Source organism: Caproicibacterium lactatifermentans (assembly GCF_013315815.1).
GTDB classification, from domain to species: Bacteria; Bacillota; Clostridia; order Oscillospirales; family Acutalibacteraceae; genus Caproicibacterium; species Caproicibacterium lactatifermentans.
This window is the reverse complement of the sequence record NZ_CP046051.1, coordinates 1487501-1544819: the sequence shown is the minus strand read 5'-3', so window position 1 is coordinate 1544819 and position 57319 is coordinate 1487501. Positions and strand designations below refer to the sequence as shown.

General features: G+C 51.3%; 54 protein-coding genes, 2 tRNA genes, 2 rRNA genes and 1 riboswitch (2 of these 59 cut by a window edge). Of the genes, 43 read left to right on the top strand and 15 right to left on the bottom strand.

The window, feature by feature from the left end:
• From mltG to GJQ69_RS07550, 9 genes are all read left to right on the top strand, one after another.
• Nucleotides 1-209 carry the final stretch of an endolytic transglycosylase MltG gene (gene mltG, locus GJQ69_RS07590; protein WP_086035324.1) on the top strand. 1072 nt of this gene lie to the left of the window's left edge, so 209 of the gene's 1281 nt are visible here — the last part of the coding sequence; its start codon lies off the left edge, out of view; the stop codon is at nucleotides 207-209.
• Complete coding sequence (locus GJQ69_RS07585) at nucleotides 206-1435, top strand: peptidase U32 family protein (RefSeq protein WP_086035325.1); 1230 nt, start codon at nucleotides 206-208, stop codon at nucleotides 1433-1435. The genes mltG and GJQ69_RS07585 overlap by 4 nt, the downstream gene beginning before the upstream one ends.
• A gap of 78 nt (nucleotides 1436-1513) precedes the next feature.
• Nucleotides 1514-3121 carry a peptidoglycan D,D-transpeptidase FtsI family protein gene (locus GJQ69_RS07580; protein WP_086035326.1) on the top strand — a complete coding sequence of 536 codons (1608 nt, stop codon included), beginning with the start codon at nucleotides 1514-1516 and terminating at the stop codon, nucleotides 3119-3121.
• 310 nt (nucleotides 3122-3431) lie between these two features.
• A complete protein-coding gene (alaS, locus tag GJQ69_RS07575; RefSeq protein ID WP_174193420.1) occupies nucleotides 3432-6062 on the top strand; it encodes an alanine--tRNA ligase in 2631 nt (876 codons plus the stop codon).
• A 118-nt stretch (nucleotides 6063-6180) separates the two neighbouring features.
• Nucleotides 6181-6519 (top strand): histidine triad nucleotide-binding protein, encoded by a 339-nt coding sequence (locus GJQ69_RS07570; RefSeq protein ID WP_086035328.1) that lies wholly within the window; start codon nucleotides 6181-6183, stop codon nucleotides 6517-6519.
• Between the two features lie 101 nt (nucleotides 6520-6620).
• Nucleotides 6621-7148, top strand: coding sequence for a phosphoribosyltransferase family protein (locus tag GJQ69_RS07565; protein WP_086036814.1), 528 nt, complete (start codon nucleotides 6621-6623; stop codon nucleotides 7146-7148).
• Between the two features lie 14 nt (nucleotides 7149-7162).
• Nucleotides 7163-9382 carry a ComEC/Rec2 family competence protein gene (locus tag GJQ69_RS07560; protein ID WP_086035329.1) on the top strand — a complete coding sequence of 740 codons (2220 nt, stop codon included), beginning with the start codon at nucleotides 7163-7165 and terminating at the stop codon, nucleotides 9380-9382.
• Nucleotides 9382-10434, top strand: coding sequence for a DNA polymerase III subunit delta (holA, locus tag GJQ69_RS07555; protein WP_174193418.1), 1053 nt, complete (start codon nucleotides 9382-9384; stop codon nucleotides 10432-10434). Before GJQ69_RS07560 ends, holA begins: the two co-directional genes overlap by 1 nt.
• Nucleotides 10431-11036 (top strand): ribonuclease M5, encoded by a 606-nt coding sequence (locus tag GJQ69_RS07550; protein ID WP_236849670.1) that lies wholly within the window; start codon nucleotides 10431-10433, stop codon nucleotides 11034-11036. The genes holA and GJQ69_RS07550 overlap by 4 nt, the downstream gene beginning before the upstream one ends.
• Nucleotides 11037-11182: 146 nt before the next feature.
• Here the strand turns inward: GJQ69_RS07550 and GJQ69_RS07545 are convergent, their stop codons facing one another.
• Both GJQ69_RS07545 and GJQ69_RS07540 read right to left on the bottom strand, forming a co-directional pair.
• Entirely contained in the window at nucleotides 11183-14308 is a 3126-nt protein-coding gene (locus tag GJQ69_RS07545) for a beta strand repeat-containing protein (protein WP_174193416.1), read from the bottom strand.
• A gap of 253 nt (nucleotides 14309-14561) precedes the next feature.
• On the bottom strand, nucleotides 14562-15014 hold the full coding sequence (locus GJQ69_RS07540; RefSeq protein ID WP_086036816.1) for an Lrp/AsnC family transcriptional regulator: 453 nt from the start codon (nucleotides 15012-15014) through the stop codon (nucleotides 14562-14564).
• A 261-nt stretch (nucleotides 15015-15275) separates the two neighbouring features.
• Here GJQ69_RS07540 and GJQ69_RS07535 point away from each other — a divergent pair, with 261 nt between their 5' ends.
• From GJQ69_RS07535 to sigE, 9 genes are all read left to right on the top strand, one after another.
• Nucleotides 15276-16598: a C1 family peptidase gene (locus tag GJQ69_RS07535; RefSeq protein ID WP_086035333.1), complete on the top strand. Its 1323-nt coding sequence runs from the start codon at nucleotides 15276-15278 to the stop codon at nucleotides 16596-16598.
• A gap of 16 nt (nucleotides 16599-16614) precedes the next feature.
• Nucleotides 16615-17847 (top strand): aminopeptidase, encoded by a 1233-nt coding sequence (locus GJQ69_RS07530; RefSeq protein WP_086035334.1) that lies wholly within the window; start codon nucleotides 16615-16617, stop codon nucleotides 17845-17847.
• A gap of 159 nt (nucleotides 17848-18006) precedes the next feature.
• The gene (locus GJQ69_RS07525) at nucleotides 18007-18372 is read left to right on the top strand and encodes a hypothetical protein (protein ID WP_086035335.1); all 366 of its coding nucleotides are present in this window, start codon (nucleotides 18007-18009) and stop codon (nucleotides 18370-18372) included.
• 52 nt (nucleotides 18373-18424) lie between these two features.
• Nucleotides 18425-18598, top strand: a complete 174-nt coding sequence (locus GJQ69_RS07520) for a heavy metal-binding domain-containing protein (protein ID WP_086035336.1) — start codon at nucleotides 18425-18427, stop codon at nucleotides 18596-18598.
• Between the two features lie 499 nt (nucleotides 18599-19097).
• A complete protein-coding gene (locus tag GJQ69_RS09805; RefSeq protein WP_338031342.1) occupies nucleotides 19098-19223 on the top strand; it encodes a hypothetical protein in 126 nt (41 codons plus the stop codon).
• 18 nt (nucleotides 19224-19241) lie between these two features.
• Complete coding sequence (locus GJQ69_RS07515) at nucleotides 19242-19853, top strand: GNAT family N-acetyltransferase (protein ID WP_236849669.1); 612 nt, start codon at nucleotides 19242-19244, stop codon at nucleotides 19851-19853.
• Nucleotides 19841-20077, top strand: a complete 237-nt coding sequence (locus tag GJQ69_RS07510) for a hypothetical protein (RefSeq protein ID WP_174193414.1) — start codon at nucleotides 19841-19843, stop codon at nucleotides 20075-20077. Before GJQ69_RS07515 ends, GJQ69_RS07510 begins: the two co-directional genes overlap by 13 nt.
• A gap of 62 nt (nucleotides 20078-20139) precedes the next feature.
• On the top strand, nucleotides 20140-21093 hold the full coding sequence (locus tag GJQ69_RS07505; RefSeq protein WP_236849754.1) for a sigma-E processing peptidase SpoIIGA: 954 nt from the start codon (nucleotides 20140-20142) through the stop codon (nucleotides 21091-21093).
• Nucleotides 20984-21676 (top strand): RNA polymerase sporulation sigma factor SigE, encoded by a 693-nt coding sequence (gene sigE, locus GJQ69_RS07500; RefSeq protein WP_086035339.1) that lies wholly within the window; start codon nucleotides 20984-20986, stop codon nucleotides 21674-21676. Before GJQ69_RS07505 ends, sigE begins: the two co-directional genes overlap by 110 nt.
• A 131-nt stretch (nucleotides 21677-21807) precedes the next feature.
• On the opposite strand, the gene gatB is transcribed toward sigE, so the two are convergent.
• The 3 genes from gatB to GJQ69_RS07485 all read right to left on the bottom strand — a co-directional run bounded on the left by gatB (nucleotide 21808) and on the right by GJQ69_RS07485 (nucleotide 25084).
• Nucleotides 21808-23232: an Asp-tRNA(Asn)/Glu-tRNA(Gln) amidotransferase subunit GatB gene (gene gatB, locus GJQ69_RS07495; RefSeq protein WP_086035340.1), complete on the bottom strand. Its 1425-nt coding sequence runs from the start codon at nucleotides 23230-23232 to the stop codon at nucleotides 21808-21810.
• Between the two features lie 169 nt (nucleotides 23233-23401).
• Complete coding sequence (locus tag GJQ69_RS07490; RefSeq protein ID WP_174193411.1) at nucleotides 23402-23983, bottom strand: folate family ECF transporter S component; 582 nt, start codon at nucleotides 23981-23983, stop codon at nucleotides 23402-23404.
• An 83-nt stretch (nucleotides 23984-24066) separates the two neighbouring features.
• Nucleotides 24067-24177, bottom strand: a riboswitch (THF riboswitch).
• 73 nt (nucleotides 24178-24250) lie between these two features.
• Nucleotides 24251-25084: a tRNA 2-thiocytidine biosynthesis TtcA family protein gene (locus GJQ69_RS07485; RefSeq protein WP_086036818.1), complete on the bottom strand. Its 834-nt coding sequence runs from the start codon at nucleotides 25082-25084 to the stop codon at nucleotides 24251-24253.
• A gap of 120 nt (nucleotides 25085-25204) precedes the next feature.
• Here GJQ69_RS07485 and GJQ69_RS07480 point away from each other — a divergent pair, with 120 nt between their 5' ends.
• Entirely contained in the window at nucleotides 25205-26044 is an 840-nt protein-coding gene (locus tag GJQ69_RS07480) for a deoxyribonuclease IV (protein ID WP_086035342.1), read from the top strand.
• An 81-nt stretch (nucleotides 26045-26125) separates the two neighbouring features.
• Nucleotides 26126-27211 carry a M24 family metallopeptidase gene (locus tag GJQ69_RS07475; protein WP_236849668.1) on the top strand — a complete coding sequence of 362 codons (1086 nt, stop codon included), beginning with the start codon at nucleotides 26126-26128 and terminating at the stop codon, nucleotides 27209-27211.
• Nucleotides 27212-27295: 84 nt separating this feature from the next.
• Here the strand turns inward: GJQ69_RS07475 and GJQ69_RS07470 are convergent, their stop codons facing one another.
• Nucleotides 27296-27820: a spore maturation protein gene (locus tag GJQ69_RS07470; RefSeq protein ID WP_086035343.1), complete on the bottom strand. Its 525-nt coding sequence runs from the start codon at nucleotides 27818-27820 to the stop codon at nucleotides 27296-27298.
• Complete coding sequence (locus tag GJQ69_RS07465; protein ID WP_236849667.1) at nucleotides 27813-28259, bottom strand: nucleoside recognition domain-containing protein; 447 nt, start codon at nucleotides 28257-28259, stop codon at nucleotides 27813-27815. Before GJQ69_RS07465 ends, GJQ69_RS07470 begins: the two co-directional genes overlap by 8 nt.
• Nucleotides 28260-28570: 311 nt before the next feature.
• On the opposite strand from GJQ69_RS07465, the gene GJQ69_RS07460 reads away from it, so the two are divergent.
• The gene (locus GJQ69_RS07460) at nucleotides 28571-28834 is read left to right on the top strand and encodes an AbrB/MazE/SpoVT family DNA-binding domain-containing protein (protein WP_086035345.1); all 264 of its coding nucleotides are present in this window, start codon (nucleotides 28571-28573) and stop codon (nucleotides 28832-28834) included.
• A gap of 122 nt (nucleotides 28835-28956) precedes the next feature.
• On the opposite strand, the gene GJQ69_RS07455 is transcribed toward GJQ69_RS07460, so the two are convergent.
• Nucleotides 28957-29142 carry a hypothetical protein gene (locus tag GJQ69_RS07455; protein WP_086035346.1) on the bottom strand — a complete coding sequence of 62 codons (186 nt, stop codon included), beginning with the start codon at nucleotides 29140-29142 and terminating at the stop codon, nucleotides 28957-28959.
• Nucleotides 29143-29237: 95 nt separating this feature from the next.
• On the bottom strand, nucleotides 29238-30005 hold the full coding sequence (locus GJQ69_RS07450; protein ID WP_157658896.1) for an RICIN domain-containing protein: 768 nt from the start codon (nucleotides 30003-30005) through the stop codon (nucleotides 29238-29240).
• Between the two features lie 276 nt (nucleotides 30006-30281).
• Here GJQ69_RS07450 and GJQ69_RS07445 point away from each other — a divergent pair, with 276 nt between their 5' ends.
• Together GJQ69_RS07445 and GJQ69_RS07440 are read left to right on the top strand one after the other, a co-directional pair.
• Complete coding sequence (locus GJQ69_RS07445) at nucleotides 30282-31499, top strand: class I SAM-dependent rRNA methyltransferase (RefSeq protein ID WP_086035348.1); 1218 nt, start codon at nucleotides 30282-30284, stop codon at nucleotides 31497-31499.
• 24 nt (nucleotides 31500-31523) lie between these two features.
• On the top strand, nucleotides 31524-32351 hold the full coding sequence (locus GJQ69_RS07440; RefSeq protein ID WP_174193409.1) for a mechanosensitive ion channel family protein: 828 nt from the start codon (nucleotides 31524-31526) through the stop codon (nucleotides 32349-32351).
• 14 nt (nucleotides 32352-32365) lie between these two features.
• On the opposite strand, the gene GJQ69_RS07435 is transcribed toward GJQ69_RS07440, so the two are convergent.
• A complete protein-coding gene (locus tag GJQ69_RS07435) occupies nucleotides 32366-33154 on the bottom strand; it encodes a biotin--[acetyl-CoA-carboxylase] ligase (RefSeq protein ID WP_174193408.1) in 789 nt (262 codons plus the stop codon).
• Between the two features lie 204 nt (nucleotides 33155-33358).
• Here GJQ69_RS07435 and GJQ69_RS07430 point away from each other — a divergent pair, with 204 nt between their 5' ends.
• The 7 genes from GJQ69_RS07430 to GJQ69_RS07400 all read left to right on the top strand — a co-directional run bounded on the left by GJQ69_RS07430 (nucleotide 33359) and on the right by GJQ69_RS07400 (nucleotide 39713).
• Complete coding sequence (locus GJQ69_RS07430) at nucleotides 33359-33562, top strand: DUF951 domain-containing protein (RefSeq protein ID WP_086035351.1); 204 nt, start codon at nucleotides 33359-33361, stop codon at nucleotides 33560-33562.
• Nucleotides 33563-33640: 78 nt separating this feature from the next.
• Entirely contained in the window at nucleotides 33641-34729 is a 1089-nt protein-coding gene (gene prfA, locus GJQ69_RS07425) for a peptide chain release factor 1 (RefSeq protein ID WP_174193407.1), read from the top strand.
• Between the two features lie 34 nt (nucleotides 34730-34763).
• A complete protein-coding gene (locus GJQ69_RS07420; RefSeq protein ID WP_086035353.1) occupies nucleotides 34764-35783 on the top strand; it encodes an L-threonylcarbamoyladenylate synthase in 1020 nt (339 codons plus the stop codon).
• Entirely contained in the window at nucleotides 35776-36378 is a 603-nt protein-coding gene (gene coaE, locus GJQ69_RS07415) for a dephospho-CoA kinase (RefSeq protein ID WP_086035354.1), read from the top strand. Before GJQ69_RS07420 ends, coaE begins: the two co-directional genes overlap by 8 nt.
• Entirely contained in the window at nucleotides 36375-37043 is a 669-nt protein-coding gene (locus tag GJQ69_RS07410; RefSeq protein WP_157658897.1) for a lytic transglycosylase domain-containing protein, read from the top strand. The genes coaE and GJQ69_RS07410 overlap by 4 nt, the downstream gene beginning before the upstream one ends.
• A gap of 30 nt (nucleotides 37044-37073) precedes the next feature.
• Nucleotides 37074-38483 carry an aminopeptidase gene (locus GJQ69_RS07405; RefSeq protein WP_086035356.1) on the top strand — a complete coding sequence of 470 codons (1410 nt, stop codon included), beginning with the start codon at nucleotides 37074-37076 and terminating at the stop codon, nucleotides 38481-38483.
• Nucleotides 38484-38528: 45 nt separating this feature from the next.
• The gene (locus GJQ69_RS07400) at nucleotides 38529-39713 is read left to right on the top strand and encodes an iron-containing alcohol dehydrogenase (RefSeq protein WP_086035357.1); all 1185 of its coding nucleotides are present in this window, start codon (nucleotides 38529-38531) and stop codon (nucleotides 39711-39713) included.
• Between the two features lie 71 nt (nucleotides 39714-39784).
• Here the strand turns inward: GJQ69_RS07400 and GJQ69_RS07395 are convergent, their stop codons facing one another.
• Both GJQ69_RS07395 and GJQ69_RS07390 read right to left on the bottom strand, forming a co-directional pair.
• Nucleotides 39785-40192, bottom strand: a complete 408-nt coding sequence (locus tag GJQ69_RS07395) for an RrF2 family transcriptional regulator (protein WP_086035358.1) — start codon at nucleotides 40190-40192, stop codon at nucleotides 39785-39787.
• Nucleotides 40189-40626: an RrF2 family transcriptional regulator gene (locus GJQ69_RS07390; RefSeq protein WP_086035359.1), complete on the bottom strand. Its 438-nt coding sequence runs from the start codon at nucleotides 40624-40626 to the stop codon at nucleotides 40189-40191. Before GJQ69_RS07390 ends, GJQ69_RS07395 begins: the two co-directional genes overlap by 4 nt.
• 269 nt (nucleotides 40627-40895) lie before the next feature.
• Here GJQ69_RS07390 and GJQ69_RS07385 point away from each other — a divergent pair, with 269 nt between their 5' ends.
• The 4 genes from GJQ69_RS07385 (at nucleotide 40896) to GJQ69_RS07370 (ending at nucleotide 45081) form a co-directional block, all read left to right on the top strand.
• Entirely contained in the window at nucleotides 40896-41576 is a 681-nt protein-coding gene (locus GJQ69_RS07385; protein ID WP_174193406.1) for a response regulator transcription factor, read from the top strand.
• Nucleotides 41563-43113, top strand: coding sequence for a sensor histidine kinase (locus tag GJQ69_RS07380; RefSeq protein ID WP_236849666.1), 1551 nt, complete (start codon nucleotides 41563-41565; stop codon nucleotides 43111-43113). Before GJQ69_RS07385 ends, GJQ69_RS07380 begins: the two co-directional genes overlap by 14 nt.
• Nucleotides 43110-44069, top strand: a complete 960-nt coding sequence (locus tag GJQ69_RS07375; RefSeq protein ID WP_086035362.1) for an NAD(P)H-dependent glycerol-3-phosphate dehydrogenase — start codon at nucleotides 43110-43112, stop codon at nucleotides 44067-44069. The genes GJQ69_RS07380 and GJQ69_RS07375 overlap by 4 nt, the downstream gene beginning before the upstream one ends.
• 178 nt (nucleotides 44070-44247) lie before the next feature.
• Nucleotides 44248-45081 (top strand): Mrp/NBP35 family ATP-binding protein, encoded by an 834-nt coding sequence (locus GJQ69_RS07370; protein WP_086035363.1) that lies wholly within the window; start codon nucleotides 44248-44250, stop codon nucleotides 45079-45081.
• 73 nt (nucleotides 45082-45154) lie between these two features.
• Here GJQ69_RS07370 and GJQ69_RS07365 read toward each other — a convergent pair whose 3' ends face one another.
• The 3 genes from GJQ69_RS07365 to GJQ69_RS07355 form a co-directional block, all read right to left on the bottom strand.
• Nucleotides 45155-46096 (bottom strand): D-alanyl-D-alanine carboxypeptidase family protein, encoded by a 942-nt coding sequence (locus GJQ69_RS07365; protein ID WP_157658898.1) that lies wholly within the window; start codon nucleotides 46094-46096, stop codon nucleotides 45155-45157.
• 97 nt (nucleotides 46097-46193) lie between these two features.
• Nucleotides 46194-47549 carry a sensor histidine kinase gene (locus tag GJQ69_RS07360; protein WP_174193405.1) on the bottom strand — a complete coding sequence of 452 codons (1356 nt, stop codon included), beginning with the start codon at nucleotides 47547-47549 and terminating at the stop codon, nucleotides 46194-46196.
• Nucleotides 47521-48276, bottom strand: coding sequence for a response regulator transcription factor (locus GJQ69_RS07355; RefSeq protein WP_174193404.1), 756 nt, complete (start codon nucleotides 48274-48276; stop codon nucleotides 47521-47523). Before GJQ69_RS07355 ends, GJQ69_RS07360 begins: the two co-directional genes overlap by 29 nt.
• A 343-nt stretch (nucleotides 48277-48619) precedes the next feature.
• On the opposite strand from GJQ69_RS07355, the gene GJQ69_RS07350 reads away from it, so the two are divergent.
• From GJQ69_RS07350 to GJQ69_RS07310, 9 genes are all read left to right on the top strand, one after another.
• Entirely contained in the window at nucleotides 48620-50752 is a 2133-nt protein-coding gene (locus tag GJQ69_RS07350) for an efflux RND transporter permease subunit (protein ID WP_174193403.1), read from the top strand.
• A 43-nt stretch (nucleotides 50753-50795) separates the two neighbouring features.
• Nucleotides 50796-53237: a coiled-coil domain-containing protein gene (locus GJQ69_RS07345; protein WP_086035368.1), complete on the top strand. Its 2442-nt coding sequence runs from the start codon at nucleotides 50796-50798 to the stop codon at nucleotides 53235-53237.
• Between the two features lie 193 nt (nucleotides 53238-53430).
• Entirely contained in the window at nucleotides 53431-53802 is a 372-nt protein-coding gene (locus tag GJQ69_RS07340; protein WP_086035369.1) for an STAS domain-containing protein, read from the top strand.
• A complete protein-coding gene (gene spoIIAB / locus GJQ69_RS07335) occupies nucleotides 53786-54229 on the top strand; it encodes an anti-sigma F factor (RefSeq protein WP_086035370.1) in 444 nt (147 codons plus the stop codon). Before GJQ69_RS07340 ends, spoIIAB begins: the two co-directional genes overlap by 17 nt.
• Complete coding sequence (locus GJQ69_RS07330; protein ID WP_086035371.1) at nucleotides 54222-54869, top strand: sigma-70 family RNA polymerase sigma factor; 648 nt, start codon at nucleotides 54222-54224, stop codon at nucleotides 54867-54869. The genes spoIIAB and GJQ69_RS07330 overlap by 8 nt, the downstream gene beginning before the upstream one ends.
• Nucleotides 54870-55187: 318 nt before the next feature.
• Nucleotides 55188-56700, top strand: a 16S ribosomal RNA gene (locus GJQ69_RS07325).
• A 141-nt stretch (nucleotides 56701-56841) separates the two neighbouring features.
• A tRNA-Ala gene (locus GJQ69_RS07320) sits at nucleotides 56842-56917 on the top strand.
• A 34-nt stretch (nucleotides 56918-56951) separates the two neighbouring features.
• Nucleotides 56952-57028, top strand: a tRNA-Ile gene (locus GJQ69_RS07315).
• Nucleotides 57029-57163: 135 nt separating this feature from the next.
• Nucleotides 57164-57319, top strand: a 23S ribosomal RNA gene (locus GJQ69_RS07310); it runs 2678 nt beyond the window's last position.
• The 16S and 23S rRNA genes sit together here with 2 tRNA genes alongside, the layout of an rRNA operon.

The following is a 57319-nucleotide window of genomic DNA, read 5'->3' as shown; positions in this document are numbered from 1 at the left end:
ATAAGAGTAAGTATAACACCTATACAATGAAGGGGCTGCCTGCTGGTGCTGTGTGCAATCCGGGTATTGCAGCTATTAACGCGGCGCTGAACCCGAATCAGACTTCGTATTTATATTTCTGTCATAATCCAAAGACCAAAAAAGCATACTATGCGTCCACACAGGAAGAGCATACCGATAACTTAGTAGAGGCAGGACTGACAAAATGAGCTTTGAAAAAATACCCGACCGTCTGCCGGAGCTGCTGGCTCCAGCGGGGGATATGGAGCGGCTGCAGGCCGCCGTACAGTTTGGTGCAGATGCCGTTTATTTGGCCGGCACACAGTTTGGCATGCGCAGTGCGCCCTCCAACTTTACACCGCAGCAGCTGGCGGATGGCGTCCGCTTTGCCCACAGCCACGGTGTGCGCATCTATCTGACCTGCAACATTATTCCGCACAACAGTGATGTTGAGCATTTGGAACCGTTCCTGCGCATGGCGCGGGATGCCGGTGTGGATGCCTTTATCGTTACGGATATGGGTGTTATGGAAATGGCACAGAAGGTAGCGCCGCAGGTGGACATTCATATTTCTACCCAGACCGGCGTAACCAACTATGCGGCTGCACGACGTCTTTATGATTTGGGTGCCAAACGTGTGGTGTTGGCACGGGAACTTTCCCTGGAAGAGGTGGCAACCCTGCGTGCCAAAACACCGAAGGACCTGGAAATCGAGTGCTTTGTGCATGGAGCCATGTGTGTTTCTATTTCCGGCCGCTGCCTGCTTTCCAACTACTTTACCGGACGGGACGGCAACCACGGCGAGTGTGCGCAGCCCTGCCGCTGGAAATATGCCCTGTGTGAAGAAACCCGCCCCGGGGTGTACCTGCCGATTGATGAGGACAGCAACGGCAGCTACATTTTAAATGCAAAAGACATGAATATGTCCGAACATATCCCGGAACTGCTGCAGGCCGGTGTGGACAGCCTGAAAATAGAGGGCCGCGCCAAGTCGGCATACTACACAGCGGCCGCAACCAACGCGTACCGCCGGGCACTGAATGACGCTATAGCGGGCAAACCGCTGACGCCGTGGGTCAAAGAGGAACTGAATAAAATCAGTCACCGCCAGTACAGTACTGGTTTTTACTTTGGCCGTCCGGATGAAAGTTTGACGCTGGGCAGCTATGTGCGTGACTATGAAGTTGCGGCTGTGTGCGAATCGTACCACAACGGCGTAGCGGTTTTGTCACAGCGCAACCGCTTTTTCCGCGGCGATACAGCCGATGTGCTGGAGCCCGGAAAGGCACCCTATCTTGTAAAAATGGACCATATTGAAAACGGAGATGGGGAACCAATTGAGTCCGCTAACCATGCAGTTATGCGTGTACTGCTTTACACAGATACACCGATTGCCCCCGGTGCGCTGCTGCGTATCCGCAAACAAAAAGACTGAACAGAAAAAATTATCGTTACCAAAATAAGGAATGAAAAAGTCCTCTGCTGGGAATACTTTCAGCGGGGGGCTTTTTGTATGCAGAAGACGGAAAAACGAGTTCTCTGGACGTTGGGCGTCATGCTGCTGCTGTTCGCTTTTTGTATGGCGCAGCTGCTGCAGGCAACGCTTTGGCGGGGAACTTTGGCACAGACGGCTGCCACACAGCAGCATCTTACCCTCACTTTTTCAGCGGGCCGCGGTACGGTATATGACCGGAATATGCAGGCGTTGACCGGCGGTAGAATCACCTATCTGACAGCGGTGGAGCCTGGGCGGGAGTCGGCGGCGGCGCTTAGCCGGTCACTGTCAAAGCAGCAAATGCAGGCACTGTATCCGCAGCTAAAAGAGGGGTATCCATTTTTCACCTATTTGCCGGTACGGGTGAAAGGGGAAGGTGTGCTGAGCTTTCCACAGCAGCAGCGCCGTCCCTCACATCCGCTGGCACCGCATTTGGTTGGCTATTTGGACGGCAGCGGGCACGGTGTCTGCGGTGCCGAAAAAGCCTTTGACAAGGTCCTTTCCAGCGCCGCATCGACAACCCGCATTACCTATACGGTGGATGCACTGCGGCACCCACTGCCGGGGGAACAGCCACAGGTCACTTCCACCGCGGCAGGCACATCGTCCAGCGAAGTGCTGACCATAGACAGTGGCCTGCAAAAGTTGGCGGAAACGGCGGCAGGAACGGCTTTTGAAAAAGGCGCCGTAGTTATCCTAAAAGCCGGAAGCGGTGAAATCTTAGCCAGTGCCAGTTTGCCGTCCTTCGACCCAGCGGACCTTTCAAAAACGGTGCAGCAGGCAGATGGAGCCTTAGTGGACCGCACCCTTGCACCATGCAGTGTGGGTTCGGTCTTTAAAATTGCTGCCGCGGCGGCAGCGCTGGAAAACGGGCTGGACCCAAACGCAGTGTATACCTGTCACGGCAGTGAAACGGCCGGCGGCTTTGCCTTTCACTGTGCGGGCGGAGAATCGCACGGCCGCATCACTTTGCAGCAGGCGCTGGCACAGTCCTGCAATTCGTATTTTGTATCCTGTATGCGGAAAGTACCGCCGACCGCTTTTCTGCAGATGGCGCGGCGGTTGGGATTTGGGCAGAAAACAGAGATCGCACCGCAGCTTTGCGGCGGTGCCGGAACGCTGCCGAGTTTGCTGGAACTCAAAAATCCGCGGGCGCTAGCAAACTTTTCATTTGGACAGGGAACACTGACGGCTTCCCCCATGCAGGTGGCAGCTATGGTCAATGCTGTTGCTTCCGGCGGCATTTATACGCGGCCATCGTTGTCGCTGGGCACTGCGAATGCCACAGGGAAAATAGTTGTGCCAGCGGAAAAGCCGGCCGGCACACGGGCCTTTACGCAGCGGACGGCGGACCTTATCCGTGACGGCATGGAGATGAGCGCCGAAAAAGGCACCGGGCGCGCGGGAAAACCGCAGTATGTTAAGGCAGCGGTGAAAACGGCAACGGCACAAACCGGACATTACACGGCGGGGAAAGAGGACGTAGTCAGCTGGTATGCGGGATTCTTTCCGGTGGATTCGCCGCGGTATGTTGTGGTCATTATGGAGGACGGCGGCAGCGGCGGCGGCGTCAGCTGCGGCCCAATCTTCCGCCGCATTGCGGATACACTGTACCCGAAAGATTGACATTTCTCGTCTTCCTGTTTATAATAATGCCATAAGGAAAAGACGATGAAGGGCATGAAGCCCCAGCAGGATTGTACAGAGAGCTGGCATATGGTGAAAGCCGGACTTCTTTGCTGGCGGCCGGCCGGCCCAGAGTTCCCCGCGGCGAGCGGCGGCGTTTTCCCGCGTTAAGGGCAAAGAGAGGCGCTCCTCAGGCGCAATTTGGGTGGTACCACGGGTGTTCCCGTCCCATTGCGGACGGGGCACCTTTCTTTTTTTGTTATTTCTATAAACGCAAAATTTTACGAATAAAAGGATGGAGAACAGCAATATGAAGTGGATGGGATTGAATGAAATCCGAGAAAAATATCTGGAATTTTTCGAGAGCAAGGGGCACCTGCGGCTGCCTAGCTTTTCACTGATTCCAAAAGATGATAACTCCCTGCTGCTGATTAATAGCGGCATGGCACCTATGAAAAAATACTTTACCGGCGAGGTGACACCGCCCCGCCGCCGTGTAACGACCTGCCAGAAGTGCATTCGTACCGGCGATATTGAAAACGTCGGCATTACCGACCGCCACGGCACGTTCTTTGAAATGCTCGGCAATTTCTCCTTCGGTGATTACTTTAAGCATGAGGCCATTGCGTGGGCATGGGAGTTCTGCACGAAAGTAATGGAGATGCCTGAGGACCGGCTGTGGGTTACCATTTATTTGGACGATGACGAGGCGTTTGATATTTGGACCAAAGAAATCGGCGTATCGCCGGACCATATTGTCCGCCTTGGAAAAGAGGACAACTTCTGGGAACACGGTTCCGGTCCCTGCGGCCCTTGCTCCGAGATTTACTTTGACCGCGGCCCGGAACACGGCTGCGGCAAACCTACCTGTGGTGTCAGCTGCGACTGCGACCGCTACGTTGAATTCTGGAACGTTGTCTTTTCCCAGTTTAACTGTGACGGCCATGGCCATTATCCGCCCATGGAGCACCCGAATATTGATACTGGCATGGGGCTGGATCGACTGGCCTGCATTATGCAGAATGTTGATAATATGTTCCTTGTTGATACAGCACAAAACATTATGAAGACCATCGGCAGCATTGCTCATGTGGAGTACGGCAAAGACAAGCAGGCGGATATTTCCCTACGCGTCATTACCGACCATACACGTGCGGCAACCTTTATGATAGGTGACGGCGTTATGCCCAGCAATGAGGGCCGCGGCTACGTGTTGCGCCGTCTGCTGCGTCGTGCGGCTCGCCACGGGCGTTTGCTTGGTGTTCATGAACCGTTCCTCGCAAAGGTTGCCGAGTCGGTCATCCACGAAAATAAGGGTGCTTATCCGGAGCTGGAAGAAAAGGAAGCCATGATTCTGAAGCTGATTTCCGTAGAAGAAGAAAGCTTTTCCCGCACGATTGACCAGGGCTCGCAGCTGCTGGACGACATCATTGCGCAGAATAAGGATAAGGTCATTTCCGGTGACGATGCCTTTAAGCTTAGCGATACCTACGGCTTTCCCATTGACCTGACAAAAGAGATTGCTGCCGAACACGATATGACCGTTGATGAGGATACCTTCCAAAAGCGTATGCAGGAGCAGAAAGAGCGTGCTCGTGCGGCCCGTAAAAACGCCGGTGCAGATGCTTGGGCGGGTGAAAGTGACCTCCTGGAAAGTGTGCCGGAAACCGAGTTCCATGGCTATACCGAAAAGACGGTACAGGCAAAAGTCGTGGCAATTGTGAAGGATGGCAAACGGGCAGAGTCCGTGGACGCAGGCGATAAAATCGGACTGGTCCTCGACAAAACGACCTTCTACGGTGAAAGCGGCGGACAGGTTGGCGATATCGGTTCCATCAGTGCGGAAGACGCGGTGCTGCTGGTGCAGGATACCACGAAAAATCATGCCAAAAACTTTATCCATCACTGCACTGTACAGGTAGGCACCATTCGTGTCGGCGATACGGTGACAGCACAGCCGGACTGGAAGCGCCGGGAGTCCATCATGCGCAACCATACGGCGGCACATTTGCTGCAGGCGGCTCTGCGCCGTGTACTGGGCACACATGTGGAGCAGGCCGGGCAGTTGGTAAATGAAGAGCATGTGCGGTTTGACTTTACGCATTTTGCAGCCTTGACATCGGAAGAACTGCAGAAAGTAGAGAATATGGTCAATGACATTATCCTGGCGGCAGTGCCGGTAAAAGTGCGTGAGATGCCGATTGATGAGGCGAAAAAGCTGGGCGCAATGGCACTGTTCGGAGAAAAGTACGGCAAAATTGTGCGTGTCGTTTCTGCGGGCGATTTCAGCAAGGAATTCTGCGGCGGCACCCATGTGGACAATACAGCGAAGCTTGGACTATTTAAAGTCATTTCCGAAACCAGTGCGGCTGCCGGTGTGCGCCGCATTGAGGCGGTGACAGGCCGCGGTGTCAGCCGTTTACTGAACCAGAGCCTTTCCGTCATCAATCGTACGGCGGCTGCCTTAAAACTTAACAATGCTGCGGATTTGCCGGAACACGCGGAGCAGGTCGCCGCACAGCTGAAGCAGACGGAAAATGAGCTGGAAAAAGAAAAATCGAAACTGGCAGCTCAGAAGGTGGAACACCTGCTTGCCAATGCCAAAACGGCTGGCAGTGTGCGTGTCTGCACCGCAAAGGTGAACGGCGCGGACGCGGCTGCCCTGCGCACCATGTGCGACCAGGCCCGCAGCAGTGCAGATGATTTGGTGGCGGTTTTTGCCGGTGTGAACGGCGCAAAGGCCAATTTGGCAGTTGCTGTTGGCAAGCAGGCCCTGAAACAGGGCGCGCATGCCGGAAAGATTGCAAAGGCCGTGGCACAGCTCGCCGGCGGCAACGGCGGCGGCAAGCCCGATTTTGCTATGGCTGGTGCCCGTGACTTCAGCAAGCTGGATACAGCCCTGCAGGCCGCCGCGGGAATTGTTGCAGATATGGTAAAGTGAATTCTGTACTTGCGCATTTTCCAAAAACTGATTATAATATTATTTTGGTGGGAGTTCTGCATAAGTGCTTTTTTGCGGAACATTTGTCATGAAAAACGGGGAAAGGAGGAAAGACAGCATGGATTGCGTATTCTGCAAGATTGCTTCCGGGGAAATCCCCAGCACGCGTGTTTATGAAGATGACCTCTGCGTTGCTTTTAAAGATTTGGAGCCGCAGGCACCGGTTCATCTGCTGATTATCCCGCGGGAACACATTGCTTCTGCGGAGGAAATTACGCCGAAGAACAGCGCAATTGTTGCCCATATTTTTGAGGTAGCAGCCAAGCTGGCGAAAGAAAACCATTTGGACCGCGGCTGGCGTATTGTCAGCAATGTTGGTGAAGAAGGCGGTCAGTCCGTTAAACACCTGCATTTTCATCTGTTAGGAGGGCGCCCAATGGCGTGGCCGCCCGGCTGACTGGCTGAAGGTCAGCAAGCAGAATTTTATACTTATAAGATGAGAAAGGCCGGTTACCTGTGAATCAAATTGTTACAATCAATGGCTTAAAATATTACCATATGACCATCGCGGGCTGTGAGCGCGATTTGCCAATCTGCCCCATCAGCGATACCATGGACATTGCCGGATTCGTTATGCTGGGTGATGTGGAAATCACAAAGGCAAGTGCTGCTGCACTGCTGAAGTGCTGCCCGGAACATGACGTGGTGGTCACAGCGGAAACAAAGGGCATTCCGCTGGCTTATGAAATGGCCCGTCAGGGCTGCGGCCGTTACATCGTTGCACGCAAGAGCGTCAAGGCGTATATGCGCAACCCGATTCATGTGGAGGTCAATTCCATTACGACCGACCATATGCAGGAACTGTATCTGGCGGAGGACGACTATAAAGGTCTGAAGGACAAACGGGTGCTGATTGTGGACGACGTTATCAGCACCGGCGAGTCACTGGCCGCTATGGAAAAACTGGTTGAGCGCTTTGACGGCAACATTGTCGGCCGTGCTTCTGTTTTGGCGGAAGGGGACGCAAAGGACCGCAAGGATATTATTTATCTGGAGCCGCTGCCGATGTTTTCACATGAGAAATAATTAGGAGATTCCAAATGAAACGACCGCTTGCGTTGGTAGGTTTTACATATCTGCTGACACAGGCGGTTTCTATTTTTCTGGGAAGACAGGCGGCAGGTATCTTGGGTGCTGCCTGTCTATTAGCCGGGCTGCTGCTGTTGCTGTTGCGCAAAAAACGGACAGGGCAGGATTGTGTTCTGCCTGCGGCGGCTTTTACGGCGGCCGCTGCCTGTCTGCTCTTTTGCTGGATGAGCTTTTCATATGAGCAGGCAGTACAGCAATATGCGGGCAGAAATGTGTTGGTAAAGGGAATGGTGTCCGAAGAACCGGACTATTCTTCCGGAAAGGCGTTTTATACGCTGACGGTTACTAGCTGCGGTGGCAGTCGGCAGACACCGCTGGCTGGGAAAGAGCTGCGTCTGTCGGCGAATGAGTCGTTTTCGGCGGAAACATTTGATGATTTTCGGGGGACAGTACATTTGTATCGGTCGGGCGGCAGCGGATATTTTTCCAACCGCAACCGACTGCTGGCCCACAAAACGGTGCTGCAGGGGTATATCCAGACGGGAGAACCATATACCCTGAATACCGGTTCTCCGCCGGTTTGGAAGCGTGTGTTTTACAGTGCCCGCCGGTACCTTTTGGACAGTGTTGCATGGAATTTGCCGTCACCGGAAAATGCATTGGTCAGCGGCATATTGGCCGGCGAAAAACAAGCGATACCGGATGCAGTGGAAGAAGCCTTCCGCGGCGCGGGAGTATCCCATCTGCTAAGCGTTTCTGGGCTGCATATGGCGGCCGCAGCACAGCTTCTCCTGTTGTTTTTGTCGCTGCTTCCACTTTCCCGCAGAGGGCGCAGCGTTTTGGCCGCAGCCGGTGTCATTTTATTTATGGGCGTCACCTGTTTTACGCCTTCTGTTGTGCGCAGTGGTATTATGTACCTAATCATGCTGTGCGGCAGGTGCTTTTACCGCCGTGCGGACAGCCTTAATTCCCTTGGCTTTGCGGTACTGCTGCTGTGCCTCTTTAGCCCATTCGCTGCGGCTGACTGCAGCCTGCTGCTTAGCTTTTCGGCAACTTTGGGGATTTTGCTGTGGACAGGTCCGGTACAGAAATTTGTAAGGACATACAGCAAAAATAAAGTACAAAAGAAACTGTTGAATTATTTTCTGGGCACCCTTATGATGTCACTGGCCGCCACATTATTTACGCTTCCGGTGTCATTGCTTGCATTTGAGGAACTTTCTTTGGTTTCACCGCTGGCAAATCTGCTGGTGCTCACGCCCTCCAGTCTAATGATTTATACAGGACTGCTGGCCGTGCTGGTGGGTGCCTGTCCGGTGCTCGGCGGAGCAGCCGCTGTTTTGTGGAAGCTGACTGAATGGCTGGCACATTACCTAATTGCAAGTACGGCATGGTGTGCATCCCTGCCGTTTGCGCAGGTGCCGACCGGATATCGGTTTGTGCGGCTATGGTTGGGTGCCGCACTGTTGCTTTTTGGGGCGGCCTGTCTGCTGTGCTGCCGCCGGAAGGAGCTGCCGTTGCGTTTGACCGCATTGCTTGCGGCGGTATTGTTGTTTGCAAACGGGTACATTTGGCAGCTGACGAATTATCAAAAGTATAAAATTACGATTGCGGCCAGCAGTGAGGGCGTCAGCGCAATCTTAACGTATGGCAGGCATGGCGCGGTTGTCGGTTTTGGGGCGGGCAGCTATGCCATAGAGCGCATTTTGCGGCGGGAGCAGGTTAGGCAGCTGGACATGGTTGTTCTTTTGAGCCAGTCTAATAGGGAAAGCCAGCAGGCAACAGCGGTCATTTCAGAGTGGAACCCACCGCAGGTTGTTTTGCCGCCGGGTCCCGTCTTGGATGGCCTGTTGGAGCAAACGCTGGCAGCAATTCACTGCCGCTGTTTTTCCGGCAGCAGGTCAGAGGCCTCCCTATGGAATTCTGTACTGCTGACATACGCAGACGGCGTGACACAGCTTCGTATGGGGCGGCTGAGCATCCTTTTTTGCGGGGACAGCGCCAACCCTGCGGCGGCCGGCTTTGTCGGTACGCAGATTTTGGTGTGCAGCAGTCTGCCAAAGGGTGCGGCACAGCTGCCGTCGAATATGACTATTTTATGTGGTGCTCCCAATACATACAAGGCCTATGCGCCCGCCCAGCGGGGACTGCCGGTTGTGCTGGGCGGGGAAGAGGACCTGGTGCTGCTGCCGGAACAGACCGGCGCGGTGCAGTTTAGGAGGAATGACTGATGCCAGAATGCAGGGAAAGCGACCTAAAAAAGCAGATAGAAGCGAACACGCTAACCGGGCTGTATGTCCTGTACGGGGACGAAAAGTATATGGTCGCCTACTGGGCAAAGCGGCTGATAAAAAAAGCGGCGGGTAAAACGTTTCTGGACTTTAATCTACAGTGTTTTTCTGGTGACGCCGCCGCGGACGCACTGGACGATGCGGTGCAGGCGCTGCCGTTTATGGCGTCGCGCAAGTGTGTGGCGGTGTCTGATTTGTCACTGGACGGCCGCACGCCGTCTGAAAACAAAAAGCTGCTGCAGCTTTTTGCGGATGTGCCGGACACAACGGTACTGGTTCTGTCCTTTGCGGCGAGTGACCCGCCGTTTCAGAAGGACAAAAAGTGGAAAAAGTTATATACAGAATGCAGTAAATCCGGAACGTGCGTTGCCTGCCGGAAACACAGCCGGCCGGAGCTGGAAAAAACGCTGGTGGCGGCTGCAAACCGCCGCGGCTGTGTGCTGCAGCGGGTGGACGCGGGGAAGATGGTGCGCTATGTCGGTGACGACCTGACCGCACTGCACGGCGAGCTGGAAAAAGTCTGTGCCTACACCGGCAGCGGACCGATTGCACCCAAAACCATTGACCTATTGGTTACGCGCAATTTGGAGGCACGTGTGTACAATCTAAGTCGTGCCTTGCTGGCGGGACACAGCGGGCAGGCGTACCGGATTTTAAATCAGCTGCTGGAGCAGAACGAGCCGCCGGTTCGCATCCTGGCGGTGCTGACGGGTGCTTATGTTGATTTATACCGTGTGCGTACTGCCTTGCAGAGCGGCGAAAGCGCCATGGAACCAGCCAAGTATTTTCCGGAGTACAAAAATCGCCAGTTCCGTTTGACCAATGCGGAGCGGGACGCGCACGGTCTTTCCACACAAAGGCTGCGTGCCAGTCTGGACATTCTGCTGGCGGCGGACCTCGACCTGAAAGGTTCCCACACGGCGGAACAGCTAATTTTGGAAAAGGCGCTGGCACGGCTGCTGTTGGCTGCAAGAGGGGAGAAGAGCGCGTGAACAAACTGAAAATTCGGGAAGCCGTAGTGGTGGAGGGCAAGTATGATAAAATTAAGCTCTCGGCGCTTATCGACGCGCCCATTCTGGTGACAAACGGCTTTGGTATTTTCCGTGACCAGCAGCAGCTGGAACTGCTGCGGCAAATGGCAGACCGGCGCGGTCTGTTAATTTTAACAGATAGCGACTCGGCGGGCTTTTTGATACGCAACTACCTGAAAGGTGCCATAGACCCGAAAAAGATGAAGCAGGCGTATATTCCAGACATATACGGCAAGGAAAAGCGCAAGTCTGCACCGGGAAAAGAGGGCAAGCTGGGCGTGGAGGGCATTCCGATGCCCATTTTGCGGCAGTGCCTTTTGCAGGCGGGCGTGAAGGTGCAGGACGCACCGCTGCCAGAACGCCCCATCACCAAAACGGATTTTTACGAGCTGGGCCTTTCCGGCGGAACGAAAAGCGCCGAAAAACGCCGGGCAGTACAGCGGGCACTGCGCCTGCCGGAGCGCCTGTCCGCCAATGCACTGCTGGAGGTTCTGAACACCCTGACCACTTATGCGGACCTGTGCCAGCTGTGCCATCGGTTTTTTCCAGACAAACAGGCATAAAGAAACACCGCCGTTCATTCATATAACGGCGGTGTTTCTTTTGCAATAAAGCGGCGGCACCGGAGGAAACCCTCCAGTACCGCCGCTGCGCAAATACAACTACATTAATTTGTTGAGATTTGTTTTAATTGAAGTTACACACTCCATTATTTCACGTTGACAGCAAATACTTTGTACTGCTGGCCGTTCAGAGTGATGTACACACCATAGGAGCCAGTCTGTGTACCATGTACCTTGCAGAGGTAAGAACCATCGGCGTTCTTCTGCAGGCCGCAGGTTGTCAGAGCAGCATCTCTAGCGGTGTTGAAGGTAAAGTTATCAACCGTTGTCTTCGGGGTAATCTTAAAGCAATAAGTATTGCCCTTTTTCAGATCTACAGTTTGGGTAGTGTCGCATTGGAACGGACGGTCGGTAACCTGTACTGTGAAGGCCAGTTGGCCATTCACGTAAACGCCGGTCTTATCGCCAACACCATCTTTAACACCACCGTTCATGTACATGCCATAGTCACCAGACATACCGTCCCACAAGGTGTAACCCTTGCTCGGATATGCACGGGTCTGCATAACCTTGTCGTTGCCGGCGGTGTACTTGAAGTCTGTGAACTTCTTGCCGTCAGCAGCTATGAAGGTAACATGCTGTGCGGTGCTCTGGGTAACCTTTACAATGTCCGTCGGGCCAACAATCTTGCCGTTAACAATAGCGACAACCGGTGTGTTGGTTACGGAAACAGTGTAGACGTGGGAAACCTTGCTGCCGTCCGGCAGAGTAGCGGTTACAGTGATAACGGCAGTGCCGGTCTTACCTGTTGCGGTAACCTTCAATGCATTATCGGTAGCAGATGTAGGAACAGTTGCAACAAAGTCGTTGGAGGACTTGGCAGTGACATCGGTCAGTGCGCTGTCGCCGTTCGGGGCAGCAGTCAGAGTCATGGACTCGGACGGTTTGATAACGTTCTTGTCAGCGGTCAGGGTGAAGTCAGTTGTAGCAACAGACTTCTTATCAGTGACAGTTACGTTATAAGTTACCGGCTTACCCTTTACTGGTTCTGCGTTACCAGTCGTTTCATCCATCTTATACAGCTGTGCGGTTACCTGCTGTGTTTTGCTGGTAGTTGTGTTGTTTTTATCGTAAGTACCAGTGATGGTGTTGGTCAGGCCGCTGGCGCCGACTGTACCCAGCTTAAAGTCTGCATTCTTCTTGCCACCAGTATAGCTCCAGTTAATGTAGAAGTTATCGCCAAAGCTGCTTGCCGGATATGGATTAACAGCCAGCTGCTTAGTTTCGCCGGAAACAATCTCAACGTCATAGGTACCATTGCTGTTCAGTTTACTGCCCTGTGTTGCGTCTGTCAGACTGCCAACAGTAACATCTCTGACAACAGCATTTTTGGAACCTGCTTTTTGTTCAGCAGTGTAGCCAGGTGTCACGATGTTTGCGTAAGCAGTCTTATTTTCATTCTCTTTGTCATTGCCGTCATTGGTATAGGCAATAGCTTTAGCATTGTCTTTGGTCATGAAAGCAGTATCGCCGTTCTTTACATCGTTGACCTTCAGTGTGAAGGCATCACTTCCGTTACCCAGAATGGTCAAGCTGTTCGGCGCAATGGCCAAAGTGCCAGTTTTATCATCGCCGGTAGCACTAACATTGCCAGTGAAAGTTGCCTTGCCGGAAACCGTGAGTGTCTTTCCGCTTGCAATAGAAGCGGAAGGACAATCTGCAATGGAAGCAACGGTTGTGTTGCCGTTAACAGTCAGATTGTAACCATCCACTGCTGGAAGAATGATGTCTTCAGTGCTTGAAGAATTATTCATTTGTAACGTACCCTGGGAATCAGTGGAGGCCCTTGTGATGACGCCAATGGAAGCCTTTGCGCTGTTGATTTCTATATTGTTAGCAGTGATGGAATTAACCTTTGTGCGGATAGCGGCCTTATCCTTGTTTGCGCTAACGTCAACGTCAACAGTGCTGGCACTGGCAGTTGTCTTGACAGAACCGACTGTTGTGGTTGCAACGTCGTTTTCATTGCCGATGTTGACAGCACCCTTTGTATCAATGCTGTCCACCTTTGTGGAAACAGCTGCGTCGTGACCGGTTGTGCCAACCAGTGTATTCGTGACAGTGACCTCTGCTGTAGAGTCTGCCTTGGTATCGGTAACCTTTTTAACGGTTGCACCGTCAATGGTAACTGGGTTGCCGTTGATGTCGAGGGTGCCAATGGTTGCGCCAGCAGGGATGTCGAGGGTGCCAATGGTTGTGCCGGCAGGGATGGAAGTTGTGTCGGCAGGGATGGAAGTTGTGCCGGCCAACTTCAAAGTAACCTTTGCCAGCTGGTCGTTGGTCATGGTAACCGACTTCTTATCGGTGCCATAAGTAACATCATAGGAGCCCTTGGTTGTGGATGCCTTAATAGCACTCACATTATCATAAGTAGTGATAACGGGAGCAGTGGTAACGGACAGTTCAGGAGAAGTCTTGGTTTCCTTTACATCTTTATTTTTATTTTTGTAGAGGTAGGAAGCGGTTGCGCTGCCGACAGCGACACCGGTTGCCTTATTAGTATCCACAGTCAAAACAGCCGTGTCACTGCTGGCTGTCTTGTCAGCAGCTGAGATGTAGGTCGGTTTGGCGAAAGCGTCTGTAGAATCATCGTCTGCTACGGTCTCGCTGTACAGATAAGCGTTGCCGCCGACGTTGATGGAATCCACTGTGTTACCAATGTTAGCACCCGTCTCGGCGGAGGACCAGACAGTGCTGATATAACCGTCGTCTTTTGCGGTGTCAACCAAATCAATGTCAAAGGTGATTGGGGCCAAGTTATATGTCTTGCCGCCAGCGGTGCACTGCAGGCCGGAAACAGTAACCTGCTGTGTGCCGGCTTTCTGTTCAGTAAAGGAGAATTTACCGTTGGCGTTATCAACCGTTACAACTGTGTTGTCAGCGGTCGCGGTAGCCTTCGTATCATCAATCGCGGTGATGTCAGATGTATCCAGAACGGTACCATCCGTTGTGGTGACGGACTTAATGTTCAGGTTAGCGGCAGTGCTGGTAGCATCCAACTCTTTGAACAGGTTGGAAGTAGCGGCCTTTGTAACGTTAACTGCGGTGTTGCCGCCCTTTTTCATATAGACGGTGCTGTTTTCCAGCTGTGCCTTCGCGGTCGGCAGTGTTGGTGCAGTAGCAAAAGCAGTAGCAGTGCTCATAGCAAAAGCGCTGCTGACCATCGCTGCTGCCAAGGCGACCGCAGCGACCTTGTTCAGTCTCTTGTTCATTTCTTTTGTCCTCCTTAAATAATGTATGCATTTGCGTACCATGGGAAAACCCACAGTGTATCGCATGGCCGCCGCGGCACAAAAAACACCCGAAGCAAAACAGCTGACTGGCCGCTTTTCCGCCGGCGAAGACCATTCGTTTATGTAGATTATAGGATAATAGGATGATAGGATGGTAAAGTCAAGCGTGAACGGTAATATTTGTGAACTATCCCTGTATTATTCCGGAAAAGAAAATTATGAAAGAGAGCATCTAGTTTCCAGCAAGTTCCGGGTCCACCTGCACACCGCGGGACTCCACTGGGGTGGAAAAAACAATTTGGGTGGAGGTGACGCCGAAGTGTTGCAGCTGCCCAATGAAAGTGTCCAGTTCGGCGGTGCTGGGGTAGGCCACCTTAATCAGCATGGAGTAGTCGCCAGTCACGCAGTCACACTCCAGTACGTTGCGGCACTGGCGAATGAAAGGATAAAATTCGGTTTTCTGGTCCGGTGTCATCTGCAGGTTAATAAAGGCCTTGATGTGATAGCCCAGCTTGATGGGGTCCAGCTCGGCACAATAGCTGCGGATGATGCCCTGCCGCTCCAGCTTTTCAATACGGGCAGAAATGGCCGGTGCGGATAGAAACACTTTTTTGGTCAGGGTTTTAATTGGGGTGCGAGCGTCCTCCTGCAGGCTTTCCAGCAGGGCTGCATCAATTTTATCCAAACCTATCATCTCACTTTCCGAAATTTGCGGTCCCCTGTACGGAGGACTTCCTTCAATAAAAAATGGCACGCAGCCCAAAGCGGGCGCGCACCATTGCGTTCTGTTTCTATTATTATGAAACAGGAAAAAGAAAAATGCAAGCTTTTTGTTGTGTATCCTGCAAAATTTCCGCGGCGTGGCGTCCGTTGCAAACGCACAGGGCCTGTGCTATACTAAAACGCGTTGTAATGTATATGTTTGATAAGGAAAGGACCTGTGACTATGAATTTTAAAGGAATTACAAAAGAGGAGGCTGTTGCTTGCAGCCAGTCCTACCAAAGCAGCACGCTGTGCCATGCCATGACCAACGCACTGTATAAAAACAACGTAAAGGACCTTGCCTACTGCGGCGCCGCCATGCCGGATACTCAGTTCCAGTATTCAGTGGAAATCCCTACGCTGGAGGTAACCAACCAGAAGCACAGCGGCCGCTGCTGGATTTTTTCCGCGCTGAACCTGCTGCGCGAGCGTGTCGCCGAAAAATGCGGCCTGAAAAAGTTTGAACTGTCCCAGAACTATATTTCTTTTTGGGATAAATTTGAAAAAATCAATTACTTCCTGGAGACAATCATCGACCTAAAGGATCGGCCGGTGGACGACCGTCTGCTGACCTTTGTACTGCAGACCGGCGTTGCGGACGGCGGTCAGTGGGATATGCTGGTAAACTTAATAGAAAAATACGGTGTTGTGCCAAAATCGGCTATGGGTGAAACGTTCCAGAGCAGCAACACGGCGGACATGAACCATATGCTGAATACCAAGCTGCGCCAGTACGCGGCAAAGCTGCGCGCGGCTGACAATCCCCGCAGCCTGAAATCCGCTATGCTGGCGGAAATGTACCGCTTCCTGTGCATGTGCTTTGGTGAGCCGCCGAAGCAGTTTGATTTTGAGTATGTCGACCGGGATGGCAAGTACAATATCGTCCGCGGCATGAACCCGAAGCAATTCTATGATACATATATAGGGCTGGACCTGCGCGGGAACTATGTGAGTATTATCAATTCGCCTACCGAGGATAAGCCGTTCAGCCGCACCTACACCGTTGACTATCTGGGCAACGTGGCGGATGGCAGCCCGGTGCATTACCTCAACCTGCCTATGGAGGAGGTTGAGGACCTTATTGTCCGTCAGCTGAAGGACGGCCAGCTGGTTTGGTTCGGCAGCGATGTCGGCCAGCGCGGCGACCGGGAGCACGGCCTGTGGAACACACAGCTGATTGACCTGGACAACACATTCGGCATGGACTTTACCATGAGCAAGGCTGACCGGCTGGACTACCGCGAGAGTGCCATGAACCACGCCATGCTGATTACCGGTGTCAATTTGGGCGAAAACGGCAAGCCAACCAAGTGGAAGATTGAAAACAGCTGGAGCGACCAGCATGGCGATAAGGGCTATTATCAGATGAGTGCCGACTGGTTTGACAACTTTGTGTATCAGGCCGTTATTCAGAAAAAGTACCTTTCCGATGCCCAGAAGAAAGCGCTGGAAACAGAACCGATTCACCTGAATCCGTGGGACCCGATGGGCACGCTTGCGGACTGAACGGGAGGCATCATTTATGAATTTACAGGAAGACCTAAAAAAGTACGCACATCTCATTGTCTGCGGCGGCTGCAATCTGCAAAAGGGGCAGGAGCTGTTTATTAATGCTTCCCTGGAGGCGGCGCCGCTGGTGCGTCTGGTTGCGGAAGAAGCTTACTGTGTCGGTGCCAAAGATGTAACTGTTGAGTGGGCGGACGACAAGCTGACGCGTCTGCGCTTTGAGAACGCGCCGATGGAATGCCTTGAAAATTTCCCGAAGTGGCGTGCGCAGCTGCAGAACAGCATGGCGGAACGCGGCGCGGCAATCCTTTCCATTTTAAGTTCCGACCCGCAGGCACTGTCCGGCGTGGACTCAAAAAAGCTTCTGGCTTACAGCAAGGCGGCCCATTTGGGCGCAAAAGCGTTTTATGATGGGATGGACTTTGGCCACAATGTTTGGTGCATTGTTGGTGCGGCGTCGCCATCGTGGGCAAAGCGCGTTTTCCCGCGCTGCTCCACGGTCATGGCAATGGATAAACTGTGGAAAGCCATTTTTCACGCCGCTTATGTGGATACGCCGGACCCGGTCGCCGCATGGCAGGAACACCGCAGGAGTTTCGAGAAGTGCTGTGCGTTCCTGAATGAGAAGCAGTTTGACCGGCTGGTGTATCACAACAGCATTGGTACGGATATTACGGTCGGTCTGCCGAAGAATCATATTTGGGAGGGCGGCGGCTCCAAAACAGTGGACGGCGTTGCGTTCTATCCCAATATGCCGACCGAGGAGATTTTCACTTCCCCGGACCGCACCCGTGTGAACGGTACGGTGCACAGCGCACTGCCGCTGAGCTATCAAGGTGTGCTGATTGATGATTTCAGTCTGACACTGAAGGATGGGCGCATTATCAGCTGTTCCGCCGCAAAAGGTGAGGATACGCTGAAGGAAATCATCGCCGCAGACGATGGTGCCAAAATGTTCGGTGAGTGCTCCCTGATTCCGAAACAGTCGCCCATCTCTGAAATGGGTGTGCTGTTCTACAACACACTGTTCGATGAGAATGCTTCCTGCCATTTTGCGATTGGCTTGGGCTTTCCGGAGTGCATTCAGGGCGGTTTGAATATGTCCAAAGAAGAGCTTATCCAGCATGGCATTAACAATTCCAGCATGCATGTGGACTTTATGCTGGGGACGCCCGACCTTTCTGTTACAGGCATTACGGCGGACGGCACAGAAGTTCCGGTCTTCCGTGACGGCGGCTGGGCTTTCTAAACATTTATATAATAGGGGACAGTCAGCAGCTTCTCTGCAGCAAAAGGGCAGCGGAGAGGCCGCTTTTTCTGTGTAAAAGGGCATGAAAGTTTGACAACCGGCGGAATATACGGTATTCTAAAATGAATTACGGCAGGTTTCATAGAAAGCAGGTAACAAATGACAGACTGTTTAGGAATATTGACACTGGCCGCTTTTTTGGTGACGGCTGCTAAATTTCTCACCAAACGTCTGCCACTTCCCCGCTTAGATGCTGCCGCGGGCAAAATTCATGTGGTTTCCAGCCTGCTTTTGCTGGCGTTTTCCATCGCACACGGTATTTGTGCGTGGCACCTTGCGGGACAGCGGCCGGCTGTGTCCTTTCTGCTTGGAATTTTATTGTTTCTGTGTGTGCTGGCAACTTTTTTCAGTCACATCTTTTCCAAAAAGTTGGGCAACCGCTGGCTGATGGTTCACCGCGCTGCGACGATCTGCATTTGCGTTTTACTGGTGGCTTTGTTTCTGCTCATGTGGTTTTTGCCGTGACGGCGGAGCATATATTTGTTCTACATTCTATATAGTAAGGCAGTGCACAAGTATGATGCTGGGCATTGTGAAGGACTCCACCATTCGGTGCAAAAACATTGGTGGGTGGCGAGCCGAAAAGATGGGGGCCGACGCGATTGTCAATATTCGCTATGCGACTTCTTCAATTATGCAGGGAGCGGCGGGAGTGATTGTCTACGGTACGGCCGTTAAAGTAAAAGCGTAATTTGTTTTAGGTTCGTTCCTGCTTTTGGGAGTATCCCCGGAAAGGGGATGCTCCCTTCCTTTTATATTCTTCGGCGAAAGACCGCACTGCACGCTTGTTTCTTCTTGGGTAATGAAATATAATAAAGGAAATTGAAACGGGCACGGTCGCCTGTGAAAAGGACCAAACAGCAAAGGCACTTTCTGCAGTTTGCGGTGATGATTGGGATGATTGCAGCGGCTTCAGGAACCGGCTGTTTTTTCCGCTTTCTCGGATTCCCGGAAACGAACATTGTAATTGTCTATCTGCTGGCGGTGAAGCTGGCAGCCTGTTTCTCCACTTGCGCCGCACAATTTGACCCGCTGCCTGACGGGCGCCAAGAACTGCGCGGACTAGGCGTCGCGGCACATTTCATTCGCGCCTTTTCTTGCAAGACAGCTTTTTTGTGCTTTGATAAGGAAGGCATACTGGACAAAACCTTTGTGCGCAGGTCCGGCCGGATAAACAAATTCGCAGGGAGATGCTGGACAATGAGGCGATGCGTGCACTGATGGCGGGCCTGCAGCGGAAAATCAAGAAAAATCCCGGTAAGCCGCACTACATTATGACCGAAGTCGGCGTTGAATATCGGCTGGCAGATGAATGATTACAGGAGGATATACAGTTGAATTTAATTATTCGCAGAGAAAAGCCGGATGACCGGTATGCAGCGGAGTACATGACAAAGAAAGCGTTCTGGAACCTGCATGTACCGGGATGCAGTGAGCATTATTTGGTGCATAAGCTGCGCCGGGATGCAGCCTATCTGCCGCTTTTAAGCCGGGTGGCGGAAAGCAACGGACAGGTTGTCGGCGCGATTTATTATGCCCGTGCTTTTGTACAAAATGGTGATGAGCGGACCGAAGTGCTGACTTTTGGCCCGTTGGCGGTGGAACCGTCCTTTCAAAAGCAGGGAGTCGGCAGCCAACTGCTGGAAACAACAATGGACCTTGCCCGGCAGGCTGGTTGGAAGGCAATCCTGATATACGGGGAACCAGAGTATTACCCCAAACATGGGTTTATAACCTGCGACCATTTCGGTATTACCACGCCGGACGGCAAAAATTTTCCGGCATTTCAAGGGATCGAACTCGTCTCCGACGGACTGAAGGGTATCAGTGGTCAGTTCCATGAACCGGACGTATACAGCCATCTGCCGCAGTGGGAAGTAGACCAGTACGACCGTCTGTTTCCGTATCTGGAAAAACGGAAGCTGCCGGGGCAGTGGACCACATAAAACAACGGAATCTTTTTTCTACTTTTGGCGTAAAAATCTCATATGATGCCAACGGAATTGGATGCGTGGCCAGTTGGAGATTTTTATTGTCCGGCTTTGTTTTCTCAAAACAGCCCACCTTTTTAGGCGGGCTGTTTTTGCGTTTAAGGAGACAGATGCTGGCCGGCACGGCGGCAAACAAACCGGCAGGCCGAAAAATTCCGCTCGTCGGGACTGTGCTTTGACAAATTTTCGGTCTATCGTTGATTATAATACATGTCAATGGGAGGTGAGTTTGTTGCAGACGGTGTATGTGGATGTGCTGCTGGCAGTCAACTTATTTATCGATTATTTTTTGCTCCTTTTGACGGCTAAATTCCTGCACATCAGCGTACGCCGGTATCGGCTGCTGCTGGGCGCGCTCATTGGGTCCGGCGGTTCCCTGATGATTCTTCTTCCGCCGCTTGCTCCGGCAGAAGAGCTGCTCCTCCGGCTGGGGTTGTCGCTGCCTATTACATTGGCAGCGTTCGGCTTTGGCGGATTCGCCGCATTTTTCCGGCGGGTACTAACCTTCTTCCTTTTTAGCTTTGCGCTGGCAGGTATTTTGCTGGCAGTGTGGTATTTTGTGGCGCCCGGCGGGCTGTTTGTAAAGAACAGCGTCATTTATTTTTATGTGCCGCCGCTGCTGCTGATTGTACTGACGCTGATAAGTTATTTTATTCTGCGATTGGTGCAGCGCGCTGCAGGAAGAGGACCGCTTCGCCATACAGTGTGTCAGGTGCACGCAAAACTTGGCGGTCGAGAGGTTAGCTTTTCCGCACGGATAGACACCGGCAGCGCACTGACAGAGCCATTTTCAGGGTTGCCCGTGATTGTAGCGGAGGAGCAGGTCCTGCTGCCCCTGCCAGACGACCCGCCGCGTGCGGTGCCGTATACTTCCGTTGGCGGGGAGGGACTGCTGCGTGCATGGCGGGCGGAGGACTGTACACTGGTTTTCCCAGAGGGTGGTTTTTGCCGTGCAGAGTGCTACATAGCCTGCACAAAAGGTAAACTTGCCGGAGGTGAATATCAGGCACTGGTTCCGCCGTCTTTACTGCAGGACGTGGAAACAGACAGCAGAAACACCAGAATACAAAGAAAGGAAACTGGATATGCTGGAAAAACTGAAGCAATGGCTTCTGCATCTCTTCGCCGCGCCCGTCCACTACATAAACGGACCGGAAACACTGCCGCCGCCGCTCACCAAAGAGGAAGAAGCTAAAGTTTATGAAGAAATGGCGGCAGATGTACCCAATGCTCGGGAACCGCTGATTACACACAATCTGCGTTTGGTCGTTTATATCGCCAAAAAGTTCGAGTCGCCGGGGGCGGGGGCTGAGGACCTCATTTCCATCGGCACCATCGGGCTGATTAAAGCAGTGAACACGTTCCGGCCGGAAAAGAAAATTAAGCTTGCGACTTATGCTTCCCGCTGCATCGAAAATGAAATTCTTATGTATCTGCGCAAATCCAGCCAGCTGAAAAACGAGATTTCCATAGATGACCCGCTGAATGTCGACTGGGACGGCAATGAACTTTTGCTGGCCGATGTATTGGGCAGCGACAGCGATACAGTCAGTTCCGGCATCGAGACCGAGAATGACCGCCGCATGTTGCTGGAGGCGGTGTATGCGCTGCCTCCGCGGGAGCGGCGGATTATGGAAATGCGTTTCGGGCTGAACTCCCAAAAAGAGCATACGCAGAAACAGGTGGCGGACGCACTTGGCATTTCGCAGTCTTACATATCTCGGCTGGAAAAGCGAATTATTGCCCGGCTGCGGCATGACCTTGAGAAAGCGGGGTGACCAAACAAAACAAATGCAGAACGGTCCCTGAAAAAGTGTGAAGATATTTATATATAAAAAGACAGGCAATCCCGTTTGTCCGGCAGTGCGTACGGCTGTCAGCGGACGGAATTGCCTGTCTTTATTCTGTTTTATGCTTCGGCAGCAATCAGCTGTTTCAGCAGCGCTTCTGTTTTTTGTGCGTCTGCACGTCCACGGGTAGATTTCATTACATAACCGACCAGTGATTTAACGGCTTTTTCTTTTCCAGCTCGGTAGTCCTCTGCGGCTTTCGGATTTTCCTGCAGTGCTTCATGGCACAATGCATCCAGCTGCTTGTCATCAATGCCGGCGAGGTCCTTTTCCGTCAAGAAAGCGGACAGGGGTTTGCCGGTATCCAGCATCTTTTCCAGTGTGGATTTTACCAGATTCATCCGCAGCTTGCCAGCATCCAGCAGCTTTAGCAGGGCATTGAGGTTTTCCGGCGGAACCGTGACAGCGAAAGCTTCTTTATCCGCTTCGGTTTCCATACGGCGGAACATCTGCCCCAAAATGCAGGAGGCAGCGGCTTTTCCATTTTCCAGACCAGCGGCTGCTTTGTCAAAATAATCTGCAACACTGCGGTAGCGCATGAGCTGCTGTGAGTCTGTATCGCTGATGCCGTACTGGTTTTCCCAGCGTTCTGCGCGTTCCCGCGGGTCTTCTGGTAAAGATTTCCGCAGCCTTTCCACGGATTTGTGTGAAACATGAATGGTCGGCAGGTCTGGTTCCGGAAAATACCGGTAGTCCTGTGCATCCTCTTTGCCGCGCATACTTTCGGTGCATTCGTCCGCCTCATTGTACCGGCGCGTTTCCTGCACTACTTTTTCGCCGCTGTCCAGCAGGTCACACTGGCGGTCATATTCATATGCCATTGCTTTGGTGATGAAGCTGATGCTGTTCATGTTTTTAATCTCGGTGCGGGTGCCCAGCTGACTGCTGCCCTGTGGGCGTACGGAAATATTTACGTCACAGCGCATAGAACCTTCTTCCATTTTGCAGTCGGAAACACCGATATAGCGCATAAGAAACTGCATTTTTTCCACATATTCTTTGGCTTCTTCCGGTGAGCGAATGTCCGGTTCACTGACAATCTCAATCAGCGGAACACCGCCACGATTGTAGTCTACATAGGTGTTTCCACGGGAGTGAACCAGCTTGCCGGCGTCTTCTTCAATGTGAATACGGGTAATACGCACTTTCCGCCCATTGGAAAGTTGAATGTAGCCGTTGGTGCACAGCGGCATATCATATTGCGAAATTTGGTAGGCTTTCGACAGGTCGGGATAGACGTAGTTTTTACGGTCCATTTTGCTGACTTCTGCAATGTCGCAGTGTGTGGCAAGTCCCGCCATAATGGCGTATTCCACTACTTTTTTATTCAGCTTGGGCAGGGAGCCAGGCAGACCAATGCACACAGGGCAGCAGTGGGTATTTGGCTCACCGCCGAATTCAGTTGTGCAGCTGCAGAAAATTTTCGTTTTGGTGGCCAGTTCCACGTGTGTTTCTAATCCGGCTACCAGTTCATAGTTACTCATTCTGTTTATTTACCTCCTGGTCCTGTCTTTTGCTAAAGATGCTTCCGCTTTTGCATAGATACGCGAAAAGCAGCCGTTTCCATTTAGCATACCGCAACCCCCGGCTGATGTCAACGCTTTTGCACAGCAAAGTGACAAAACGGACAGTGCTCGTCCTTTTTTGACCGTTTCAGCCTTTCCGCGGTGAAATGCCACACCGCAGAAAAGCCGTGTTGTACACTTTTTGTGCGGCTTTGCAAACAACGAAGAGCAGAGCGATCTCCACCGGCAAAAGGACTAGATTCTTCACAATACGGATGGGCAGAATGGCAAAAAAAGATTTGCCATATACCATGGAATTCCACAGCGTGTTCATCAATAGATTGCTAAAAACCGTGACCAGTGATTTGGAGGCGATGACACGGGAAAGACGTATGGGGCTGTGGTACAGGAAAATGCCGTACAGGCAGCCGCTGAACATGGCGGTCAGCATATACGGTGGAAAGTATACGCCGCTTGGGTGCACACAGTAACCCAGGATATCTCCCGCCGCGGCGGACAGCATGGCGACGGTCGGGCCAAAAAGCATACCGGTCACCGCGCTGGCAAGGTAGGAAAAGCTGATGCGCAGGAAAGGAAGCACATCGATGCTGTACCCGGCCAGCACAACCTGCAGTGCCAGCAGCAGTGCCGCAGTTACCAAGGACGGCAGCTTTTTCAGTTCTGCGGCGGAATCACGGAACAACGACAGAAAGGCAGTACGCTTTTGCATAAAAATACCTCCAGTTGGCAGCACACGCAGAAAGGGCACTAAATTGGTACCCCTATCAGGTGCTGCATATCCGGAGGAAATGCAGCAGCGGGATGCGAAACCTATACCGCAAGCGGGGAATGCAGCCCCTGCTTTTCGTCCTGCCGACAACTCCCCGTTCGGCGGGCACTTTACGCATAAATTCCTACTCTGCTTTGCTACATGTTTTATTTTATGCCAATATTATAAACCTGCCGGCAAAAAAATGCAAGTTCTTGCAAAACCAATTCATTTTTTGCAGCCGTCATAGTCATCTAAAAAGTTACGGGCAGTGCTGCCGCGCCGCCAGCTGAGCACGGTTTCTAGATTAACGCCCTGTGCGCTGCGGAAAATATTGGTGTCCACCTGAGGGTTGTCCGCACGCAGGGCAGCAATCAGTGCCTTCACCTGGGCACGCTTTCCGCCGCCGTTTGGTTTATGGGCGCCCTCTTCGGTGAAACGGCAGGAACACTGTAAAAACTGCAGGCCGTTGTAACGCTTCCATGCCAGAATGTCACGTTCCCGCACGTAGTACAGTGGGCGGATAAGCTCCATGCCGGCAAAGTTTTTACTGTGCAGTTTGGGCATCATGGTGCGCATTTCTGCGCCATACAGCATACTCATCAGGATGGTTTCTATCACATCATCAAAATGATGCCCCAGTGCAATTTTATTGCACCCCAGGTCCTGTGCATATCGGTACAGGTAGCCGCGCCGCATACGCGCGCACAAATAGCAGGGCGATTTTTCTTCGCCGGCCGTTACACGGAAAATGTCGCTGTCATAGACCTTTACCGGAATGTGCAGCAGCTGACAGTTGGAAAGCAGCAGTGCACGGTTTTGCGGATTATACCCTGGGTCCATGGCAATGAACTGCAGGGAAAACGGAATTTCCGTATACTTTATAAGATGCTGCATACAGCAGGCCAGCAGGACGCTGTCTTTACCGCCGGAAATACATACGGCGATTTTGTCACCGGGTTTTATCAGCTCATAGTCCTTGATACCGCCGATAAAGCGGTTCCAGATGGGTTTGCGGTATTTTTTAATGATGCTGCGTTCCACTTCCTGATATTTCTCCATTGCAATCATCCCTGTAAATTTCTATAATAACAGTATATACTATTGATTATTGTCTATTGTATCTTTTTTGCCGCTGTCCCGCAACTCTCTGCGGCATTTTCAGGAAAGGAAGAAAATCATATGTTTTTGGGTATGCATGTATCCGCCTCAGCCGGTTTTCTGCACATGGGAAAAGAGGCGCTCTCCGTTGGTGCGAACACATTTCAGTTTTTTACCCGCAATCCACGCGGCGGGAAGGCCAAAACACTGGACCCGCAGGACGCAGCGGCATTGTGCAGTTTTCTGCAGGAAAACCACTTTGGGCCAATCGTTGCGCACGCGCCCTATACCATGAACGCCTGTGCGGCAAAGCCGGAGGTGCGGGATTTTGCGTTCCGCGCGATGAAGGACGACCTGAGCCGCATGGAATACCTGCCGGGCAACTACTATAATTTTCACCCCGGCAGCCATGTGGGGCAGGGGGTGGAAACCGGTATTCAAAAAATTACAGGGGTACTCAATACGGTGCTGACACCCGAACAGCACACGACCGTTCTGCTGGAAACCATGGCCGGAAAAGGGACAGAAGTAGGCCGCAGCTTCGAGGAACTGCGTGCCATTTTGGATGGGGTTCAGCTGACGGACAAGGTCGGTGTTTGTCTGGACACTTGCCATGTATATGACGCCGGATATGACATTGTCAATGATTTGGACGGTGTACTGGAAACCTTTGACCGTGTCATTGGTCTGCAGCGGCTGAAAGCAGTTCATTTGAATGACAGCAAGAACCCTTATGCAAGTCATAAGGACCGCCACGAATCAATCGGCAACGGTTCCTTGGGGCTTGCGGCACTGGTGCGTGTGCTAACGCACCCGGCGCTGTGTGGTCTGCCGTTTATTTTGGAAACGCCGCAGGACACAGCAGGGCACGGAAAAGAAATTGCACTGCTGCGGGCAGCAGTGTATGCGAAAAAAGAATAAAAAAGCATTTTCATCTTTACAAATTGTTGGTTCGTTGTATACTTGAAAAGTACCATTTGAGTATGGGGAAGAAGGATAGGCATGATTAAAATTCATCAAAAGCGGCTGAAGGCGGTTACGGAAAACATGAAGCGGCGCGGTCTGCCGCAGATTTTGGTATCTTCTACGGCATCGGTCTACTATTTGACTGGCCTATGGATAGAGCCAATGGAACGCCTGCTCGTCCTATACATCCGGGACAACGGCGAGTGCGCACTGTTCGGCAATGCGCTGTTTGGTCTGACGCCTGGCGGAGATGTGCCGCTGTATATACATACGGATGCAGACGACCCGCTTACAGACCTTGCAAAGGTTGTTCGCTCCGGTGTGCTGGGTGTGGACAAGAGCTGGCCCAGCTGTCATCTGCTTAGCCTGATGAAGCAGCGCCCGGACGTAACGCCGAAACTTGGCAGCGCCCCGGTGGATGAAGCCCGTATGTTGAAGGATGAAAAAGAAATTAAAGCACTGCGCAGTGCTTCTCGTATCAATGATGAAGTAATGGAAGCATCTTTAAAAGCTGTCCGCGAAGGGGCCGTTGAAAAAGAAATGGCCGCTTTTGTGGAGCATCAGTTTGCTTTGCATGGCGCAGACCGCGCAACGGAGGGCATGATTACTTCGTTTGGGCCGAACTGCGCGGACCCGCACCATTCTCCGGATAATACACTGGTCAAGCGCGGCGATTCTATGGTGTTTGATATTTATATTCCCATTCAGCGTTATTGGTGTGATATGACGCGAACCGTTTTCTTTAAAGAAATCAGTGACGGGGACCGCCGCATTTATGAAACCGTTTTAAAGGCGAATTTAGCGGCGGAAGCAATGATTCGTCCCGGTGTTATGATGTGTGACATCGACCGCACTGCGCGTCAGGTTATTGAGGACGCGGGTTATGGGCCGTACTTTACCCACCGGCTTGGACACGGCCTTGGTATTGACTGCCATGAACCGCCGGACAACGGCGCTTCCTGTCAAATGCTCGCGCAGGCCGGCATGGTTTTCTCCGTGGAACCGGGCATTTATCTGCCCGGGAAGATGGGTGTGCGGATTGAGGACCTTGTGCTGGTAACACCAGACGGCTGTGAGGTACTGAATCATTACACAAAGGACCTGCAGGTCCTCTGCAAATAAAAATCAGACAAGGCGTTTATAAGCCGCTTTTTATAGAATGGGCAGGGCCTTTCTTTAGAATGGGGAAAGCGTCCAGCCTGTTTTTTATGCGTAAAAGACAAGGTGGACAGCAAGCGGCGCCACAAGACAGGCGGCCAAGTCCCCTAAAAGCGCCGCCGGCAGGGTGTGCCGTGTCTTTTTGATGCCAATGCTTCCGTAGTATACAGCAATACAATAGAAAGCGGTTTCTGTGCTGCCAGCAAGCGCCGCGGCAATGCGTCCAGTCAAGCTGTCGGCACCATACTGCTGCAGAATTTGAGTCAGCACAGCGGTAGAGCCGCTGCCGGAAACCGGCTTCATCAGAATCAGCGGCACCACCGCCGATGGCAGGCCAATGCGGCATGTCAACGGTGCCAGCGCTTTTGCCAGCAAGTCCAGTGCACCGGAAGCCTGCAGCATCGTAATACCGGTTATCAATCCAATTAAAGTAGGCAGAATGCCAACCGCAGTTTTTAGCCCCTGCTTTGCGCCGCATACAAAGGAATCAAAGACGGGCACTTTTCGCAGGACACAGAACGCGACCAAACAGACTACGGATATCGGAAGGACGTAAGTTCCTAGCTTATCCACAGAAACGCCTCTCCATCAGCTTCGCCGCGGTTACAGCCGTCAAAAGTGCACATACGGAAGTAATCCAGATGACCGGCAGAATGTCAAATGGCTGGGCCGCCCCGTATTTGCTGCGCAGAGTAGCCAGAAAGGTGGGAACCAGCTGCAGGGAAGCGGTATTCAGAACGACAAATAGGACCATTGCATTGTCAGCTGTGCCGGCGGGTGTTTGGCTTTCTTTTTTCAGTTCCTGCATGGCGGCAAGGCCAAGAGGGGTGGCGGCGTTGCCGAGTCCCAGAAGGTTAGCGGTCAAGTTCATACAAATAGCGCCCAGCGCGGAACTGCTGCGTTTCAGTTTTGGGAAAAGACAGCGCAGCAAGGGAGAAAGCACCTTCGCAAGTAGGCGGGTAAGGCCGCCCTGTTCCGCGGCATACATCAGTCCAGTCCAGAAACACATCATCCCCATTGTTTCCAGACAAAGTTTAACTGCATTTCCAGCGCCGCTTAAAATAGCATCAGAAAGTTGAGGGACTCTTCCTGTGCAGAGTGCACAAATAAAACTGGCAAAGAGCATTCCGACCCATATCCAATTAAGCATTTTCATCTCCCCCTTTTATCATGTATACAAAAATATAAAGAAAATTATTCTAACGTTCACAAAAAATTCAAATGTTAATATTGACTTTTTTTGTCGAATCAACTACTCTTATGAAAGAAGGGTAATCCATTTATTAATTGAACCGTTTTTTACAAACAGAAAGGAAGTTTACAATGAAATCAACAGGAATTATGCGTAAGGTAGATGAACTGGGCCGTATTGTGCTGCCAAAGGAACTGCGGAAAGCATTAGATATTAAGGAAAAGGATCCACTGGAAATCTTTGTCGGCGAAAGTGGCGAAATTATTCTTCGCAAATATCAGCCTGCCTGCATTTTCTGCAACGGGATGGACGGCATTATCACGTATAAGGGACACAACGTCTGCCATCACTGCATGGAAAAACTGGCACGCCGTTTAGAAGAAGACGACGACTGAATCCCAAAACATCTGCTGTATGGGCTATGCAGCAGATGACACTTTGAACGATTATACTTTGTGCATGAAGAAAAAATGACCACTGCCGCCGGAAATTCCGGTGTAGTGGTCATTTTTTTGATTTAGTGGTCTCCGCGTGTCAAATTTTCTGCGTAACTCTGCATACTATCGAACGAATTCACCCGAAAAGCGCGTGTACTCATCTGTTCCCGCACCGTGTGGGGAAGATTTTCAAAGTAGGCTTTTGCCTGCGGTTCCTCCCGCATGAGCGTAAACATATCGCGGTACGTTTTATTTTGATTTTCCATATTTATCACCCCCGCAGAAAGTATTCCCGCAAATGAATGAAAATATAAAAATGCCGCAGACGGTTTTGTCTGCGGCAAAAAGATTGCTGCATTTTTTATTTATTGTTTTTTTTGTTTTCTTTTTCCGCATGGGGAGCTGTGGCCTGCGCCTTTTTCGGTTCCTCCGGTTTAATCATTGTTTTTGGCCCTTCTTTTACAACGGGGAAAGCAGTCCGTGCAACGGCAGGCGTTTCCTCAATGAAAGATTTGATAGAGGAAAGTGAAGTTGCCGCAACAGCAGGCTTTTCTGTTTTTACAGTGGTTGTTTCTGCCGGTTTTGCTGCGGGCTTTTTGGCTTTTGTCGCTTTGCGGGAAGTGCCGCGGTGCTTTCTTGCTTTTTTTGTTTCACTGGCCATAGGAATTTCCGACAATTTCCATTCCTGATTTTCGCCGCTGACCTGTTCCCAAATCTGCAGGTGGGCACCCGCTTCACTGGAAATATCTACAATATCTACGCACCGTCCAGCTGCTTTAGAGATGATTTTATAAAACCCGTCGGAAGCGGGTTCCAGTTTCCACAGCTGTGTGTCTGTGTCACATGTTTCCCACTGGTGCAGCCATGTGCCGTTTTCTGTACCGCCCTCGATTAAATCCAGGCAACAGCCAGTAGCAACATTTTGAATGCGGCAGAAGCCACCCGCAGCAGGAACAATCTTCCACTCTTGTTCTTTTGCTTTCTGGTCAGGGACGTCCATGGTAAGCAGCGTGCCGTTGCCCTCATTGCGGCCTTCTACGCTGACTGCGTTGCCGCACTGGCGGGAAAGAATCTGATAAAAACTATTTTTAGAAGAGAACTTTTCGGTTGCGGTTTTTTTTGCTGCCATCAAACAAACGCTCCTTTTCCTCATAGGTAAATTATGCGAATATTCCATCCTGTTTTTTACTTGCAGCGGTCCTTTTATTTATTATAACATTTGTGGTATTGAAGTCAACATTCTGCCGGAAAAACAGCGATTTAATGGCAATACCGGAAAAGAAAGCTATGCTTTTTGTTGCAATTTCCGGCGTTATCCGTTATCATAACAGGGCGGTATTTTTGCAGGATGGACAGGCCACGGCAGCTGGTTTTTATGCCGCCGTATAGAAAAAGGAGATATACCATGAAAAATAGAGATTTTCCACAGGTAACCGTGACAAAAAAAGCAGAGGATTCTATTGTCGGTGGGCACCCGTGGATTTATGATACAGAGGTCACACCAATTGGGCAGGCACCGCAGGATGGGACCCTGACAGATGTCCTTTCCACAAAGGACAGATACATGGGAACAGGCTTTTATAACAGCCACAGCAAAATTCGGGTACGGCTGATTTCGCGCAATGCAAACGACACCTTTGACGCAGCATTTTTTAAACGGCGTATTCAGTATGCGTGGGATTACCGGAAAACGGTTATGGGGCCGGACGCCGACTGCTGTCGTATCATTTTCGGGGAAGCGGACCAGTTTCCGGGACTGACGGTGGACCGCTTTCACAATATCTTGGTGACGCAGACGCTTTCGCTGGGAATTGAGCGCTTGAAACCCATGCTGTTTCAGGCACTGTATGAAGTGCTGACACAGGACGGACAAAGAATAGATGGCATTTATGAGCGAAACGATGTGGCAATCCGGGAGCTGGAAGGAATGCAGCAGGGAAAAGGCTTTTATCAGTTGCCAGGCGTTCCGATGCCGGAAAGTACGGTCACGGAGATTACAGAGAATGGCATTCGCTATTTGGTCGATTTTGAAAATGGACAGAAGACCGGCTTTTTCCTCGACCAAAAGTATAACCGGCGGGCTGTTGCGCAGCTGGCAAAAGGCAGAACAGTACTGGACTGCTTTACGCATACCGGTTCCTTTGCCCTGAATGCTGCCAAGGGCGGTGCTGCCCATGTTCATGCTGTGGATATCAGCGCGGACGCTGTTGCCATGACAAAAGAAAACATTTGCCGCAATGGAATGGAAACGATCATTGACTGCGAGCAGGCCAATGTGTTTGACCTGCTGCCGTCTTTGCAGCCAAAGAAATATGACTTTATTATTTTAGACCCGCCGGCCTTTACGAAGAGCAGAAAAACAGTCCGTTCCGCTTCCCGTGGATATAAGGAAATCAACCTGCGGGCCATGCGGCTGCTTCCACGCGGCGGCTATCTTGCCACCTGCTCCTGTTCCCACTTTATGACGGACTCCCTTTTCCGCCGAATGCTGCACGATGCTGCGGCAGACGCCGGTGTTGCCCTCCGGCAGATTGAAGCACGCCAGCAGGCACCGGACCATCCGGTACTGTGGAATGTGCCCGAAACAGACTACCTGAAATTCTATTTATTCCAGGTCGTATAAGGTGATGGCGGGAGGAATTTTACCATGACAAATCTGTTTCATCTGATTGGTACGAATATGCTTTCTTTTCTGCCGCGTCTGTTGGAAGCAGCGCTCGTTTTTGGAATCGGCTGGTGGCTCAGCGGGGTAGTACGGCATATCTGCGTGAAGATGCTTCAGCGTGCGCAGCGGGATAGTGCGGTTGTTTCCTTCCTTTCCTCAACGGTGAAAGTAACCGTGCGGATTATCGTTATTATTATGGCGCTGTCCTCCCTGGGCCTAAACACCGGTGCCATTATTGGGGCATTCAGTGCGTTGGGACTTGGCGTCAGCCTTGCCATGAAGAATAATATGGCGAATATTGCCTGCGGCGTACAAATGCTTTTTACAAAGCCGTTCCATGCCGGTGACTACATTGCGGCAGAGGGCGTGGAGGGTACCGTGGAGCGTATGGAGCTGATGTTTACAACGCTGCGTACTTTTGACAATAAAGAAATTGTGTTTCCCAATGCCCGGCTGTGTGACAGTGTCGTTACAAATTATACGGCGATGGACAAGCGGCGGGTGGACTTTGATTTCGGCATCAGCTACAGCGATGACTTGGCGGGAGCCAAAGCACTGCTCCTGCAAATCGCAGAGGAAGACAGCCGCGTGCTGAAAGTTCCAGCACCGCTGGTGGCGGTCAACAAACACGAGAAAAGCGCGTTGCTGCTGACCGCACATTTCTGGTGTAAAACGGAGGACTACTGGGATGTGTACTATGCGGTGCAGGAAAAAGTGAAGCTTGCGTTTGATGAGCACGGCTATCACATTCCATTCCCGCAGGTAGATGTGCATCTTCCTGCAGAAGATTCCCCCAAACAGGCGGGCTGAACCGAGGTATTTGTTTATTCGCCGTAAATGCCCTGTACCGTGACTTCACCGGAATTGACCGTTTCTGTTTGACCGTCCGGCAAACGTACCAGCAGCTCTCCTGCCGGTGTAATGCTGCAGGCAGTGCCAGTGTATTTTTGCTTTCCCCGGAAATAAGAGACCTGCCGACCCAGAGAAACGCAGAGCGGGGCATAGCTTTCCGGCAGAGAGCCGCTTTCCAGCAAAGGCTCCATTTTTTCCAGGATTCGCTGCAGCACTGCACAGCGTGTGTACTGTTGGCCGGTTTCAAGCAACAGGGAAGTAGCACGCTTTTGCAGTTCCGGCGGAAACGCCGGATTGTTTACATTCACGCCGATACCGGAAATGGCCCATGAGCTGCCGGAAGCATCCGTGCCGCCCTCACATAAAATACCGCAGACTTTGCGGCTGCCGATGACAACATCATTTGGCCATTTGATGCGGGCGTCGGCGGAAAATGACTTCCGCAAAGCGGTGCATACGGCGAATCCGCTCAACAGGGGGACCATAGTGACCGCCTGCGGCAGATGTGCCCCGCGCAGCAAAATGGTAAAGTACAGGCCGCCGTTTTGGGGGCTGTCCCAGCTGCGGCCGAGTCGTCCCTTTCCGCCGGTCTGGTGTTCTGCCGTGACAACCATGCCGTCCGGAGCACCGGACCGAGCTGCTTCTTTTACGTCCTCATTGGTTGAAACCGTGGTTTGCAGGCAGCGGACCGTTTGCCCGAGTGTATGTGTACATAGGCCCTGACGGACAGCCTGCGGTGTCAAAGAAATATCTGTACTCATATTTTTTAGGTTCCTTTCTGCATTTTTGTGCGTGCGGTACGCATTGTGAAAACTTTACGTTTCTGTATCTCATATTAGACAAAAGAGAGACAAAGAGCAAGACATCTGCGCCCTAAAATTCAGAAAAATTGAAAAAACCTGTTGTTTCTAATAGATACGAATGATATACTAACAATATATGTATTTTGAAAGGAAGCGGCAGCTATGGATGTTCGTCCTGGTGACCTCCTGCTGATGAAAAAGCCGCATCCGTGTGGCTGCAGCACTTTTCTGGTGCTGCGTGTCGGCATGGACTTCAAAATTCGCTGTACCGGCTGCGGGCATGAAGTTATGCTGCCGCGGCGGAAATGTGAGAAAAACATACGAAAAATCACACATGCTTCTGTAGAGAAACAACCCCACAGCTGAAACGACTTTTCATTTTTCACGCGGCAGGGGCTGTTTTTTCCGTTGACCAGCATCTTGCTCAAAGGAGAGACTTCGTGTATGTTTGAAAACCTTGCCGTTTTTACAAAGCGGCTGGAAGAACTGAATGTGCGTCTGTGCGACCCAACTGTGGCAGCGGACCAAAACCTGTATGCACAGCTGATGAAAGAGTACAGCGAGCTGGAACCGCTGGTGACGCATTATCGCCGCTTTCTGCGGGCACAAAAGGCGAAGCAGGAAGCACAGGAAATCCTGACGGACAGCGCCAGCCGGGACCTGCACGGTCTTGCCTTCCAGCAGTTGAAAGAAGCCGAACAGGACCTTGACCGGCTGACGGAAGAAATTAAAATTCTGCTGCTGCCTAAGGACCCCAATGATGAGAAAAATGTCATTGTTGAGATTCGCGGCGGTGCCGGCGGGGAAGAGGCGGCGCTTTTTTCGGCCGTCCTGTACCGTATGTATACCATGTATGCGCAAAACCGCGGCTGGAAAACGGAAACGCTAAACCTAAACGAAACAGAACTGGGCGGCTACAAGGAGATCAGCTCTATGGTAACCGGGCAGGGCGCATGGTCCCGCCTGAAGTATGAAAGCGGTGTGCACCGTGTACAGCGTGTGCCGGAAACCGAGGCGCAGGGCCGAATTCACACCTCCACTGCCACCGTTGCCGTGCTGCCGGAAGCGGACGAAGTGGAACTGAAAATAGACCCCAAAGACCTGCAGATTGACACGTTCCGTTCCAGCGGAGCCGGCGGTCAGCACATCAATAAAACCAGTTCTGCTATTCGTATAACGCATCTGCCGACAGGCATGGTCGTAGAGTGTCAGGACGAACGCAGCCAGTATAAAAACAAGGACAAAGCCATGCGTGTCCTGCGCAGCCGTCTGCTGCATATAAAACAGCAGAAGCACGATGACGCGATTGCATCAGAGCGCCGCAGCCAGGTGGGCACCGGTGACCGCAGCGAGCGCATCCGCACCTATAATTATCCACAGGGTAGGGTGACGGACCATCGTATTGGTTTGACGCTTTACCGGCTGGAGGACGTGTTGAATGGTGCACTGGACCAGATTATTGACCCGCTGATTGCGGCGGACCGTGCACAGCAGATGAAAATAACAATGGAGCAGGAATCGGGCTCTATATAACAATTATGATTTTATCAGGAAAGAAGGAATTTGCTTGCAGACAGAATCCTTACAGGCAGATGATAAGGGCTTTGCCCGTGCCGCGGAAATTCTGCGGGCCGGCGGGTTGGTCGGCATGCCTACGGAAACAGTCTACGGCTTGGCGGCGAATGCGCTGGACAGCACAGCTGTCACAAAGATTTTCGCAGCGAAAGGACGTCCGGCGGATAATCCGCTGATTGTCCATATCGCAAAGTTTGAACAGATTTATGATTTGGTAAAAGAAGTGCCCCCCGCCGCCAAAAAACTGGCGGAGGTATTTTGGCCGGGCCCTATGACCATGGTTTTACCGAAAGCCGACTGTATTCCGGATACTGTCAGTGCCGGAATGCCGACAGTCGCCATCCGGTTCCCATCCCACCCGGCTGCCCAGCGGCTGATTCGGGAAAGCGGTCTGCCATTGGCGGCACCCTCGGCCAACACTTCCGGCCGGCCTAGCCCAACAACTGCACAGCACGTTCTGCACGACCTCGGCGGCAAAATTGACGCGGTACTGGACGGCGGTTCCTGTGGTGTCGGTGTGGAGAGCACAGTCATTACACTGGCAACAAATCCGCCGCGTTTGCTGCGTCCGGGCGGCATCACGCTGGAGCAGCTGAGAAGCGTTTTGGGAACGGTGGATATGGACGATGCTGTTCTGCATCCGCTGAAACCCGGTGTACGTGCGGCTTCTCCGGGAATGAAGTACAAACATTATTCACCGAAGGCAGATGTCATTATCCTGGACGGAAATGATGAACAGTATATTCGGTATGTCAATGCACATGCGGCGCCTGGCGTTATGGCTTTGTGCTATGACGGTGATGACGCGTCGCTGAAAGTACCGGCTATCTGTTATGGCAGCCGTACCAATGACAGTGCAAAGGCACATGAACTGTTTGATGCCCTGCGCAGTTTCGATGAGCGCGGTGCCACCACAGTTTATGCCCGCTGTCCGGCGCCAAAGGGCGTTGGACTGGCTGTTTATAACCGCTTAATTCGTGCGGCAGGGTTCGAGGTGATTCACCTTGACTGACTGCGTCATTGGTCTGACCGGCCCGACAGGTGCAGGAAAATCGACCTGGACGGCCGCGTTCCGTGCGCTTGGCTGTGCGGTTATTGACTGTGACGCACTGGCAGGACAGGTTACGGAAGAACCCAAAGTACAGCAGGCGCTGCAGAAAGAATTCGGTGCGGACGTGGTTAAGGACGGCGTCCTGAATCACCGCCTACTGGCCGCGCGCGCTTTTGTGGACGCACAGTCTGTAAAAAGGCTGAATGCCGTTACGCACCCGGCAATCGGCGCCGATATTGACCGGCTAATGCGGCATTATAAGCAGCTTAACCTGCCGGCTATCATTATTGATGCACCGCTGCTTTTTGAAGGCAAGCTGGACACCCTGTGCAGCATGACCGCTGCTGTTTTGGCACCGCGGGAGCTGCGGCTTGCGCGGATTCAGGGGCGTGATGGTATTACCAAAGCGGAGGCGGAGCGGCGCATGGCTTCTCAGCATGATGACCACTTTTTCCAGCAGCATGCAGATGAGATTCTGGACGGTTCTGCACCGGCAGAACAGATTCCAGCTCTGGCAGCCCAAAAACTGCAGGACTGGTTAGGTAAATGTATATGAATCGGATAAGAACACCAGTTAGCTCCCGCAGAGAGCGCTCAGCCCGTCTGCGAAACCGCATTCTGATTATTATTGCCGTCGTTGCCGCTTCAGCGGTTCTTTTGTGTCTGTGTACCGTCATAATTCAGCGTTCCCGGCATAAACTGGAGCTTTCCTCCTGCCCACGCGGCTATGCGGAATACGTGGAAAAGGAAGCGTCAAACTACCATTTGGAGTCAGCACTGATTTATGCGGTGATTAAGCAGGAGAGCAACTTCGACCCGAAGGCAGTATCTTCTACTGGTGCCATAGGCCTGATGCAGCTGATGCCGGACACCTTTTCGTGGCTTTCGGAAGATGACGGGACCGCCTCCAGCGGCGGAAAAATATATACGCAGGAGGATTTGTACAATCCGCAGATAAACATTCATTTTGGCTGCAAGTACCTTTCCATTCTGCTGAAAAAATATCCGAACCGCACAACTGCGCTGGCGGCATATAATGCCGGCATGGGAAATGTGAGCGGCTGGCTGAAAAATGAAAGCTTGTCCTCTAACGGCAAAACGCTGGACAGCATTCCATTTGCGGAAACCAGCAAATACACACAAAAAGTGACAGACTATTATTTTCAATATAAAAGGCTCTATTATACGAATGGTTCCGGTGGCACATCCAGCCACAGATAGGCTTTTAATAGGAAATGGAGGACATTTAATATGGCTAAAAAGAATGAGACAGAAACCAAGGCATTAACAGAAAAACTGCTGGTCAACCGCAAAAATGGTTATTTCTCCGTAAATGACGCAAAGGTCAAGAAAGCGGATACCTTCTGTGAGGGCTACAAGGAATTCCTTCAGAATTCCAAGACCGAACGGGAAGCCGCAGCCAGTGCATGCAAAATTGCACAGGAAGCGGGCTTCGTTCCGTATGATGCAGATAAAACTTATGCACCGGGCGACCGTGTGTATGTGGACAACCGCGGCAAGTCTTTGCTGCTTGCCACCATTGGCACAGAGGGCTGCAAAAACGGTGTGCGCATAGAGGCAGCCCATATTGACTGCCCGCGCCTGGACCTGAAACCCCATCCGCTTTTTGAGGACAACGACCTTGTCCAGCTGAAAACACATTATTACGGCGGCCTGAAAAAATACCAGTGGACGACCATTCCGCTGGCTATGCACGGCCGTATCTGCCGCAAGGACGGCACAATGGTGGACGTGTGTGTCGGCGAAAAGCCCGGTGACCCGCTGTTCACAATCAGCGACCTGCTGCCACATCTGGCACGGGCACAGCAAGCCAAGACACTGGGCAAGGCGATTGAGGGTGAAAAGCTGAATGTCCTTATCGGCAGTCGCCCGGTACGGGACGAAGAGGGCAAGGACGTTTTCAAGCTGAATACCATGCGCCTGCTGAATGAACAGTTCGGCATTACTGAGGAAGATTTTGTTTCGGCGGATATTGTCTTTGTACCGGCATATCGCCCGTGCGATATCGGCTTTGACCGTGCGCTGGTAGGCGCTTACGGTCAGGACGACCGCTCCTGTGCCTATGCAGAACTGATGGCCGCTGTCAAAGTGAAGAAGCCAGTGAAGACCAACATCACCGTTTTTGCGGACCGTGAAGAGATTGGCAGTATGGGCAATACCGGTATGCAGTCTCATTTCCTGCGTGACTTTATTGAGGACCTTGCCGATTCGGAAGGCGTAAAGGTTCGCCATGTGCTGGCAAAGTCCCACTGCCTTTCCGCGGATGTTACAGCAGCCTTCGACCCCAATTATGCTGACGTTTACGACACAAACAACTCCACTTACCTGAACAATGGCGTAGGCGTGTGCAAGTACACCGGTGCGGCCGGCAAGTACGACACCAGCGATGCCGGTGCGGAATTTGTTTCCGACATTCGCCGCCTGTTTGATAAAAATGAGGTTCTGTGGCAGATTGGCGAAATGGGCAAGGTGGATGCCGGCGGCGGCGGAACGGTTGCTATGTATATTGCCAACATGAATGTGGATGTCATTGATGTGGGCGTACCAGTGCTTTCCATGCACTCTCCTTTCGAGGTTGTCAGCAAGCTGGATGAGTATATGACTTATCAGGCCATGAAAGTATTCTTTGATGCAGAGTAAGATACAGGAAATCATACTTGTGCGGAAAAATGGAGGATGGCCAGGATGCAGAGCTTTGAATTTCACTGCCCGACGGAAGTCGTTTTTGGCAAAAGTACAGAGCAGAAAACAGCGCAGGAAATCAAAAAATTTGGCGGCAGCCGCGTTTTCCTGATTTACGGCGGCGGCAGCGCGGTCCACAGCGGACTAATTGGACGTATGAAGGACAACCTGCGTGAAGCAGATCTTCCCTATGAGATGATGGGAGGCGTGCAGCCAAACCCCCGCCTTTCATTTGCACGGGAAGCTGTGAAACGTGCACAGACTTTTGGTGCTGACTTTATTTTGGCTGTTGGCGGCGGCAGTGTCATAGATACTGCTAAGGCTGTAGCAATCGGTCTTGCGGACGACAGCAGGGATATTTGGGATTATTGGTGTAAAAAAGCGCCGGTTACGGGCGCTGCTCCAGTCGGTGTCGTTCTGACTATTCCGGCCTCCGGCAGTGAAACCAGTGACTCCGCTGTTTTGACGGATGAGGAAAGCAAACGCAAGCGCGGGCTGAGTACAGACTTTAACCGCCCGCGGTTTGCCGTGCTGAATCCGGAACTTACATATACGCTGCCGCCGTTCCAGCTTTCCTGCGGCATTACAGATATGCTGATGCACACGCTGGACCGCTACTTTACCGTTGACTGCAACAATCAGCTGACGGATGAGATTGCCGAAGCGGTTATGCGGATTATTATCCGCAACGGGCAGATTGCACACTGCCATCCGCACGACTATGATGCCATGAGCGAACTGATGTGGTGCGGCAGCATTTCACACAACGGTCTGACGGGACTCGGCAACGAAAAGGACTTTTCTGTTCACCAGCTGGGCCATGAACTGAGTGCCAAGTTTGACATTGCCCATGGGGCAAGTTTGTCCGCTGTATGGGATTCTTGGGCCAACTACGCATCACCCAGTGCGCCGCAGCGCTTTGCCCGCTATGCGGAAAATGTGTGGGGCGTTCATAATGGCTCCGACGAGGAAAAGTCCCGTTCTGGAATTGCACTGACGATTCGGTTCTTCCGGTTTTTGGGAATGCCAACCTGCTTTTCCGAGCTGCAGGGAGTCGGCATTCAGCCGGATGCCGTTCTGCACCAGATGGCAGACAGCTGTATGTACAGCGGAAAACGCACGGTAGGGACGTTCTGCAAATTGGATATCCCTGCGGCGCATGAGATTTATCAGAACGCAAATTATTGATTTTTTGATAGATTCCGTTTATACTGTTCGTTAAAAAACCTCTGCACAGATTATTTTCTGTGCAGAGGTTTTTAGTCCTGCTTCTTCTGTTGTGCGTCGAGTAAATCTTTTAGGGAAGTGCTTTTTAGAATAACTTCTACTTTCTGGTCGATAACATCCCAGACGTTTTTGGTTAAGTACTGACGGATAGGCGGCATGTTTGGTCCTTCCTCCGTGACGGAAAGGTCGCCTTCCAGCGAGCTTAGCACATCAAAAGCGCTGATTTGGTCGGCGGGCTGTGCCAGCCGGTAGCCGCCCTGTGCACCGGTTGCACTGCAAACCAGCCGCGCGTGCTTCATCTGTGAAAAAATACTTTCCAGATAGTTCAGTGACAGACTTTCCTGCTGGGCGATAGCAGAGAGGGAAACCAGCTTCCCATTTGCACGGACCAATTCCAACATGGCCCGCAGGCCATATCGGCCTTTTGTAGAGATTTTCACGGCTTTTGTACCTCCCTTTCTGCCAGAAAGCCATTTTTCAGACTTTCCAGTGTCATGCCGTCCAGTGTGTCCGAAATAGCATTTGCCACGCGAATCCAGAGCGGGCGGGTAGCACAAACAGCAATCCGGTTGGAAGCGCACAGGGACGGGTCCGCGACACACCGCACGGGGCAGATGGCACCGTCTATAGCGCGTACGACCATGCCGGCGGTGATGTCGGACAGCGGTTTTGCCGGAAGAAAGCCACCCCGGCTGCCGCGGATAGTCACAACAAGGCCAGCTTTTTTCAGCAGGAAGAAGATTTGCTCCAGATAGGCTGTAGAAATGCCGGTTGCCTCTGAAATTTCCTTAACCGGCACAGGGCCTCCTTGACCAAAGGCGGCAAGGTACAGCATTCCTTCCAGGGCGTAGCGGCTGCGGGTGGACAGTTTCAATCAGGTTCCTTCTTTCTTGAAAGATAGTTCGCCGGGTTAAACTATCCGACGAAAACACAGTAAATTACTTATATATAATCATATCCTATTCTTTGGCAGGGTGCAAGCGTTTTGTACTTTTTCATGAAACTGTATGCTGCTTTTCACGGACTGTTCACGCATATCGGATAAAATAAACAGGAAGAAAGAAAACAGGGTTTGCACAGGGCACCCGCTTTCGCTATACTGAAAGAAAAGTATGCGGAAAAGATTTAGAGGAGGAATTCGGAATGTATCGGCTGTTAGTTGTAGATGATGAGGAAAAAATCCGGCTGCTTATCCGCAAATATGCGGAATTCGAGGGCTATTCTGTAGTAGAGGCTGGCGACGGCATGGAGGCAGTGCAGATATGCCGGGAGCACCCACGTGATTTTGATTTAATAATTATGGATGTCATGATGCCGGAACTGGACGGTTTTTCCGCCGTTAAAGAAATCCGCAAAGTATGTCAGGCACCGGTTCTGATGCTTTCCGCACGCGGTGAAGAGTACGATAAAATTCACGGCTTTGAGCTGGGCATTGACGACTATGTTGTAAAGCCTTTTTCCCCCAAGGAACTGATGATGCGGGTTGCCGCAATTATCAAGCGTACCGGTTCTTTCAACGGTCCGAAAAAGAAAGTTATTTCCTTTGAGGGACTAAAGATTGACTTTACAGCACGCATTGTTACGGTGGACGGTGTGAAAACGGAGCTTTCGCCCAAAGAATATGATTTGCTTTTTTATATGGTTACCAACCGCAATATTGCGCTGACCAGGGAACAGCTGATTACCAATGTGTGGGGCTACGATTTTTACGGAGATGACCGTACGCTGGATACGCATATTAAGCTGCTGCGTAAGAGTTTGGGACCGTATGCTAAATTTATTGTCACACTCAGAGGGGTGGGATATCGCTTTGAAGCCGAATAAACAGCAGAACAGAACGGCCGCCCCGCCGGCTGCGAAAGCAAAAAGAAGATTCCTGTTTTCTATTCGGAATTTGAGGGATTCATGGAAAAACGTGGGCATCAAATGGCGCATTTTCAGCGTCTTTGTTGTCTTCACGGTTGTTGTTTTGGTGGTTCTGTGGATTTTCCAAACCGTTTTGTTCGACAATTTTTATGAGCATACGAAGAGACGGGAACTGCAGCAGGCTTCCGAAACCATACAGAAAAATTTAAATAGTCCAAACCTTGGCAGCATGATTGAGGAAACAGCACGCAATGGGCAAATTTATGCAGTTGGCATTCGCTCGGACGGCAGTATCCTGTTCAGCAGCGACTTTTCACCTAACCGGTTTTCCGGCTTTGTGGGGGAACACCTGATGCAGGTAATGGGAAAAACGTTGGAGGAAGGCGGCAATCACTACGAGGTAATCAGCGGCCACAGCTCGCGCCTTGCTGCGGGGGACCGTGCACTGGTGTACGCGACTGTAAAGCAGGACAGCGGCAGCGCCTACATGATTTTTCTGTATACCATTTTAACACCTATGGACGCAACCATTCGAACCATTCGTACGCAGATTGTTTGGCTGACATTTATTCTGCTGGGGACCGGCGCACTGCTGGCACTGTATCTTTCCCGCCATATTGGAAAGCCGATTATTAAAATTACAGAAACGGCCAAAGAACTGGCAACTGGCGATTATGATATTGCTTTTGAGGAAACGGGTTATGAGGAAATCGCACAGCTGGCGCGGACGCTGAACTATGCCGCCCATGAACTGGGGCAGGTGGAGCATTTACAGCGCGATTTGGTGGCAAATGTCAGCCATGACCTGCGCACACCGCTGACCATGATTTCCGGCTATGCCGAGATTATGCGGGACCTGCCGGGAGAAAACACGCCGGAAAATGTGCAGATTATCATTGATGAGGCGAACCGGCTAACCTCATTGGTCAACGATACGTTAGACCTCAGCAAGCTGCAGTCTGGTACACAGAAAGTGCAAAAGACGGAATTTAACTTAACCGATAATATCCGTCACATTCTGCACCGCTACGATAAAATGACGGACTATGTGTTGTCTTTTGATGCAGACCGCGACGTTGTGGTGTATGCGGATGAACTGAAAATGTCACAGGTCGTATATAATTTGATTAACAATGCCATTACCTATACCGGAAAGGACCGCCGGGTTATGCTGCGACAGCTTGTTGATGGCAGTCAGGTAAAGGTAGAAGTGACAGATACCGGAGAGGGCATTCCGGAGGATAAGCTGAAGGATATTTGGAAACGGTACTACAAAGTAGATAAAGAGCATAAACGCGCACAAATTGGCACAGGCTTGGGGCTGTCCATTGTAAAAACGATTTTGGATATGCACGACGGAACCTACGGTGTGCGCAGCGCGGTCGGGAAAGGCAGCACATTCTGGTTTTCGCTGACCGTAAAAAGAGAACTGCCGCTGGCGGACAAAAAGAACAGCCTGCAGGCAGAAAATGCAGAAGGAGTGGAGCAGAAATGAATGTAACCGTTTGTGGCTGTGGACGCTGGGGAACCTTCCTTGCATGGTACACGGCCGTGCAGTGTCATCACACTGTTACACTGTATGGAAGGGAAACATCGGTGCATTTTCAACAGCTGCGCCGGACACATACCAACGGACTGGTTACACTGCCGGGGAAGATGAATTTCAGCAGTGACCTGCACAACGCTGTGGAAAGTGCGCAGATGGTGATTATTTCAATTGGCGCACAAAATCTGCGCGGGTTTTTGCAGCCGCTTTCACCGGAAGAATGTGCCGGCAAAACATTGGTGTTGTGCATGAAAGGACTGGAATCTGACACCGGTCTGCGGCTGACACAGGTTGTGCGGGAACATCTGCCCGACGCTGATGTGGCGGTGTGGGTAGGCCCCGGTCATGTACAGGACTTTTTACAGGGAATCCCAAACTGCATGGTTGTTGACAGTGACACACAGGCGGTGAAGGAGCGAGTGGTTCATGCCTTTTCCAGCCCGCTGATTCGTTTTTACTACGGGGAGGACCTGCTGGGAAATGAGGTAGGCGCCGCCGCAAAAAACGTGATTGGGATAGCAGCCGGTATGCTGGACGGCCTTAATAAAACGGCACTAAAGGGCGCGCTGATGAGCCGCGGAACCAGGGAAGTCGGTCGGCTGATTCAGGCAATGGGCGGAAAAGAAATCAGCGCCTACGGACTTGCCCACCTAGGCGACTATGAAGCGACTGTGTTCAGCCGCTACAGCCACAATCGTCAATTTGGTGAAGATTTTGTACGGGGAATTCCCTACGATAAGCTGGCGGAGGGTGTCCCTACGGTGACGGCCCTTCTGCGGTTGGGCAGCCAGTATCGGGTAGAACTGCCTATTTGTCAGGCAGTTGATGCAGTTTTAAACGGCGGGCAGGACGCCAACAAAGTTTTGAGCGGCCTGTTCCTGCGGTCACTGAAAATGGAATTTTAAGACGGATTTTGTTTGACAAAAGCAGTTTCATTCTTTATGATAAGAAAAGTATCGCTTTGCATATTTGCCTTGTAAAAAGCATAGAATTTAAATCGCCCCGGCAGTATCCGAAATAACTGCAGCGGATTTTCATTCTTATTTTACAGGCAGGAGTTATCGAAAAACAGGAGTGATTGAAATGAGCGAATGTACCCATGACTGCAGCACCTGCGCCCAGAACTGCGGGGAGCGCCAGGAACCACAGAGTCTTTTGAAGCAGCCAAACCCGAAAAGCAGCATTAAAAAAGTGATTGGCATTGTCAGCGGCAAGGGCGGCGTTGGCAAAAGCCTTGTTACCGCAATGATGGCCGTTCTGCTGCATCGCCGCGGTTACCGCACTGGTGTGCTGGACGCCGATATTACAGGTCCTTCCATTCCGAAGGCGTTTGGTGTTCATGGGCGTGCCATGATGCAGGACCAGTGTGTGCTGCCGTGCGCCAGCAAAACCGGCATTGATGTGATGAGCGTGAACTTGATGCTGGAGAATGAAACAGACCCCGTTGTTTGGCGTGGACCGATTATTGCAAATATGGTCACGCAGTTCTGGACGGACGTCCTTTGGAAAGACATTGATTTTCTGTTTGTCGATATGCCTCCCGGAACGGGTGACGTGCCGCTGACGGTGTTTCAGTCTATTCCGCTGGATGGCATTCTGGTAGTTACCTCTCCGCAGGAGCTGGTTTCCATGATTGTTGCCAAGGCAGTGACCATGGCCAACATGATGCATGTTCCCATTCTTGGCGTAGTCGAAAACATGAGCTATGTAAAATGCCCGTCCTGTGGGGAGAAAATCCCTGTCTTTGGGGAAAGCCATATCGAAGAGGCCACGAAAAAGTATGGCCTGAAAGTTTTAGCACATGGACCGCTTGACCCGCAGATTGCTTTCAAAATTGACAAGGGCTGTGCGGAAGATGTAGATGCTCCATGGCTGGACCCAGCGGCGGATGAGGTAGAGGTACTGCTGAAAAAGTAAACTTTCAATACAGCTTATGAAAAAAGCTTCTGTGCAAATATGCACGGAAGCTTTTTTAAACGAAGAATTCTTTTTAAAGACGATTGTAAACTTTGACAGCGTCCTGAATATGTGCGCCGTTTGGGATGGCGTGCGCGGTTACTAAAATGTATTCGCTGCCGTTGACAAGGGCAAGGCTGGCAAGGCAGTGGCCGGCCTTATTGGTATAGCCGGTTTTTCCGCCGAGAATGGCGCCGTTTATCAGGCGGGTGCTGTATTTGCTGCCGAATACTGTGCTGGTAACGGTAATGCCGTCGGCACATTGATGTGTATGAGAAGTAAAAATGCTGCGGAAAGTGGAATCCTGCAAAGCGTAGTCTAACAGGAGAGCCATATCTTTGACGGTCGCATAGTGCTTTACATTTGGCAGGCCCGTGGAATTGACGAAGTGTGTGCCGGTCATGCCGATTTTTTTCGCCTCTTGGTTCATCAGTGCGACAAAAGCGGTTTCGGAACCGGAAATGGACCTTGCCAGCGCGATACAGCATTCGCCGCCGCTGGGCAGCAGGGCACCGTACATGAGGTCCTCTGCCTGCACCCTTTCTCCGGCATGGAATCCAGCGAGAGAGGCGTCCTGCTTTTGTGCATAGGTAAGAATGTCGCTGGTTATTTGAATCTTATGATGCAGAAACGGCGTTTTTTGCAGGGCGACCAGGACGGTCATAATCTTTGTCATGGAAGCGGGATAGATTTTTTGTGTGCTTCCCTTATCCATTAAAATCCGTCCGTCCTGCCGCCGAATAAGGACCACATTGCTGCTGTTCAGCCCTTTTGCGGAAACAGGGTACGAACCGGTACTGGTTAGGGAAACGGAGGGCAGATGGCTGCGCTGCATACAGGTAACGGCGGGAATACAGATTTTCCAGAGGAATAAAACAACCAGAAAAATGGCCAGCAGTGCAAAAAGAATACGATGGTGTTTTCGCCGCGGCGGCGAATGTGGGCACTGACGGGTATTATTTTGATTTGTGTACATATTCAATACTACCTTTCCAGCGGGAATGCTCTTGCAAGGATGGCACAGCAAAATTATACGGTCAAAAAAGGGCTTTTGTATAGTAGGTCCCTTTTGCCTATTCATTGATGCAGGGCAGATGCGCCTGTATTTGCAGCCCACCGGCGGGCTGGTTGGCGGCAGTGATGGTGCCACCGTGTGTATGAATAATGTTTTCACAAATGGCAAGCCCCAGACCGGAAACTTTTCTGCCGCGGTCCGTTGTAAAGAACGGTTCAAAAATATGACTGAGAATATCCGGCGGGACGCCCTGCCCATTATCACTGAAAGAAAGAATGATTTGCTCGTTTTCACGCCAGCAGGCAAGACGGAGCTTCAGCGGCTCAGCATTTGCGTGTTGAATGCTGTTGCTGATTAGGTTTCCAATAAAGCGCCGCATATGTTCATAGTTGCAGCGGAATTGGCTGGCGGGCGATTCGCATTCTATGGTGAGTTCCACACCAGCGTCCGCAAGCTCTGCCTGATATTCGTTTTTGACAGTGCGGCAGAAATCATTGAGTGTCATCATGTACATGGGGGAAGTATCATGCAGGCCGGCCTCCAGGTAATCGTCAAATTCGTCGATGATATTTTTGATAGCAATGGATTTATCGTGAATATTGCGCAGGTACTGCTGCTGCTTTTCCGGGGGAATTTTTTTGGAAGTTACCAAACGTTCCGAGTATCCCATGACCGACGTAAGCGGCGTTTTAATATCGTGGGAAACGGAGGCAATCAGCCGCCGCTCTGACTGCGCTTTGCTTTCGATTACATCTACCATATCGGCAAAGGTATTTTGCAGCTTGCCGAGTTCGTCCTGCCGGGTGCTGCGCTGCGGAAGAACACCATGCTCGTAATATTCACGAAATGTGTGGCGGAGCCGAATGATGGGCGCCAGCACCAAAAGATAAAGCATAACGGCAACCACAATGAAGATGCAGATATCCAGTACACAAAGCCCCACCAGTGCGCTGCGGCTGATGGAAGCGCTTATCTGCTGCCGCTTTAGCGGAATGCTGAACGTGCGGATAGTCAGCGGGCCTTTTTGGTTGGGCAGGGTCACTTTTGCGCTGCCGGAAACGACAACGCAATTATTGTCCTGCGGCGACTGATACTCAAACAGCAGTTCCCCTTTTTCGTCGCGGACTTCACAGGAAATGCTGTGGGCAACCGCGTAGCTTTTCAGTGCCTTGTAGTCACCGCCGCAGTCCATGAGAAAGGAAGCGGCCTGTTTGGCGCTGTCGCTGGATTCCGTATGAATGCCGTTATAGAGGTTGTCCACGGAGGACCGCAAATAAGAAAGAAAACAGCCGCACATAATCAGCCCGCTAAGCACCGCGACCAGCACCAGTCCCACCAGCGCTTTGTGGGAAAGACGGCTGCTCAGCCACCCCACACGGGGATTTTCACTGCGGTCCATTTGCCTTTTTATCATGCGTGTTTTCACCTCCCGCGCATTCATCAGTAAAGCTGCTTTGTGTCACAAAACGGTAGCCGGAACCCCATACGGTTTTAATGTACTGCCACTTGGGGTCAAGCTTTTCCCGAAGATTTTTTATGTTAATAGCAACGGTGCCAACATCGCCGTAGGACGTTTTCCACACATCATGGTAAATCTTTTCCCGGGAAAGCGTGTGACCTGCATTTTGCATAAGGTAAGCCAGCAACTCAAACTCTTTTGTGGAGAGCTGAACTGGAGAGCCGCCTTTTTGTACGTTCATTTCATCACGGTTCAGCGTGATGTCACCTATTTGCAGCACGGAGTGTGCCCGCTGTGGTCCAGCCGTTCGGCTTTCACGGCGCAGGTGGGCGTTGATGCGGGCAACCAATTCGTCCAGCATAAAGGGCTTTGTCAGATAGTCATCAGCGCCCAGATTCAGACCATTTACAATATCTTTGGAGGTGTCCTTCGCGCTTAAAAACAGAATAGGGCAGCTGACGCTGCCGCGGATGCGCCGGCAGACGTCCAGCCCGCTGATACCTTTGAGCATGATATCCAGAATAATCATGTCAAAGGTGTTTTTCCGAATGAGGGCGATTGCCTCTTCACCAGTGGGAGCGGTTGTGACCGCATAGCCATTTTCCCTTAAGACATCGGACAGCAGCATGAGAATGGAAACATCATCATCTACCACCAGTATTTTTTGCGGTGCGTTTGCCAACTTCCTTTTTCCTCCTCTTTTGCAATGCTTTATTTATACGAATGAAAACTCTTCTTTTTGAATATGGTTCGGAGAGGGCACTGCACAAAAGCAGCAGGCTCTGGAGGACAGGGCCGGTCCCTGCCATGGCTTTTCCCGCAAAAGTGGAAAAACAGCGAAACCCGACTCTTTTATTATATCGGATTCCATATCAGCCGTTTATTAAGAATTATGAGACTTCCGTGTGTTTCCTTGACATGGAGAGGGCGTTCCTCCTATAGTATTTTATGGTACACCGTCCTTAGCACTTTTTCAATGTGTATCAACTGCAGAGGGCAGAAAGATTATTTTGAGGGTGGATGAATTGCTGAAAAAAATAGCACATGCACTGACGCGCCGGCCAAAGCTGGTGGTATTCATCGCGGTTCTGCTGATGATTCCCTCCTTTATCGGTGCGGCAGCAACCAAAGTCAACTATGACCTGCTGACCTATCTGCCGCCGGAAACGAATTCCTCCAAGGGCGAAAAGCTGCTGGAGGAGCCGTTCCATAACGCGGCAACATCCATGCTGATTGTGCAGAATATGCCGCCGGCATATACCAACAACCTGCGCAAGTCCATTGAAAAGATTCCGGGTGTGACGCACGCCCTGTGGATTTCCAGCATGGCAGGTATTCAGGTGCCAAAAGACATGATTCCGGAGAAAATAAGAAAGGCGTTTTATTCCGGAAATTCAACAATGATGGTTATTCAGTTCCAGTCACCGGGCGCTTCCGAAGAAACCATGCAGGCCATTCAAAAAATACGCACGACCTGCAATAAAAATTGTATGTTGGCGGGCGCAGCGGGTATTGTTAAAGATACCAAGGATCTGCTGGACCAGGAACTTCCGCAGTACATATTACTGGCCATTATTCTTTCCTTGATTGCCATGTCCTTTTCCATGAACTCATGGCTTCTGCCGGTTACGTTTCTGCTGGATATCGGAATGGCCGTTGTGTATAACTTCGGCACAAACTTCTTCCTAGGGCAGATATCCTATATTACGATGGCAATCGCCGGTATTTTGCAGCTGGGTGTTACCATGGACTACTCCATCTTCCTGTATAACCGTTATAAGGAGGAGCAGCAGAACTACGATGATAACAAGGACGCCATGGCGGTTGCCATTCAGGCAGCGTTTGCGTCCCTTTCCGGCAGTTCCCTGACAACCATAGCGGGCTTTGCAGCATTGTGCTTTATGCGGCTGCTGCTGGGCCGCGATATTGGTATTGTCATGGCAAAGGGCGTTGTACTCGGTGTGCTGACCGTTGTGTTGGTGCTGCCGTCCCTCCTGCTGCTGTTTGACAAGCCAATTGCAAAGTATCAGCATAAGGTACTGCTGCCGGACTGTACAAATGTCAACCGTTTTATCGTTAAGCACCGCAAGGCATTTGTCGCCTTGTTTATCCTGCTTTTTATCCCGAGCTTTTACGCGCAGAAGAATGCACCGCAGTATTATAAACTGGACCTCGCTATGCCGCAGGATATGCCTTCCATCGTTGCGACCAACAAGCTGCGCAACGACTATGATATGGCAACAACACATTTTGCCATTGTGCATGACAGTATCGGCAACCAGAAAATTAAACAGATGACGGATGCCATTGAAAAGGTGGACGGTGTTGAAAACACCCTTTCTTATAATCAGCTGGTCAGTTCCGACATCCCAGATTTCTTTGTTCCGCAGGATGTCAAAGATATCTTTAAAAAAGGCGGTATGCAGATTATCATGATAAATTCCCATTATGCTGCCGCTTCGTCAGAGGTTGGGAATCAGCTGACGGAACTAACCAAACTGGTACAGTCCTATGATAAAGGCGCCTATCTGACCGGTGAAGCGGCTATGACCGACGACCTGATTACCACTTCCGAAACAGACTTTCATGTTACCAATTATATTTCTATGGCGGCGATTCTGATTATTGTTGCATTGGTGTTCAAATCCCTGACCGTGCCGATTGTTCTGGTGCTGGCGATTGAGCTGGCAATCTTCATTAACGAGGGTGTTCCATACTTTACGAATGTGGCAATTCCGTTCATTGCACCAACCGTTATTGGCTGTGTACAGCTGGGTGCAACCGTTGACTATGCGATTCTAATGACAACCCGTTTTCGTGAAGAGCTACAGAAGGGCAACAAACGGGAAGACGCGATTGTCATTGCCGCCACGACATCAGATGATTCGATTATTGCCAGTTCACTGGTGCTGTTCTGTGCAACACTGGGCGTCGGTATTGTTTCCAAAATGAAGATTATCAGCACCATTTGCCTGATGCTGGCGCGCGGTGCTGTTATTTCGGCACTCATTACTATTTTTGTTTTGCCAGCAATTCTGTATGTCTGTGAGCCGATTTTTGCACACACCAGCTTGTGGTGGAGAAAGCCGAAGCCCCGTAAGCAGACGCTTGGGCGGCATGCGGCACAACCAGCAGATAAATGTAATTTGAGTGAATGATTCTTTATATTCTTTTTTATAAAAAAGCAAAGGAGTAATCTACGTGCTGAATTTATTTGGCAATCCTTCCGACAAGCGGTCCAGCGGGACCGCAAAGAGGGTGCTTGCAGCCGTACTCAGCGCCGCAGTCGTTACCGCGGCATTGGGAAATGGTATGGCTGCTTTTGCTGCAGATTCCAATGTGAATCCTGTTTGTGATGAAACCTACTATGCTATGCTGAACTATTATGGAAACCTGAAAGAGGGCAGTGTCGTAAAAAGTTATGCACTGAACGGTGCCAGCACTATCAGCGACTATGGACAGTATGACAGTGTCAACAACCTGTCAGATGATGCCAAGCCGTCACAGTCCGGAAACAAGCTGACTTTTAATCTGAATAAAAACAATGCAGACCATTTCTACTTTGAGGGCAAAACTTCTAAACCGTATGCTTCTATGCCATGGACACTGAAAGTATCTTATCGTTTGAATGGTGTTGCAGCCAAAGCGGAAGACCTCGCCGGCAAAAGCGGTCTGGTCGAAATCAATATTGACGCAACACCGAAAAAGGACAGCGGCATTTCCAGCTACTATAAAAACAATCTAGTTCTGATGGGCACAACAGCTTTTAATGAAGATGATATTCTTTCACTGGAAGCAAACGGCGCACAGGTACAGCTGCTCGGCAATCTGCGCTCAGTTTTGTTCCTTGTCATGCCGGGTGAAACACAGCATGTCAACATTCGGGTTGGAACCAATTCTTTTACATTCTCCGGCATGACCTTTATGGCTGTTCCGGCAACGCTGTCCCAGTTGAATCAGATTACCGACCTGCAGAAAGCAAAGAATAAAACAGAAAATTCCTACAAGGCTATTCAGGACAGTTTGGATTCTATGCTTGGTTCCGCAGACGCTGTCAGCGGCAGTCTGAACACAGCGGCCGACGGCATAGACCAGCTGAATCAGGCCCGCGCAAGCCTTTCCAGCGGAAAAACACAGGCTTACCAGTCTATAGATGTATCGTTAGCAGATCTTAGTAAGATGGCCGATTCGCTGCAGCCCATGAATGCACATTTGGATACGGCAAGCAAAGCGCTGAGCAGTATTTCCAGCAAAGTGCAGAGTTTGTCCAGCAATATGGCTGGATTGAAGACTCCGCTTGAAAATTGCCGAAAAAATATTACGGCAGTGCAAAAAGACCTGACGGATATCAATGCACTGGTGCAGCAGCAGGGAAAAGATTTTGTGGGCGGCAAAACAAAGGCCAGAGGCATCATGACAAACCTGCAAAAGGATATGAATAACCTCGGTTCCAGCCTAAAAGCACTGCAAAGCCAGCTGAAGACGATGCAGGGCCAACTGAAACAGCTTTCCGCCATAACGGCGCCCGGTACACTGAAGCCCTCCGCCGGCGATGAAGCACAGCTAAAACAGCAGCTGCAGCATGTGCAGGAACTTTACAGCAAATATATGGAATACTGCACAGCACTGAAAAAAGCAGGTCAAAAAGCAGTACCTTCCTTTGATGAGTTCTTGGGTGGGCTAGTAAAGCAGAAAAAGTTAACCGAGGCACAAGCCAAAGCGGTCAGCCAAGCCTACGCAAAATACGGCAGCAAGATGGATGAAGTGCAGGAACTGCTTTCTTTGGGAGAACGGATTGACAGTACACTGCAGTCGGTGAACAGCGAAATTGCTACTTTAAATACGGTTATCGGCAGCGTGTCAACGGCGACTTCCTCTATGCTGAATACGGTCAGCGGACTGTGCAGCACACTTGGCGACAGCGGTATCATTGGTGAACTGAAGAGCCTGAACCTATTGATGGGCACAGCCCTCAATGAGGTGGCTGAAAGTGAACAGAAGGTTACCTCCATGAGCAGCAGCCTGACTGGCAGCCTAAAAGATATGGGCAACGCGGCAAAAGATATTACAAAGAGCACGGAACAGGCGCTGTCCGTTATCAATTCTTTGACTAAGACAATCAATTCCTATGTCCCCGATATGCAGAACACACTGAAAGACTGCAAAACAGTGGTCAGTTCCGCAACAACTGGTATGAAGGATACGGCGTCGGCATTGAAAACCATAGAAACATTGGCAAAATCCAATGGTGGTAAAGCAGATGCCGCAACACAGAAAGCACTGCAGGGTCTGTCCCAGTCACTGCGCGGCTCCAGCCGGGGGTTTAGCCAGACGGACACGGCCCGCAAGGCACAGAAAACTATCAGTGATGAAATCGACAAACAGTGGGATACCTATACAGGTGAAAAAAACAATCTACTGTATATGAATCCGAATGCAAAACCGGTTTCTATGACATCTACGCAAAACAGCACGCCGCACAGTATTCAAATGGTCATTCGCACACAGGAAATTAAAGAAAGTGACAATAAGTCCAGCGATAAAATGACCGCCGCTGCAGCCGACACAACATTCCCGGAACGAGTGGCAAATCTCTTTAAGGGAATATGGGGTGCAATTACCGGTGTTTTTGTACACAAGTAAATCTTTATATACACTTCCTTTCTGAAAGAACGCAGTCCTGAAAAAGCAGGGCTGCGTTCTTTGTTGTCGTGGGCGCTTCCGCGACAGAATAGCCCCATTTTCGCGGGGGAATTATGTTACACTGTTTCAGTAGTTCCATGATATTGCAGTTCCCACAGAAAATGAATTGGAACCGGAAGAAAGGAGTCGGACTATGGACAGTGAGAAACAGACACAGGCTGTCGGCAAACGCCCAGTACAGCTGCAGTTGAAAGAGGGTACGCTGACCGCTTCACTTTCCGGGGAAATTGACCACCATACGGCCCGTGAGATTCGTGAAGAAATCGACTTGGTCCTCATGCGTGTGCACCCCGGACATCTGGTAATGGATTTTGCAGATGTGCAGTTTATGGACAGTTCCGGAATTGGTCTCATCCTCGGCCGCTGTAAATTGATGCAGGTTTGGCAGGGGAAAGTTTCTATATGCCATATGCCCCCGAAGCTGGAACGGCTGATTTCTTTGGCAGGGCTTTCAGAACTGTGCGAAGTACAGAAGGAGGAAACAAAGCATGAAAACGTTGAATGAAATGCATCTGCATTTTCCCAGCGTCAGCATCAATGAAAGTTTTGCCCGTGCAGCGGTGGCAGCCTTTGCGGTGCAGCTGGACCCAACGCTGGATGAACTGTGCGACCTGAAAACAGCTGTATCGGAGGCAGTGACCAATGCCATTATTCACGGTTATCAGGATACAATCGGTGTTGTATACATAGACTGCCGCATTTTACCGGACAGCACCATACAGGTACGGGTGCGGGACCGCGGCTGCGGCATAGCGGATATACAGAAGGCCATGGAGCCGCTGTATACCACTTCCGGCAGCGAGCGTGCCGGCCTTGGCTTTGCTGTGATGAAAAGCTTTACGGACAAACTGCGTGTGCAGAGCCGTCTTGGCGTTGGGACGACAGTCTTTATGGAAAAGACTTTTTCGCCGCGTGTGCGCTGCAATGGATAGAGAAACGGGTATTACACAGAATCTTGGCCTTGCACGCGCCTGCGCAAACCGCTTCCGCGGCAGAGGCATTGAGTATGATGATTTGTATCAGGCAGCCTGTGTGGGTCTGGTGCAGGCCGTGGACCGCTTCGATGAAAGCCGTGGGCTTCGTTTTTCTACTTATGCGGTACCAGTCATTTTAGGGGAAGTGCGCCGGCTGTTTCGGGAGGGTGGTGCGGTTAAGGTCAGCCGCGGGCTGCGTGACCTGTCCAGAAAAGCGGCAGCAGAGAGCAAAGCTTACGCACAAAAGTATGGACGTATGCCAACTGTCACGGAACTGGCACAGCGGCTGGGGGTAGATGCGGAAACGGCAGCGCAGGCGCTGGGCGCGGCACAAGCACCGATTTCTTTGACTGCTGAAGATGACAGCGGCAATGCGATGGATATACCGGATGATGCGAAAGAAGAAGAGCTGACGGATGTGCTCAGTCTGCGGCAGGCAATCGGAAAACTGGAAGCGCAGGACAGAAAGCTTTTGTACTTCCGATATTTCCAGAGTGAAACACAAACGCAGACAGCCGCAAAGTTGGGGATGACACAGGTGCAGGTTTCGCGCAGAGAGAAGAAATTGATGACGACCCTGCGGCAGGCTTTAGGATAGGAAAAAGGCCTTTTTGACGGGAAATAAACTTTTTTGAATTTTTTTAAAAAAGTAGTTGACAAAGGGAGAAGGCAGTGGTATTATATATGAGTCGCCGCGAGAGAGGCGCCCGGGGCTAAGGCCTAAGGGAGCTGAAATTGAGGCGGCGCAGGACCTTGAAAATTAAACAACGATGACAAGTAACGGACCCGAAAGATTCCGAGAGGAATGACGAGAAGCTGACTCGTAAAAAAACAGCAAAACGATACGCAAGCGTATCAAAACGAGCTACAAAAGCTCTAGAGTAGATTTGGATGCCGAAAGGCGTTTAGATATCATATTTTAGAGAGTTTGATCCTGGCTCAGGACGAACGCTGGCGGCGTGCCTAACACATGCAAGTCGAACGAAACTTTTTGCTTCGGTAGAAAGTTTAGTGGCGGACGGGTGAGTAACGCGTGAGGAACCTGCCTTTCAGAGGGGGATAATGTCTGGAAACGGACACTAATACCGCATGACATTTTCTGTTCACATGGACAGAAAATCAAAGGAGCAATCTGCTGAAAGATGGACTCGCGTCCGATTAGCTAGATGGTGAGATAATAGCCCACCATGGCGACGATCGGTAGCCGGACTGAGAGGTTGAACGGCCACATTGGGACTGAGACACGGCCCAGACTCCTACGGGAGGCAGCAGTGGGGGATATTGCACAATGGAGGAAACTCTGATGCAGCAACGCCGCGTGAAGGAAGACGGTCTTCGGATTGTAAACTTTTGTACCTAGGGACGATAATGACGGTACCTAGGCAGCAAGCTCCGGCTAACTACGTGCCAGCAGCCGCGGTAATACGTAGGGAGCGAGCGTTGTCCGGATTTACTGGGTGTAAAGGGTGCGTAGGCGGCCAAGCAAGTCAGCTGTGAAAACTATGGGCTTAACCCATAGCCTGCAATTGAAACTGTTTGGCTTGAGTGAAGTAGAGGTAGGTGGAATTCCCGGTGTAGCGGTGAAATGCGTAGAGATTGGGAGGAACACCAGTGGCGAAGGCGACCTACTGGGCTTTAACTGACGCTGAAGCACGAAAGCATGGGTAGCAAACAGGATTAGATACCCTGGTAGTCCATGCTGTAAACGATGATTACTAGGTGTGGGGGGTCTGACCCCTTCCGTGCCGGAGTTAACACAATAAGTAATCCACCTGGGGAGTACGACCGCAAGGTTGAAACTCAAAGGAATTGACGGGGGCCCGCACAAGCAGTGGAGTATGTGGTTTAATTCGAAGCAACGCGAAGAACCTTACCAGGTCTTGACATCCAACTAACGAAGCAGAGATGCATTAGGTGCCCTTCGGGGAAAGTTGAGACAGGTGGTGCATGGTTGTCGTCAGCTCGTGTCGTGAGATGTTGGGTTAAGTCCCGCAACGAGCGCAACCCTTACTGTTAGTTGCTACGCAAGAGCACTCTAGCAGGACTGCCGTTGACAAAACGGAGGAAGGTGGGGACGACGTCAAATCATCATGCCCCTTATGACCTGGGCTACACACGTACTACAATGGCCGTTAACAGAGAGAAGCGATACCGCGAGGTGGAGCGAACCTCAAAAAGCGGTCTCAGTTCGGATTGCAGGCTGAAACCCGCCTGCATGAAGTTGGAATTGCTAGTAATCGCGGATCATAATGCCGCGGTGAATACGTTCCCGGGCCTTGTACACACCGCCCGTCACACCATGGGAGCCGGTAATACCCGAAGTCAGTAGTCTAACCGCAAGGAGGACGCTGCCGAAGGTAGGATTGGCGACTGGGGTGAAGTCGTAACAAGGTAGCCGTATCAGAAGGTGCGGCTGGATCACCTCCTTTCTATGGAGAACAGAGCAGATGAAACAAGCTGCTCGAAATCCTAGGTCGGTCGGATTAAAAGCTTGTCAATCGTTGTTTAATTTTGAAGGCCTTGCGATGCAAGACTTTCAGAAGATGGTGGACGGGAAAAGCCACCAGTATGGGGGTATAGCTCAGCTGGGAGAGCGCCTGCTTTGCAAGCAGGAGGTCAACGGTTCGATCCCGTTTATCTCCACCATGGGCTTCTGGTGAGAACCGGAAAGCCGGGAAATGGGCTTATAGCTCAGCCGGTTAGAGCGCACGCCTGATAAGCGTGAGGTCGGTGGTTCGAGTCCACTTAAGCCCACCAGACGGGGAAACCCGCAGCTGTACATTGAAAACTGAATAAAGAAAAGAATGCGAAAAACGATATCAAGTAAAGTTAGAAAAATTACTACAATTTTGCAATTTTACGAGTTTTAAACTGAGAACCAAAAGAACACATGGTCAAGCTACAAAGAGCGCAAGGGGAATGCCTTGGCACTGAGAGCCGATGAAGGACGCAGCAAACTGCGAAAAGCTTCGGGGAGCCGTAAGCAGGCTTTGATCCGGAGACATCCGAATGGAGCAATCCGGCTGGAGTCATATCCAGTCACTGTAC

What these genes read in the sequence shown, in the direction of transcription:
- GJQ69_RS07585 (WP_086035325.1), top strand. Translation starts at nt 206, where the DNA reads ATGAGCTTTGAAAAAATACCCGACCGTCTGCCGGAGCTGCTGGCTCCA.
- GJQ69_RS07580 (WP_086035326.1), top strand. Translation starts at nt 1,514, where the DNA reads ATGCAGAAGACGGAAAAACGAGTTCTCTGGACGTTGGGCGTCATGCTG.
- alaS (WP_174193420.1), top strand. Translation starts at nt 3,432, where the DNA reads ATGAAGTGGATGGGATTGAATGAAATCCGAGAAAAATATCTGGAATTT.
- GJQ69_RS07570 (WP_086035328.1), top strand. Translation starts at nt 6,181, where the DNA reads ATGGATTGCGTATTCTGCAAGATTGCTTCCGGGGAAATCCCCAGCACG.
- GJQ69_RS07565 (WP_086036814.1), top strand. Translation starts at nt 6,621, where the DNA reads ATGACCATCGCGGGCTGTGAGCGCGATTTGCCAATCTGCCCCATCAGC.
- GJQ69_RS07560 (WP_086035329.1), top strand. Translation starts at nt 7,163, where the DNA reads ATGAAACGACCGCTTGCGTTGGTAGGTTTTACATATCTGCTGACACAG.
- holA (WP_174193418.1), top strand. Translation starts at nt 9,382, where the DNA reads ATGCCAGAATGCAGGGAAAGCGACCTAAAAAAGCAGATAGAAGCGAAC.
- GJQ69_RS07545 (WP_174193416.1), bottom strand. Translation starts at nt 14,308, where the DNA reads ATGAACAAGAGACTGAACAAGGTCGCTGCGGTCGCCTTGGCAGCAGCG.
- GJQ69_RS07535 (WP_086035333.1), top strand. Translation starts at nt 15,276, where the DNA reads ATGAATTTTAAAGGAATTACAAAAGAGGAGGCTGTTGCTTGCAGCCAG.
- GJQ69_RS07530 (WP_086035334.1), top strand. Translation starts at nt 16,615, where the DNA reads ATGAATTTACAGGAAGACCTAAAAAAGTACGCACATCTCATTGTCTGC.
- GJQ69_RS07525 (WP_086035335.1), top strand. Translation starts at nt 18,007, where the DNA reads ATGACAGACTGTTTAGGAATATTGACACTGGCCGCTTTTTTGGTGACG.
- GJQ69_RS07520 (WP_086035336.1), top strand. Translation starts at nt 18,425, where the DNA reads ATGATGCTGGGCATTGTGAAGGACTCCACCATTCGGTGCAAAAACATT.
- GJQ69_RS09805 (WP_338031342.1), top strand. Translation starts at nt 19,098, where the DNA reads ATGCTGGACAATGAGGCGATGCGTGCACTGATGGCGGGCCTGCAGCGG.
- sigE (WP_086035339.1), top strand. Translation starts at nt 20,984, where the DNA reads ATGCTGGAAAAACTGAAGCAATGGCTTCTGCATCTCTTCGCCGCGCCC.
- gatB (WP_086035340.1), bottom strand. Translation starts at nt 23,232, where the DNA reads ATGAGTAACTATGAACTGGTAGCCGGATTAGAAACACACGTGGAACTG.
- GJQ69_RS07490 (WP_174193411.1), bottom strand. Translation starts at nt 23,983, where the DNA reads ATGCAAAAGCGTACTGCCTTTCTGTCGTTGTTCCGTGATTCCGCCGCA.
- GJQ69_RS07485 (WP_086036818.1), bottom strand. Translation starts at nt 25,084, where the DNA reads ATGGAGAAATATCAGGAAGTGGAACGCAGCATCATTAAAAAATACCGC.
- GJQ69_RS07480 (WP_086035342.1), top strand. Translation starts at nt 25,205, where the DNA reads ATGTTTTTGGGTATGCATGTATCCGCCTCAGCCGGTTTTCTGCACATG.
- GJQ69_RS07475 (WP_236849668.1), top strand. Translation starts at nt 26,126, where the DNA reads ATGATTAAAATTCATCAAAAGCGGCTGAAGGCGGTTACGGAAAACATG.
- GJQ69_RS07465 (WP_236849667.1), bottom strand. Translation starts at nt 28,259, where the DNA reads ATGATGTGTTTCTGGACTGGACTGATGTATGCCGCGGAACAGGGCGGC.
- GJQ69_RS07460 (WP_086035345.1), top strand. Translation starts at nt 28,571, where the DNA reads ATGAAATCAACAGGAATTATGCGTAAGGTAGATGAACTGGGCCGTATT.
- GJQ69_RS07455 (WP_086035346.1), bottom strand. Translation starts at nt 29,142, where the DNA reads ATGGAAAATCAAAATAAAACGTACCGCGATATGTTTACGCTCATGCGG.
- GJQ69_RS07450 (WP_157658896.1), bottom strand. Translation starts at nt 30,005, where the DNA reads ATGGCAGCAAAAAAAACCGCAACCGAAAAGTTCTCTTCTAAAAATAGT.
- GJQ69_RS07445 (WP_086035348.1), top strand. Translation starts at nt 30,282, where the DNA reads ATGAAAAATAGAGATTTTCCACAGGTAACCGTGACAAAAAAAGCAGAG.
- GJQ69_RS07440 (WP_174193409.1), top strand. Translation starts at nt 31,524, where the DNA reads ATGACAAATCTGTTTCATCTGATTGGTACGAATATGCTTTCTTTTCTG.
- GJQ69_RS07435 (WP_174193408.1), bottom strand. Translation starts at nt 33,154, where the DNA reads ATGAGTACAGATATTTCTTTGACACCGCAGGCTGTCCGTCAGGGCCTA.
- GJQ69_RS07430 (WP_086035351.1), top strand. Translation starts at nt 33,359, where the DNA reads ATGGATGTTCGTCCTGGTGACCTCCTGCTGATGAAAAAGCCGCATCCG.
- prfA (WP_174193407.1), top strand. Translation starts at nt 33,641, where the DNA reads ATGTTTGAAAACCTTGCCGTTTTTACAAAGCGGCTGGAAGAACTGAAT.
- GJQ69_RS07410 (WP_157658897.1), top strand. Translation starts at nt 36,375, where the DNA reads ATGAATCGGATAAGAACACCAGTTAGCTCCCGCAGAGAGCGCTCAGCC.
- GJQ69_RS07405 (WP_086035356.1), top strand. Translation starts at nt 37,074, where the DNA reads ATGGCTAAAAAGAATGAGACAGAAACCAAGGCATTAACAGAAAAACTG.
- GJQ69_RS07400 (WP_086035357.1), top strand. Translation starts at nt 38,529, where the DNA reads ATGCAGAGCTTTGAATTTCACTGCCCGACGGAAGTCGTTTTTGGCAAA.
- GJQ69_RS07385 (WP_174193406.1), top strand. Translation starts at nt 40,896, where the DNA reads ATGTATCGGCTGTTAGTTGTAGATGATGAGGAAAAAATCCGGCTGCTT.
- GJQ69_RS07375 (WP_086035362.1), top strand. Translation starts at nt 43,110, where the DNA reads ATGAATGTAACCGTTTGTGGCTGTGGACGCTGGGGAACCTTCCTTGCA.
- GJQ69_RS07370 (WP_086035363.1), top strand. Translation starts at nt 44,248, where the DNA reads ATGAGCGAATGTACCCATGACTGCAGCACCTGCGCCCAGAACTGCGGG.
- GJQ69_RS07365 (WP_157658898.1), bottom strand. Translation starts at nt 46,096, where the DNA reads ATGTACACAAATCAAAATAATACCCGTCAGTGCCCACATTCGCCGCCG.
- GJQ69_RS07360 (WP_174193405.1), bottom strand. Translation starts at nt 47,549, where the DNA reads ATGATAAAAAGGCAAATGGACCGCAGTGAAAATCCCCGTGTGGGGTGG.
- GJQ69_RS07340 (WP_086035369.1), top strand. Translation starts at nt 53,431, where the DNA reads ATGGACAGTGAGAAACAGACACAGGCTGTCGGCAAACGCCCAGTACAG.
- spoIIAB (WP_086035370.1), top strand. Translation starts at nt 53,786, where the DNA reads ATGAAAACGTTGAATGAAATGCATCTGCATTTTCCCAGCGTCAGCATC.
- GJQ69_RS07330 (WP_086035371.1), top strand. Translation starts at nt 54,222, where the DNA reads ATGGATAGAGAAACGGGTATTACACAGAATCTTGGCCTTGCACGCGCC.